The 57,671-nt window shown below is 61.2% G+C and carries 51 protein-coding genes (1 of these 51 cut by a window edge); 20 read left to right on the top strand and 31 right to left on the bottom strand.

Annotation, left to right across the window (positions count from 1 at the left end):
• Positions 1–378: 378 nt before the first annotated feature.
• Entirely contained in the window at positions 379–519 is a 141-nt protein-coding gene (locus ACSOSP_RS39735) for a hypothetical protein (protein WP_455314483.1), read from the bottom strand.
• 1,096 nt (positions 520–1,615) lie between these two features.
• Here ACSOSP_RS39735 and ACSOSP_RS39730 point away from each other — a divergent pair.
• Positions 1,616–2,992 carry an endo-1,3-alpha-glucanase family glycosylhydrolase gene (locus ACSOSP_RS39730; RefSeq protein ID WP_455314482.1) on the top strand — a complete coding sequence of 459 codons (1,377 nt, stop codon included), beginning with the start codon at positions 1,616–1,618 and terminating at the stop codon, positions 2,990–2,992.
• Positions 2,993–3,014: 22 nt separating this feature from the next.
• Here ACSOSP_RS39730 and ACSOSP_RS39725 read toward each other — a convergent pair whose 3' ends face one another.
• The gene (locus tag ACSOSP_RS39725; protein WP_455314481.1) at positions 3,015–3,410 is read right to left on the bottom strand and encodes a VOC family protein; all 396 of its coding nucleotides are present in this window, start codon (positions 3,408–3,410) and stop codon (positions 3,015–3,017) included.
• A gap of 41 nt (positions 3,411–3,451) precedes the next feature.
• Positions 3,452–3,967: an orotate phosphoribosyltransferase gene (gene pyrE / locus ACSOSP_RS39720; protein WP_455314480.1), complete on the bottom strand. Its 516-nt coding sequence runs from the start codon at positions 3,965–3,967 to the stop codon at positions 3,452–3,454.
• A 277-nt stretch (positions 3,968–4,244) separates the two neighbouring features.
• Between pyrE and ACSOSP_RS39715 the strand changes: the two genes are divergently transcribed.
• Entirely contained in the window at positions 4,245–4,769 is a 525-nt protein-coding gene (locus ACSOSP_RS39715; protein WP_455314479.1) for a hypothetical protein, read from the top strand.
• 127 nt (positions 4,770–4,896) lie between these two features.
• On the opposite strand, the gene ACSOSP_RS39710 is transcribed toward ACSOSP_RS39715, so the two are convergent.
• Entirely contained in the window at positions 4,897–6,528 is a 1,632-nt protein-coding gene (locus tag ACSOSP_RS39710; RefSeq protein ID WP_455314478.1) for an NAD-dependent malic enzyme, read from the bottom strand.
• 121 nt (positions 6,529–6,649) lie between these two features.
• Positions 6,650–7,816 carry a mandelate racemase/muconate lactonizing enzyme family protein gene (locus ACSOSP_RS39705; protein WP_455314477.1) on the bottom strand — a complete coding sequence of 389 codons (1,167 nt, stop codon included), beginning with the start codon at positions 7,814–7,816 and terminating at the stop codon, positions 6,650–6,652.
• A gap of 116 nt (positions 7,817–7,932) precedes the next feature.
• On the opposite strand from ACSOSP_RS39705, the gene ACSOSP_RS39700 reads away from it, so the two are divergent.
• From ACSOSP_RS39700 to ACSOSP_RS39690, 3 genes are all read left to right on the top strand, one after another.
• Positions 7,933–8,832: a LysR substrate-binding domain-containing protein gene (locus ACSOSP_RS39700; protein ID WP_455314476.1), complete on the top strand. Its 900-nt coding sequence runs from the start codon at positions 7,933–7,935 to the stop codon at positions 8,830–8,832.
• A 30-nt stretch (positions 8,833–8,862) separates the two neighbouring features.
• A complete protein-coding gene (locus ACSOSP_RS39695) occupies positions 8,863–9,651 on the top strand; it encodes a carbon-nitrogen hydrolase family protein (protein WP_455314475.1) in 789 nt (262 codons plus the stop codon).
• A 299-nt stretch (positions 9,652–9,950) separates the two neighbouring features.
• A complete protein-coding gene (locus ACSOSP_RS39690) occupies positions 9,951–10,274 on the top strand; it encodes a DUF4148 domain-containing protein (protein WP_455314473.1) in 324 nt (107 codons plus the stop codon).
• 154 nt (positions 10,275–10,428) lie between these two features.
• On the opposite strand, the gene ACSOSP_RS39685 is transcribed toward ACSOSP_RS39690, so the two are convergent.
• The 9 genes from ACSOSP_RS39685 to oxlT all read right to left on the bottom strand — a co-directional run bounded on the left by ACSOSP_RS39685 (position 10,429) and on the right by oxlT (position 20,542).
• Positions 10,429–11,676 carry a YbfB/YjiJ family MFS transporter gene (locus tag ACSOSP_RS39685; RefSeq protein WP_455314471.1) on the bottom strand — a complete coding sequence of 416 codons (1,248 nt, stop codon included), beginning with the start codon at positions 11,674–11,676 and terminating at the stop codon, positions 10,429–10,431.
• A gap of 212 nt (positions 11,677–11,888) precedes the next feature.
• On the bottom strand, positions 11,889–12,608 hold the full coding sequence (locus tag ACSOSP_RS39680; protein WP_455314470.1) for a hypothetical protein: 720 nt from the start codon (positions 12,606–12,608) through the stop codon (positions 11,889–11,891).
• Between the two features lie 13 nt (positions 12,609–12,621).
• Positions 12,622–13,398, bottom strand: a complete 777-nt coding sequence (locus ACSOSP_RS39675) for a fumarylacetoacetate hydrolase family protein (RefSeq protein ID WP_455314468.1) — start codon at positions 13,396–13,398, stop codon at positions 12,622–12,624.
• 101 nt (positions 13,399–13,499) lie between these two features.
• Positions 13,500–14,747 carry a formyl-CoA transferase gene (frc, locus tag ACSOSP_RS39670; RefSeq protein WP_455314467.1) on the bottom strand — a complete coding sequence of 416 codons (1,248 nt, stop codon included), beginning with the start codon at positions 14,745–14,747 and terminating at the stop codon, positions 13,500–13,502.
• Between the two features lie 1,223 nt (positions 14,748–15,970).
• On the bottom strand, positions 15,971–16,657 hold the full coding sequence (locus tag ACSOSP_RS39665) for a GntR family transcriptional regulator (protein ID WP_455315385.1): 687 nt from the start codon (positions 16,655–16,657) through the stop codon (positions 15,971–15,973).
• A gap of 58 nt (positions 16,658–16,715) precedes the next feature.
• A complete protein-coding gene (locus tag ACSOSP_RS39660; protein WP_455314466.1) occupies positions 16,716–16,937 on the bottom strand; it encodes a hypothetical protein in 222 nt (73 codons plus the stop codon).
• Positions 16,938–17,051: 114 nt separating this feature from the next.
• Positions 17,052–18,080, bottom strand: coding sequence for a 2-dehydropantoate 2-reductase (locus ACSOSP_RS39655; RefSeq protein WP_455314465.1), 1,029 nt, complete (start codon positions 18,078–18,080; stop codon positions 17,052–17,054).
• A gap of 135 nt (positions 18,081–18,215) precedes the next feature.
• Positions 18,216–19,193, bottom strand: coding sequence for a LysR family transcriptional regulator (locus ACSOSP_RS39650; RefSeq protein ID WP_455314464.1), 978 nt, complete (start codon positions 19,191–19,193; stop codon positions 18,216–18,218).
• On the bottom strand, positions 19,190–20,542 hold the full coding sequence (oxlT, locus tag ACSOSP_RS39645) for an oxalate/formate MFS antiporter (protein ID WP_455314463.1): 1,353 nt from the start codon (positions 20,540–20,542) through the stop codon (positions 19,190–19,192). Before oxlT ends, ACSOSP_RS39650 begins: the two co-directional genes overlap by 4 nt.
• Before the next feature lie 387 nt (positions 20,543–20,929).
• Here oxlT and ACSOSP_RS39640 point away from each other — a divergent pair, with 387 nt between their 5' ends.
• Complete coding sequence (locus tag ACSOSP_RS39640) at positions 20,930–21,850, top strand: LysR family transcriptional regulator (protein WP_455315384.1); 921 nt, start codon at positions 20,930–20,932, stop codon at positions 21,848–21,850.
• 132 nt (positions 21,851–21,982) lie between these two features.
• Positions 21,983–22,333, top strand: a complete 351-nt coding sequence (locus ACSOSP_RS39635) for a hypothetical protein (protein ID WP_455314462.1) — start codon at positions 21,983–21,985, stop codon at positions 22,331–22,333.
• Between the two features lie 102 nt (positions 22,334–22,435).
• On the opposite strand, the gene ACSOSP_RS39630 is transcribed toward ACSOSP_RS39635, so the two are convergent.
• The 10 genes from ACSOSP_RS39630 to ACSOSP_RS39585 form a co-directional block, all read right to left on the bottom strand.
• The gene (locus ACSOSP_RS39630) at positions 22,436–23,887 is read right to left on the bottom strand and encodes an aldehyde dehydrogenase family protein (protein WP_455314461.1); all 1,452 of its coding nucleotides are present in this window, start codon (positions 23,885–23,887) and stop codon (positions 22,436–22,438) included.
• A gap of 52 nt (positions 23,888–23,939) precedes the next feature.
• On the bottom strand, positions 23,940–24,383 hold the full coding sequence (locus ACSOSP_RS39625) for a PAS domain S-box protein (protein ID WP_455314460.1): 444 nt from the start codon (positions 24,381–24,383) through the stop codon (positions 23,940–23,942).
• A 100-nt stretch (positions 24,384–24,483) separates the two neighbouring features.
• Entirely contained in the window at positions 24,484–25,734 is a 1,251-nt protein-coding gene (frc, locus tag ACSOSP_RS39620) for a formyl-CoA transferase (RefSeq protein ID WP_455314459.1), read from the bottom strand.
• A gap of 111 nt (positions 25,735–25,845) precedes the next feature.
• Positions 25,846–27,600: an oxalyl-CoA decarboxylase gene (gene oxc, locus ACSOSP_RS39615; protein WP_455314458.1), complete on the bottom strand. Its 1,755-nt coding sequence runs from the start codon at positions 27,598–27,600 to the stop codon at positions 25,846–25,848.
• A gap of 553 nt (positions 27,601–28,153) precedes the next feature.
• Positions 28,154–28,774: a nucleoside/nucleotide kinase family protein gene (locus ACSOSP_RS39610; protein ID WP_455314457.1), complete on the bottom strand. Its 621-nt coding sequence runs from the start codon at positions 28,772–28,774 to the stop codon at positions 28,154–28,156.
• 150 nt (positions 28,775–28,924) lie between these two features.
• Positions 28,925–29,800 (bottom strand): sugar phosphate isomerase/epimerase family protein, encoded by an 876-nt coding sequence (locus ACSOSP_RS39605; protein WP_455314456.1) that lies wholly within the window; start codon positions 29,798–29,800, stop codon positions 28,925–28,927.
• Positions 29,797–30,828 carry an ABC transporter permease gene (locus ACSOSP_RS39600; protein WP_455314455.1) on the bottom strand — a complete coding sequence of 344 codons (1,032 nt, stop codon included), beginning with the start codon at positions 30,826–30,828 and terminating at the stop codon, positions 29,797–29,799. The genes ACSOSP_RS39605 and ACSOSP_RS39600 overlap by 4 nt, the downstream gene beginning before the upstream one ends.
• On the bottom strand, positions 30,825–31,838 hold the full coding sequence (locus ACSOSP_RS39595) for an ABC transporter permease (protein WP_455314453.1): 1,014 nt from the start codon (positions 31,836–31,838) through the stop codon (positions 30,825–30,827). Before ACSOSP_RS39595 ends, ACSOSP_RS39600 begins: the two co-directional genes overlap by 4 nt.
• Complete coding sequence (locus ACSOSP_RS39590; RefSeq protein WP_455315383.1) at positions 31,831–33,342, bottom strand: sugar ABC transporter ATP-binding protein; 1,512 nt, start codon at positions 33,340–33,342, stop codon at positions 31,831–31,833. The genes ACSOSP_RS39595 and ACSOSP_RS39590 overlap by 8 nt, the downstream gene beginning before the upstream one ends.
• 153 nt (positions 33,343–33,495) lie before the next feature.
• A complete protein-coding gene (locus ACSOSP_RS39585) occupies positions 33,496–34,488 on the bottom strand; it encodes a substrate-binding domain-containing protein (protein ID WP_455314452.1) in 993 nt (330 codons plus the stop codon).
• A gap of 241 nt (positions 34,489–34,729) precedes the next feature.
• On the opposite strand from ACSOSP_RS39585, the gene ACSOSP_RS39580 reads away from it, so the two are divergent.
• Positions 34,730–35,794 (top strand): LacI family DNA-binding transcriptional regulator, encoded by a 1,065-nt coding sequence (locus tag ACSOSP_RS39580; protein WP_455314451.1) that lies wholly within the window; start codon positions 34,730–34,732, stop codon positions 35,792–35,794.
• A 57-nt stretch (positions 35,795–35,851) separates the two neighbouring features.
• Here ACSOSP_RS39580 and ACSOSP_RS39575 read toward each other — a convergent pair whose 3' ends face one another.
• A complete protein-coding gene (locus ACSOSP_RS39575) occupies positions 35,852–36,760 on the bottom strand; it encodes a pyridoxal-phosphate dependent enzyme (RefSeq protein WP_455314450.1) in 909 nt (302 codons plus the stop codon).
• A 374-nt stretch (positions 36,761–37,134) separates the two neighbouring features.
• Here ACSOSP_RS39575 and ACSOSP_RS39570 point away from each other — a divergent pair, with 374 nt between their 5' ends.
• On the top strand, positions 37,135–37,881 hold the full coding sequence (locus ACSOSP_RS39570; RefSeq protein ID WP_455314449.1) for an alpha/beta fold hydrolase: 747 nt from the start codon (positions 37,135–37,137) through the stop codon (positions 37,879–37,881).
• Positions 37,882–37,976: 95 nt separating this feature from the next.
• Here ACSOSP_RS39570 and ACSOSP_RS39565 read toward each other — a convergent pair whose 3' ends face one another.
• The 3 genes from ACSOSP_RS39565 to ACSOSP_RS39555 all read right to left on the bottom strand — a co-directional run bounded on the left by ACSOSP_RS39565 (position 37,977) and on the right by ACSOSP_RS39555 (position 41,071).
• The gene (locus ACSOSP_RS39565) at positions 37,977–39,035 is read right to left on the bottom strand and encodes an AraC family transcriptional regulator (protein ID WP_455314448.1); all 1,059 of its coding nucleotides are present in this window, start codon (positions 39,033–39,035) and stop codon (positions 37,977–37,979) included.
• A gap of 7 nt (positions 39,036–39,042) precedes the next feature.
• A complete protein-coding gene (locus tag ACSOSP_RS39560; protein WP_455314447.1) occupies positions 39,043–39,927 on the bottom strand; it encodes an oxidoreductase in 885 nt (294 codons plus the stop codon).
• A gap of 133 nt (positions 39,928–40,060) precedes the next feature.
• Positions 40,061–41,071, bottom strand: a complete 1,011-nt coding sequence (locus ACSOSP_RS39555; RefSeq protein WP_455314445.1) for an aldo/keto reductase — start codon at positions 41,069–41,071, stop codon at positions 40,061–40,063.
• 116 nt (positions 41,072–41,187) lie between these two features.
• Here ACSOSP_RS39555 and ACSOSP_RS39550 point away from each other — a divergent pair, with 116 nt between their 5' ends.
• On the top strand, positions 41,188–42,078 hold the full coding sequence (locus tag ACSOSP_RS39550; RefSeq protein WP_455314444.1) for a LysR substrate-binding domain-containing protein: 891 nt from the start codon (positions 41,188–41,190) through the stop codon (positions 42,076–42,078).
• Positions 42,079–42,091: 13 nt separating this feature from the next.
• On the opposite strand, the gene ltaE is transcribed toward ACSOSP_RS39550, so the two are convergent.
• A complete protein-coding gene (gene ltaE, locus ACSOSP_RS39545; RefSeq protein ID WP_455314443.1) occupies positions 42,092–43,123 on the bottom strand; it encodes a low-specificity L-threonine aldolase in 1,032 nt (343 codons plus the stop codon).
• 589 nt (positions 43,124–43,712) lie between these two features.
• Here ltaE and ACSOSP_RS39540 point away from each other — a divergent pair.
• The 8 genes from ACSOSP_RS39540 to ACSOSP_RS39505 all read left to right on the top strand — a co-directional run bounded on the left by ACSOSP_RS39540 (position 43,713) and on the right by ACSOSP_RS39505 (position 53,668).
• Complete coding sequence (locus ACSOSP_RS39540; protein ID WP_455314442.1) at positions 43,713–44,924, top strand: AAA family ATPase; 1,212 nt, start codon at positions 43,713–43,715, stop codon at positions 44,922–44,924.
• Between the two features lie 109 nt (positions 44,925–45,033).
• Positions 45,034–46,749, top strand: coding sequence for a cobaltochelatase CobT-related protein (locus ACSOSP_RS39535; protein WP_455314441.1), 1,716 nt, complete (start codon positions 45,034–45,036; stop codon positions 46,747–46,749).
• A 100-nt stretch (positions 46,750–46,849) separates the two neighbouring features.
• Positions 46,850–47,368 (top strand): MarR family winged helix-turn-helix transcriptional regulator, encoded by a 519-nt coding sequence (locus ACSOSP_RS39530; RefSeq protein ID WP_455315382.1) that lies wholly within the window; start codon positions 46,850–46,852, stop codon positions 47,366–47,368.
• A 6-nt stretch (positions 47,369–47,374) separates the two neighbouring features.
• Complete coding sequence (locus tag ACSOSP_RS39525) at positions 47,375–49,522, top strand: FUSC family protein (RefSeq protein ID WP_455314440.1); 2,148 nt, start codon at positions 47,375–47,377, stop codon at positions 49,520–49,522.
• A gap of 27 nt (positions 49,523–49,549) precedes the next feature.
• Positions 49,550–49,759 (top strand): DUF1656 domain-containing protein, encoded by a 210-nt coding sequence (locus tag ACSOSP_RS39520; RefSeq protein WP_455314439.1) that lies wholly within the window; start codon positions 49,550–49,552, stop codon positions 49,757–49,759.
• Positions 49,760–49,766: 7 nt separating this feature from the next.
• On the top strand, positions 49,767–50,783 hold the full coding sequence (locus ACSOSP_RS39515; RefSeq protein WP_455314438.1) for an efflux RND transporter periplasmic adaptor subunit: 1,017 nt from the start codon (positions 49,767–49,769) through the stop codon (positions 50,781–50,783).
• On the top strand, positions 50,780–52,282 hold the full coding sequence (locus tag ACSOSP_RS39510) for an efflux transporter outer membrane subunit (protein WP_455314437.1): 1,503 nt from the start codon (positions 50,780–50,782) through the stop codon (positions 52,280–52,282). The genes ACSOSP_RS39515 and ACSOSP_RS39510 overlap by 4 nt, the downstream gene beginning before the upstream one ends.
• 267 nt (positions 52,283–52,549) lie before the next feature.
• A complete protein-coding gene (locus ACSOSP_RS39505) occupies positions 52,550–53,668 on the top strand; it encodes a zinc-binding metallopeptidase family protein (RefSeq protein ID WP_455314436.1) in 1,119 nt (372 codons plus the stop codon).
• Here the strand turns inward: ACSOSP_RS39505 and ACSOSP_RS39500 are convergent.
• Positions 53,665–55,035 (bottom strand): MFS transporter, encoded by a 1,371-nt coding sequence (locus ACSOSP_RS39500; protein WP_455314435.1) that lies wholly within the window; start codon positions 55,033–55,035, stop codon positions 53,665–53,667. The two genes, ACSOSP_RS39505 and ACSOSP_RS39500, sit on opposite strands and share 4 nt — an antisense overlap.
• A 399-nt stretch (positions 55,036–55,434) precedes the next feature.
• Between ACSOSP_RS39500 and ACSOSP_RS39495 the strand changes: the two genes are divergently transcribed.
• Both ACSOSP_RS39495 and ACSOSP_RS39490 read left to right on the top strand, forming a co-directional pair.
• Positions 55,435–56,400 (top strand): hydroxymethylglutaryl-CoA lyase, encoded by a 966-nt coding sequence (locus tag ACSOSP_RS39495; protein ID WP_455314434.1) that lies wholly within the window; start codon positions 55,435–55,437, stop codon positions 56,398–56,400.
• Positions 56,401–56,410: 10 nt separating this feature from the next.
• Entirely contained in the window at positions 56,411–56,794 is a 384-nt protein-coding gene (locus ACSOSP_RS39490) for a VOC family protein (RefSeq protein ID WP_455314433.1), read from the top strand.
• Positions 56,795–56,930: 136 nt separating this feature from the next.
• Here the strand turns inward: ACSOSP_RS39490 and ACSOSP_RS39485 are convergent, their stop codons facing one another.
• Positions 56,931–57,671 carry the 3' portion of an SDR family NAD(P)-dependent oxidoreductase gene (locus tag ACSOSP_RS39485; protein ID WP_455314432.1) on the bottom strand. The gene runs 33 nt beyond the window's last position, so only the last 741 of its 774 coding nucleotides appear in the window; its start codon lies off the right edge, out of view; its stop codon occupies positions 56,931–56,933.

Genomic DNA, 57,671 nt, shown 5'->3' with positions numbered 1-57,671 from the left:
GTCCCACCTTTCGATTTGCCTCATTATTCCCGGCCCTTCGTGGCGCATTCGCATTCATTCGCCGTGCAATTATTCTATGCGTTCCGGGGTTGCTCGCGACGATCTTTCTTCTGTTGTTTGTTCTCTCGTATGCCTTTGTCCGTCAAAGCAGTCACTGCAATACGACAGCATCGAGGTATTCGTCGCGATGTGAAACGCCGGATGCGAAAAAGCCGTTCCGGCGAAATGCAGAACGGCTTCTTCAAAAACTGCTTAATCGTGCTTAATCGTGCTTAGTCGTCATGCCGGAGAGCGTGAAGATCTCGCTGCCGATGTTGCGGGTTTAACTGGCTATCGATGCCGTGCCGGCACATCGATCAACCGGAAAGCTTCCCGTAATCAATGGCAGCGATTTTCCCAATGGTGATGCACCTTCACTTTGTGGCACTCGCGATGATGGTGATATTCCTCGGCGGAGGCCGAACCGACTACGCAGAATGATGCGGCTGCGAGAGCGAGGGCAATAGCGATTTTCTTCATGGTGTTTTCCATAAGTGTGAGGCTGGTAAAAAGTGAAGTGGCTTCACAAAGCGGGTTATTCAAGCACAGGTGATACAGACGCCGACATCGGCGGACGAACTCACAACACGCATCAACCCGCACTGAAACTGATGATGTCGAGAAGCACGCGTCCCTGGAGGTTCCCGCCGGTCGATGGTTGTCCACCTATTCCCCTTGTTAACGGCGCAAAAGCGAAATGGATAACAACTTTTCGACATTTTTTGCGCTAAAAGGCGTTGGGGTTAACGTTAATCAAGCGTGAATCAAGCGTGAATCAGGAAGCGGATCGAAGCATGGATCAAGCCTGGCCAATACTTCAGTCGATTACTATTTAATGTCGGCATTTTGTAATCCATTCGAACGCTGCACGCCGCTCATCGACTCGGCTACTTGGCTTCGACATGCAGTTCATCCATGCGCACGCAAGGCGTGTTCCTCCCATTTTTCAACGACCGCTTGTCATGCCGTGTAACGCATGTAAGCAGTCTTGCAACGCACGAGAGGCAAGCACGACATACACTGAATACGCGTCTTCTCCCAAGACGCGGTTGTGAGTGATGCAAGTGACTGCAGCTTGGCCCGCCCTCTTGGGTGGGCCGTTTTTTTATTTACAAATAAACGAGTCACTAATGAACCGTATGCTGTTCACACCGGCCGTCGCGTGCCTCCTCCTCGTTTCTTCAATTTCCTCAACTTACGCGCAGTCGAGCCCGGACGTCGCAAACTCGGCAATTGCACAGAATTTCCAGTACATCAATCATCCGCCTGCGCCTCCGGTTCAAGCCAGCGCTCCCGCCGCAACCGGAAGGGGTCGGGGGCACCGGCACCAGCAAAGCTCAACTGACGCCGATCAGGCTCAATAGCAACCAGGCATGCGGTTGTACGGATAACAGCACAACGTTTAACGATCCCCTGGATTGCAAACGCCGACGCATCGGGGTGAACCGGGATTCCGTGCGCTCGCATTCATAGTCGCGCGGTTGGTTTCGGTCACGTTGTCCGCGTGCATAACTTCCCCATGCAGTCCTCACGATCCGGCTAGTATCGGAGCAGACACTCTTCGAGCCTGCCCTCCATGCCATCACGTCCCATCCCGGGCCGCCGTCGCTTCATGCTTGCCTGCTTGTCGCTGCCCTGCACTGTCCCTCTCGGCACTCATGCCGCCGTACCACCACCCGCAGCGCAGAGTCTTCGCAAACGTGTCTTCGCTCACTACATGGTCGCGTGGCCGCGTGGCGGCCCGGCTGCAACCGTTGCTTCTTATGAGTCGGAATGCCGCGACGCACACGCGCGTGGCATCGACGGCTTCGCGCTCAATTGCGGCGGATGGGATCTCAGCGAGCCGCACTATAAACAACGCGTGCTGCGCCTGTACGATGCAGCCGCGCGTCTGAACTTCGACTTCAAACTGTTCGTCTCCGCCGACGGCCGGGCGCAGGACGAAATCGAGGACATAGTGGCCACTACGCGCGGTCTCAAAGCGCAATTGTTCGTTAACAACAAACCTGTGCTCTCTGCCTATGCCGCGGGTGGCAAGGACTTCACTAATGGCGCCGCGCTCATGCGCGAAGCCCGCCGGCTGGGCGCGTTCTTCGTGCCGCACTTTTTCCCGTCGTCGGGCGAGCGGCAGATATCCGCGCGTGAAGCCTCCGAAGTGGCAGAACACCTTGGTACTGCTGATGGATATTTCTACTTCGGCGCAGCGGGTTCGCCAAACCTGATCGCGAAGTCCACTGAAGCACTGAGTGTGGAACTCAGGAGCCGGGGCAAGGTTTTCATGGCGCCGGTCACGCCGTATTATCGCGGGCTGCGTGCGGGCACCAACTATCGCGCGTTTGAAACCAGCGGGTTCTCCGGCATGGCGACCGAATGGGAGGCGGCGATCGCGTCCGGCGCGACGTGGGTGCAGATCGTGACCTGGAATGACTGGGCCGAATCGACGTATGTGGCGCCCATCGGCGGCACGGGCCGCGCTCATGTCTACGACGATCGCTTCGGCGATCTGCTGTCGCATACCGGTTATCTCGATGCGAGCCGGTACTACATCGAATGGTTCAAGTCAGGGAGCAAGCCTGCCATCACGCAGGATGGGCTGTTCTATTTTTATCGGCTGAATCCGCTTGGTCAGGATCATCAGTATTCGCCGGACGCACACGATGCCAGCACTCCACCGCGCAGCCGCGAACCGCTGTCGTCGGGGATTCACGTGTCAGTGTTCCTGACGGCGCCGGCCGTGCTTGTGGTGTCGCTGGCGTCGGTGGAGGACTCTGCCACGCGCTTCGATGTGCCCGCGGGCGTCACGCATGCGAGCGTGGAGGCCCACGCCGGTATGCCTCGTTTCGTACTGCAGCGAGAAGGCAAAACCCTCATCGACAAGACCGGCGAACAAGCCATTACCGCCGATGACTTCTCCGGCGTCTACAACTATTTTTCGGGTAGCGCGGATGCTTAGCGAAGCGCGGGCAAACGAGGCCTCAGGCGACGAGATGGCACACCGCTTCAACACGATTGCCCGCCGGATCATGGAGGAAGGCAGCGTAATAACCTGGATGATAGTCCGAGCGTAACCCTGGAGGGCCGTCCGAGCGGCCGCCGGCCTCGAGGCCGGCCGCGTGGAACGCGTCGACCTGCGCACGGGACGCGGCCTTGAAACACCAGTGCCGCTTGTTTTCGCCTATCGCGCCCTGATCCAGGTACACCGCCAGATAGGTCGACGCAGCGTCCTGCGGGGTGCATCGATCGCCGTATCCCAGCGCGTCGGGACGGTCGTATACCTTCGCTGCGCCGAGCGTGCTCATGATCGCATCGTAGAAACGCCGGGCGATGTCGAGATCGGGAACACCGATGGAAACATGATCGAGAAGCTGCATGCTCGGCCGCTCAGGAATGGAGGCTTTGGTTGAAATTTGGCTTACTGCGCCGCTTCTATCTGCGAGAAGGTATAGAGAGCTTTCAATTCGATCCCGATTCCTGCGAGCATTTCCTTTCCCCCGCTTTCACGGTCGATCACGCACAGCGTCAGCGAGACCGGCACGCCGTCGGCGCGCAGTTTGGCCACCGCGTCGGAGATCGCACCGCCGCTCGACACAATGTCCTCGACCAGCACGAGTTTGCGCCCGGCCAGCTCGGCGCCTTCCGCATACTTGCAGGTGCCGTACTCTTTCGCTTCCTTGCGGATATACGCGGCCGGCAAGCCGGTCACCTGGCTGAGCATGGTCACGATAGGTATGCCGCCCATCTCGAGACCGCCCAATACTTCGGTGCCTGGGGGGATCAGGGGCACCATCGCTTGCGCTATCGCTTTCAGCAATACGGGATCGGACTCGAAGCGATATTTGTCGAAGTAGGTGTTGCTGCGCTTGCCTGAACGCAGCAGGAAATCGCCGCTCAACTTTGACACTTCGCGGATTCGCCGGGCAATGGTCATGAATGGTTTCCTCTTACTTTTACCGGGTAACAATTGTTTCGCGGTCGCAAATCTACGCGAAAACTGGCGTTCGAGGAAGCAATTATCCCAAGCCTGTTGATCCGATATGACCCAATCACCCGCTCCCGGCGGGAATTATTCGGCGGGAAAGTCCCTCAATACAGCCCCGCAAGCATGCCCGCCAAGGGCGAAGGGATACCGCCCCGCAGCCGCTGTGCAGCGATAGACTTGGGCCCGCACGCATCCCCGCCCTGTCAGCATAGTCACTGAACCGCCCATGATCACCCTGCAAAAATCCATCGAAACCTATATTCGGGCCAAGGACGGCAATCGCCCATTTTTGATCGCGGACGCATTGACCGCCGATGCCGAACTCACGATGCAAGTGAACACCTCGGAAATCTCGTTCCCGGCTACGGTCAAAGGCGCGGCAGCTATTGCGAGCGTTCTGGTGAGCGAGTTTGCGCTGCGCTATGAGAACGTCTACACCTTCTGCATCGGCGAGCCGCCCACCGCAGGACCGGCGTTCAGTTGCGACTGGCTTGTGTGTATGTCGGAGAAAAGCACCGGGCTGGCACGCGCCGGTTTCGGCCGATACGAGTGGCTCGCGGCGGAGAATTCCGGACAGGTCCGGCAACTCCGGATCACGATAGAAGAGATGACGACGCTACCGCAGGACACGGTCGAACCGATCCTACGATGGGCCGAGGCGCTGCCGTACCCGTGGTGCCCTCGTGAACGGCTTGGCAACAGAGCACCGGAGATCACAGCGATCGACCGGATCCGGGCCGCGCTCGCTTAGCGCCGCTGTGCAATGAAAGCCGCGTGAAACCAATCGGGCCGGGACCTCCGCGCGAGAGGCTCCGGCCCGATCCAGGCGAAAGCGTTCTACAAGTTCCGGCTTGCGGACAATCAAACGCCCGCCCGGCTTAAAGTGGGGCGTAAGCCGGCTTGTAAGCGCAGTCGCGGATCAGCGCGGTGATGTCGTCCGGTCTTGGCACGCGCGCGAGTTGGTTATCGAAAATACACTCGGCCACGCGCACGGCCACATGGAGCGAGGCCTCGAAAATCTTGCTCTGCGGCGGATAGATCAAGCCGGTGGCAAGACTGGCTTCGGAGACCTGCTCGGCCACGGCCTTGGCAGCGACGATGAACATTTCGTCCGTGACCCGGGTCGCCTGCGTGGCAAACACGGCCATGCCCAACGCGGGGAAAATATAGACGTTATTGCCTTGCCCGGGCACAAACGTGCGCCCTTCAATTTCCACTGGCGGGAACGGACTGCCGCTCGCGAAAATGGCGCGCCCCGAGGACCACCGGTACGCTTCCTCGGCCGTGCACTCGGAGCGTGAGGTCGGATTGGAATACGGGAAGATGATCGGACGCTCGTTGATCTCCGCCATGGCCTCGATCACCTGCCGGTTGAACAGCTTCGGCACTGTACTGACACCAATGATGCCCGTCGGTTTCAGCGCCTTCACCGCGTCGGCGAATGTATTCACGGGTGCATGGTCCAGCGCGAAAGGCTTCTGGAAATCGGCCAGGTCCTGGCGCGTTTTCACCATTAGTCCGTTCACGTCGAACAGCGCGTTGCGCGAGCGTGCTTCGTCGATACTCAAGCCTTCCAGCACCATCGCCTGGCTGATCAGCTCGGCAATGCCGGTCCCCGCCGAGCCGCCGCCCAGGAACAGGAAGCGCTGGTCGACGAGCTTTTGCTTCGAGATGTGGAGCGCGGCGAAAATCCCCGCCAGCGCGACGGCGGCGGTGCCCTGGATGTCGTCGTTATAGGTGCAGATCTTGTCCTTGTATCGCGCGAGCAGCGGCACGGCATTGAAGTTGGCGAAGTCTTCCCACTGGATGCAGCATTTCGGATGCAGTTCCAGCGCTGCTTCGACGAACTCGTTCACGAACGCATGGTATTCGTCACCCCGTACACGTTCCTGCCGCAGGCCCAGATACAAGGGATCGTCGAGCAGGTCGCGGTTATTAGTGCCCACGTCCAGCGTCACCGGCAAGCAATGCTGAGGCGGCACACCTGCGCATGCCGTATAGAGCGAGAGCTTGCCGATAGGAATGCCCATCCCGCCGACACCCAGGTCGCCCAGTCCGAGAATGCGTTCGCCGTCCGTCACCACGATGAAGCGAACATCCTCTTCCGGCCAGTTTTGCAGCAGCTCTTTCACCCTTCCCCGTGCCGAGATGGGCAGATACATGCCCCGCGTCGCGCGGAAGATATGGTTGAATTTCTGGCAGGCCTCGCCGACTGTCGGCGTGTACACGACCGGCATGAACGTCGCCGGATCGGACATGATGGTGGCGTAGAACAAGGTCTCGTTGCGGGCCTGGAGATCGGACAGCAGGAGATATTTTTGCAGGTCGTTGTCGAGCGCGGCCAGCTCCGTATGGGTGCGCGCGACCTGCAATTCCAGTGAACTGCTTCCCGGCGGCAGCAGCCCTTCGAGATGGTATTGGCGGCGTTCGGCTTCAGTGAAAGCGGAGCCTTTGTTAAGACGGGGATCGCGAAGGAGATCGCGGCCGGTAAGCTCGCAAGGTTTTTGCATTGCAACACTCCAGTCAGCCGGCGCGCGGGGACTGCGCCGAATAGCGGATGAACACGTCGGGCGCCGCCATAGCAACCGTTAGAAAATGGCTAAGCCACGCGACGACGAAGAGAAGAAAGCCTTACGACGACAAAGCCTGCATGTGGACATACAAATCGCTCTTGCCTTCAAAGCCGATGCCCGGAAGATCCGGCAATCTCACGTAGCCGTTTTGCACTTTCACGCCGTCCGGAAAGCCGCCGAACGGCTGGAACAGATCCGGATACGATTCGTTGCCGCCGAGACCAAGACCCGCCGCAATGTTCAATGACATCTGGTGGCCGCCGTGCGGAATGCAGCGTGAACGTGACCAGCCGTGCTGATGCAGCATGTCCAGCGTACGCAAATATTCGACCAGTCCATAGCTCAGCGCGCAATCGAATTGCAAATAATCGCGGTCGGCGCGCATGCCGCCATAGCGGATCAGGTTACGCGCATCCTGCATGGAGAACAAATTCTCGCCGGTTGCCATGGGCTTGTCGTAGTAATTTCTCAGCGTGGCCTGCAGCTCGAAATCGAGTGGATCGCCCGCCTCTTCGTACCAGAACAAGTCGTATTGCGAGAGAGCTTTCGCGTATTGGATGGCCGTGTCCAGGTCGAAGCGGCCGTTTGCATCGACGGCAAGCTTTTGACCGTCCTGCAGCACGGACAGCACCGCGTCGATCCGGCGCAGGTCGTCGTCGAGTGAACCGCCGCCTATTTTCTTCTTGACCACCGTATAACCGCGGTCAATGTAGCTGCGCATCTCGTCCTTGAGCTTGCCGAAGTCCTGCCCGGGGTAGTAATAACCGCCGGCGGCATAGACAAAGATATCGCGGTTTGGCGTGCCGTTGCCATAGCGGTCCGCCAGCAGCTGGAACAGCGGCTTGCCTTCGATCTTCGCAACCGCGTCCCATACCGCCATGTCGATGGTGCCGATCGCCACCGAGCGCTCGCCATGACCGCCGGGCTTTTCATTCGTGAACATCGCGGCCCAGATCTTGTGCGGATTGAGGTTGTTACCGGATGCGTCCAGTAGTGAATCCGGCTCGGCTTCCAGCACGCGCGGAATAAAACGTTCGCGCATCAGCTTGCCCTGGCCGTATCGTCCGTTCGAATTGAAGCCGTAGCCTACGACTGGCTTGCCGTCACGGATCACGTCGGTGATGACCGCTACGAGACTGAGCGTCATCTTGCTGAAATCGATATACGCATTCCGAATGGATGAACTGATCGGAATGGTTAGTTCGCGGATTTCCACGATTTTCATGTGACTGTCTCCTGAGTGCCGCGCAACGCGTTTAGGAACGCTTAAGCGGATAACGAAGCTTACGCGCGTGCAGCCGCGTTACACTTCACCAGTACACACATGATTATTCAGTTTAAGTGAAGAACGACGTCACCTCCGATCTCGAGTTTTTTGTCCAGCTTGCGCGCCTCGGCAGCTTGTCGGCGGCCGCCCGTGCGCTCGATCTGACGCCGCCTGCCGCCACCCGGCGCCTTGCGCTGATGGAGCAGCGGCTGGGTGTAAGGCTCGTCAACCGCACTACGCGCAGCGCGAGCCTCACTGACGAAGGCGATACGTACCTGCGGCACGCTACCCGTATTCTTGCCGCCGTGAGCGAGATGGAGGACGCCGTATCGCGCAGCCGCGAAGCGCCCCGCGGCATCTTGCGCGTGAATGCCTCGCTCGGCTTCGGCCGCACGACCATCGCGCCGCTTGTCTCAGCTTTCGTGCAGCGTTATCCGCAAGTCGAGGTTCAACTGGATGTCACGGACCGCCCGGTGGATATTGTCGAGCAGGGTTTCGATCTCGCCATCCGCTTCGGCGCATTACCCGATACGCGGCTCAACGCGCGGCGCATCATGTCGAACCGGCGCTTCCTGTGCGCATCGCCGGCGTATTTGCAGCGCCATGGCAATCCCACCGCGCTTGGCGAACTAGCGCGCCACCGGACCATCCTTCACCGGCAGAACGACGACGCCTACGGCGTCTGGCGTTTCACGCGCGAGGGCGAGACGGTGTCGGTCAAGGTGAACGGCGGCCTATCGAGCAATGACGGCGACATCGTGCTCGGATGGGCGCTCGATGGACACGGCATCTCGATCCGCTCAGAATGGGACCTCGCGAAATACCTGGAAAGCGGCCGGCTGAAAGTCGTGCTGCCGGACTTCCTGTTGCCGCCGGCGGACTTGTTTGTCTACTATCCAAGCCGCCGCAATCAACCCGCGCGCATTCGTGCGTTCATCGACTTCCTGGTCGAGCACTTTCGCGCGTCCCAGTAACCCCGCTTGCGTGATATCGACCGCTTCGTCATGACAACTGCCCGCATTGCGTATGTACAGTGGCCCGAAGGATTGCAACCGGTGGGACCGGCATGGGATGGCATTCGCCGCTCCGTCGACACTGCCCGCCCCGACATTCTCGTCACTAACGAAATGCCGTTCGGGCCGTGGCTCGCGGAGCATGCAAGCTTCGATCCGCAAGCCGCGCAACGCAGCATCGCGCTGCATGAGGATGCCCTCGATGCGTTGCGCAGCCTTGACGCGGCGGCGGTGATTTCGTCGCGTCCGGTTGCCGTCGACGGCCGTCTCGCCAATGAAGCGTTCGTGCTGGAATCGAATGCGTATCGGATGATCCATCACAAGAAGTACTTTCCGCAGGAGCCGGGTTTCTTCGAGGAAGCGTGGTACGTGCGTGGCGCGGGCGGATTCGACTGCGTGCAAGTCGGACAGGTGAAGGTGGGCGTGTTGCTCTGCACGGAGTTGTTCTTCAACGACCGCGCACGAGCGTATGGTCGCGACGGCGCCGACCTCATCGTGACGCCGCGCGCGTCGGGAACTTCGTTGTCGCGATGGAAAACGGCGGGCACGATGGCGGCCATCGTGTCGGGTGCGTGGTTCGTCAGCTCGAACCGGCATGGTCCCGGCGCGCTCGGTCAACAGTTTGGAGGCGCTGGATTTGTCGTGTCGCCTCAGGGTGTCCTGCTTGAGGAAACAAGTGAAGCAGCGCCGCTTGGCGTTGTCACAATTGACCTCGATGCAGCCCGCGCGCAGAAGGCGCAATACCCGTGTTATGTGAAAGAGATGCCTTCACCGGATTGAGTAGTCCGCAACAAACGCATGCCTGCTGGCATTTATTGCTGATTCCCTAAGCAACCATCTAAACCGACGGTTTATTACCGAAATGGGGTCAACGTCCCTGCACCAGCCTAGGGAAACAAGCCTATTGTTGCCGAAATGGCAAATATTTTTCGACGGAACTATCGTTTAAAACCGACATAGGCGACCTAGACTTGTTTTCATCAGAAGCGAACACAGACACCGGCACTCAGTCTCGACGTCTTCCGAAATCGAAAACAAACTCTGGAGATTCCATCATAACCAATTCAACGAAGTCGCGTTTGTCACTGTTCCCGGCATTGCTTGTTGCTGCTGCGCTCGCCGCTCCTTCATTGGCGTTTGCTCAGGATAACAACGGACCCGTGACGCGTGCGGAAGTCCGCGCCCAGTTGGTCCAGTTGGAAAACGCCGGCTATAACCCGGCGACTAATGACAACACGTATCCCCAGGCACTGCAGGAGGCTCAGCAACGCGTTGATGCATCGAACGGGGTAGCGGCAGAAGGGTATGGCCCGTCGACCAGCGGTACATCGGCGTCAGGTTTGCACGTGGCGGTCGCGCCCGCCTCCGGCGACGCTCAGCATTCGATCTACTTTGGTCACTAAGATTTGAAGGGGTTTGATCGACTAGACGATGGATTGATCGTTAGGCGCTTGAAATCAAAAATCGCTCATTGCTTAAAGGCTCTGAGCGATTTTTCATGCCTGGTAGACAACTAAGGTTTGCTTAGTATTCTTGGCGCTAGCAGAGAGCCTTTCCTCAAAGCCGCAATGGCTTCTGGAACATCGCGAGAACGGCGCCTGCGGCAAGCAGGATCGATGAATACACGAGCCCGCGAGCCAAGCCCGCACCATCCGAGATCCAGCCAATGACTATTGGCCCGACAATCTGCCCCACAGCGAACACGATGGTAAATGCGCCAATCCCGCGGGTCCATTGCGTGGCCGGAAGATTGTGCCGGACAAACGCCGTGGTTGATGCCACCGCCGATAAAAACGTTGCGCCAAATAGTGCGCCCGATACGAATGCCACCGCCGGTTGCGTGAACACCGCGGGCATCAGGGTTGCAAACGCGAGGACCGAATTGAACGCCGCCAGCGCCTGTCCGCCGCTCATGCGGTTGAGCAGTCCCGACCAGAGCCGGGCCGAGACAATGGTTGCGAGACCAAGCAGCACATAGAACGCGGTCACTACCGCCGCGCTCATGCCGGCGGCCCGAAGCAGCGCGATAAGAAAGGTCATGTAGCCTATATAACCCACGCCGAACAGCGCGTAACCGGCCAGCATGAAAACAATACGTCGCCAGGGCAACGGGCTTGGATGCAATGGCGAAGCAGTATCCAGTGCAGTTGGACCCGCCGGCGCGGCTTCGCTGCGCTCAATGCGGCGAGCGGCGGCAATCGCGGCGATGGACGCCAACGCGCAAGCCGCGGCCAAGGCGAACCAGGCCCACTGCCAGCCATGCGGAGCGTTGAATGTGGTCATGGGCACCAGCAGCGCCGCGATGACTATCCCGCTGCCTGCACCGCCGTAATAGAGCCCGAGCACCAGGCCTGCATCGCGGGGATGGGCCGATGCAAGACGCGCGGCCAACACTCCGCCGCCGACGAAGATCAACGCACTACTCATACCGGTGACAACCCGTTGAGCGAGCAACGCGTGGGTATCGGAAACCAGGCCGCCGATGGTCATCAACGCCGCCGTCAAGACGCATCCGACGATGAAACAGAGACCCACGGGCCATCGACGCGATACAAGCGGAAATGCGAGCGCGCCGAGCAGATAACCCAGCGCGTTGGCGGTGTTCATCGCGCCGGCTTGCGCGAAGCTCCAGCCGAGATCGGCCTTCATTGCGGGCAACAGGAGCGCGTAAGAGAAACGCGTGAGGCCAAGCGCGATCGCCGTGCCGAATGACAAACCTGCGGCCAGAACGAGCGTGTGCTGGCGAGAGCGTGATGCATGAACAGGTGCTACCGGTGCCGCGGTGCTGCTTGTGTCGTCGATCATCGGCTAAGGCGGCTTGTGGGCTGTGACGGGCTAGAGAGACTCGTGGCACTAACGTTACCGCGATGTGGCCACGGTAACTGGCAACGTGCCGCTATGGTAACGCGGCTTGGCCCTGCTCGCCCCTGCACTCTCCGCTCGAATCAATCGGCTAAAAAACGCAGATAGCGTGCGAAGCACGCTATCCAGCCATCTCGTGCCACAGACCCACAGCCCTACTTCTCGCTGCGCGCACCCGATGGCATGACGCTCGTACACGTCGCCACGCATCCGAGCACGAGCGCCACCCCGGTCACCACCAGCGCACCGTTTGCCAGTCCGACGCCTGCCGCAACGACCGAACACGCCGCATACCCATTCAACGCCGCGATAAAAACCGGGTACGCGCGATCGGCCATCGCCATGGCAAGGTAAGCGCCGATCAACGCAACCATTGCACCGATGATCACCACCGCCACCGCTCCGCCTTCGAACCCGGCCGTGTACGCAATCACCGAGCACAACGCGGCGCAGGCGAAGTGCATCGTGCTCACCAGTTTTGCATTCGATACCCCGAAGCGCACGCGGCTCAGTACGAACGCCAACGCAATCGCCGCGATGCCGCCGAGCGCCGTCATTTCGAGCGATGCGCCCGGGTCAAAGCCGAGCGCGCGATCTGCCGATGCCGACGCAAGCGCGGCCAACGCCAGCGCACTTTGCAGCGACGCGGGCGTGGTCCTGCCTAACCGTGGCGTCAGCATCGCGAACGCCGCAATGGCCAGAGCCACGAGCGTCGAGTCGAAGCCCGTCGCCATGCCGTAAGCCACGATCACCGCCGCCCCTACGCCGGCTGCATCGCGCAATGCCTGCCGACGCGTGGGCGAGACGGCGCCGGGGGCCTTCAGGCTCTGCATCGACGCCATCACTGCGAACGCACACAACGCACCGTCAAGCATTGATGTCTCCGCATCAGAGCAAGCGATTGACCAGGGTCCCGATACCCTCGATCGAGACGCACACCTCGGCGCCGTCCTTGATCGAGCCGATACCGAGCGACGTCCCGCAGGCGATGACATCGCCGGGTTCGAGCGTCATGTCATGCGAGATCAGGCTGACCTGTTCAGCCGGCGTGAAGATCATGTCGTCGATCGGATAGTTTTGCCGTTCGACGCCGTCGAGCGTGGTAATCACGCGCGCCGCACGCCAGTCGAAACCGGTTGCGATCGTGGGTCCGAGGCAGCCGAATGTATCGAATCCCTTCGCGCGGCACCATTGCGGAAAGTTCGGATCTTCCTGCAGGAGTTCACCGGCCGTGACGTCGTTGACGCACGTGTAGCCGAAGATCGCGGCCTCGGCTTCTTCCACCGATACCGACGAGCAGCGCCGGCCGATCACGATGCCCAGCTCGCCTTCGTAAGCGATCTTGCCGTCGTAGCTGACGGGCCGGCGTATCGGCTCATGCGTGCCGATCACGGACCGTGCGGGCTTGATCAGGAACAGGGGATGTTTGGGCGGCGCCTTGTCGAGTTTCTTCGATAGCGCATAGAAATTGTTCCAGAGCGCGACGATCTTGCCTGGTTGGCAAGGCGCCAGCAGCTTTATTTCCTCGATGCCCAGTTCCTTGCCCGTTGGCACTGTGTGATCAAAGAGAGAACCTTCGTACTGCATCACACGCTTGCCATCTTCTGACAGCGTGCCGAAGCCCACCACGCCATCGGCGCGGGAAAAGCGAATCCAGTTAGCCACGTTGAAAGCCCTGAAGAAGTGGTGCTGCGGTCTTTGAAGAACGGCAGCCGGAACCAGCAGCGATGCGCTCCTGCATGCAGGAGCACAAGCGCGACACGGACCTAGATCGCCCCGAGGCTTCGCAGCGTCGCGACCTGGTCCGGCGAATACCCGAGTTCCGCCATCACTTCATCGGTATGTTCGCCCAGGAGGGGTGAGCGCACGACGTCGGTGGGGCTATCGGAGAGCTTGATCGGGTTGCCTACGGTCAGGTATTTGCCGCGCACCGGATGGTCCACTTCGACGATCGTGCCGGTCTTGCGCAGCGATGGGTCCTCGGCAATTTCCTTCATCGAGAGGATCGGGCCGCACGGAATATCGTGCTGGTTCAGGATCTCCATGGCTTCGAACTTGGTCTTGGTCATGGTCCACTGTTCGATCTCGGCGAAGATGCCCTTGAGGTGCGGAAGCCGTGCGGCCGGCGTGCGGAAGTCGGGATGATCGATCCATTCTTCCTTGCCGATCACCTTGCAGATCTCGCCCCAGACCGGCGCTTGCGTGATGAAGTAGATGTACGCGTTCGGATCGGTTTCCCAGCCCTTGCACTTCAAGATCCAGCCCGGCTGCCCGCCGCCCGATGCGTTGCCGGCACGTGGCACAGCCTCGCCGAACGTGCCGTTCGGGTACTGCGGGTATTCCTTCATCGTGCCGGTGCGTTCGAGCCGTTGCTGGTCGCGCAGCTTCACGCGGCAGAGGTTGAGCACGCCGTCCTGCATGGCAGCGAGCACCTTCTGGCCGCGGCCGGTGGCGTTGCGTTGATAGAGCGCGGTGACAATGCCGAGCGCGAGATGCAGGCCCGTGCCTGAGTCGCCGATTTGCGCGCCACTGACGACCGGCGGGCCGTCATCGAAACCTGTGGTCGATGCCGCGCCGCCTGCGCACTGGGCGACGTTCTCGTAGACCTTGCAGTCCTCGTAGGGGCCGGGGCCGAAGCCTTTCACCGATGCCACGATCATCCTCGGATTCAGTTCCTGGATGCGTTCCCACGTGAAGCCCATGCGGTCGAGTGCGCCGGGGGCGAAGTTCTCGACGAGCACGTCGCATTTTTTAACCAGCGACTCGAGGACCTTTTTGCCGTCCGGGTTTTTCGTATCGATGGTGATCGAACGTTTGTTGTGGTTGAGCATGGTGAAGTAGAGACTGTCGGCGTCGGGGATATCGCGCAGCTGTTCGCGCGTGATGTCGCCGGCGCCTGCGCGCTCGACCTTGATGACATCGGCGCCGAACCATGCAAGCAATTGCGTGCAGGTCGGGCCTGATTGAACGTGCGTGAAATCGAGGATACGCACCCCGTCGAGGGCTTTGCTCATGCCTGTCTCCTAACCTTTAGCAGGTTTTATATCGTGGTACTTGTGATGCGCTTCGGTATTGCCCTTCGGGCTGTGCCGGGTTTTGGTAACGCTCTGGACATGATGGGCTGTTTTTCTCCGCTTCTGTAGATGGGGAGGGCCCTCATGGCGCCGGGATAAAGCGCTGTCACTGTGATATACAATATTCCATACACAGTATTAGTCAAGAGATTTTGCGTAGGACGCGGTGGGTTGTGCGGTGCGATGAACCGGAGATGCTGACTGGATGGCGAGTGCTGGAAGATTTTTGCTGCAGTGCAGGGTGGGATGCTGGCGCTATCTGTCGGAGATGCCGGGTTGCCAGGTTCCTGCGTTAGCGGTCGGAGTCAATGCCGGGTTGCTGCTTCCAAGGTTAGTGGTCTGCTTAGGTTGCCTAATTTCTTTATCACTATTAGCCACTGCGCGTGGCGGCGCGTCATTTCTTTGTCCAAAGCGACAAAGAAACGAAGCAAAGAAAGCGCTTTCAAAACGCGGGCTCATAAGTTGACCTAGCGTGCACTTTGTGCGTTTTTGGCACCCCAAAAGCACGGTGCTCGCCAGAACCACCGATGTGTGAAACCCTCCTTCTCGCGAATTCTTACACGCACACGCTTCGCCCCGTACGCTCTCGGGCAAGCACGCTTGCCAAGAAACCCGCACGGCATCACGCGTATTTGGCGCTACGACTCTTCATGGGTTAGCTGCTTGGTTGGCATGATCGGCCCGGTTATTTTTTGACGTTAGGGCCTCATCTATCCGAGCACCTTGTTTCGAGGCGGGTTGGCGACGTGGTTCGGCGTGCGTACAAATTCGGTGGATGGTTTTTCGCGGATAGCGCGGGGTGCCCCTTGGGCAGGTTCAGTCACTGGTGGCGAAGCGTGTGGGTATCGGTGTTCGGAGAAGGAGGGGTTCACACATCCGTCGCTCTGGCGAGCACCGTGCTTTTGGGGTGCCAAAAACATCGAAGCTGCACGCTAGGTCAACTTACGAGCCCTCGTTTTGAAAGCGCTTTCTTTGCTTCGTTTCTTTGTCGCTTTGGACAAAGAAATGACGCGCCGCCACGCGCAGTGGCTAATAGTGATAAAGAAATTAGGCAACCTAAGCAGACCACTAAGCAAAGCAGCAGCAACCCGGCATCGACTCCGACCGCTAACGCCGAAACGACCATCCCGGCACCGACCCACCCCCCAGCGCCAGCGCCCCTCTCAATCCAGAAAATCGCAATTCGCCTCGACAAACGCCGCCAGATCCAGCGAATGCTGCCGCACGAGCCTCTCGACCAACTCAGTATCACGCGCTTCAAGCGCCTCAATAATCCGCATATGGTCTTCAATCGAGCGCGCCGCCCGGTCGCTTTGCGAAATCGTCATCTTCCGGATCGCGCGCACGTGCACGAAGATATTCTTGATCGTATCGAAGATGATCTGCGACTTGCTCAGCTGCACAATCGCCTGATGGAAGGCAATATTCGCTTCCGAATACTCTTCGATATGCTCCGCCGGCGCCTGATTCTGAAAATGGTCGAACATATGCCGTAACGAAGCAATTTCCGCATCCGTCGCACGCTGCGTCGCGAGCCTCGCCGCCATACTTTCCAGCGCGGCCCACATATTGATCATCTCGACAATCTCGTGCTTCGTCTTGCGCACGATATAAATCCCACGACGCGGCACCGTCCGCAGAAACCCTTCCTGCTCGAGCAACGTCATGGCTTCGCGAATCGGTGTGCGACTCACGCCCAGCGCCTCAGTCAAATCCTTCTCGTCCAGCCGGATCTCTTCACGCGACCGATAAATATCCGCCTCGGAAATGGCCTGGCGCAGCCGTGCATACGCCTGGTCCCGCAACGAAACCGTCGCGTTGATCGGCGCCAGCGAAAGCGTCACGCCCATAGGCTTGCTTTCAGTACGCGGCTCAAGAAGACTAGCCGAGGTTGCAGCAACTTCAGTATCAGATGGCATTGATGGTTTGATGTCCCAGGTTCCGCGCGCCCGTCGTCGCCCGTGTACCCGTGCCGCCGCCCTGGTCATCCGCCGTCAATCCGGCGTACCGACCATTGTCCTGCGCGCGCTGCAGCACGTCTTGCGGCAGCGCCGATGCCAGTGCAAACGTCACACCCACACCACCCGCTACCAAGGCAATCCCGATCACGACTAATAAAGCGATGCTCATTTCCGGCTCCTAGTGGTTTACTCCAAGAGCCTTCAGTATATGTTGCGTCGCAATGCGACGCAACATATTTCGTATTTGATATATCAGAAACAACAGCCCTTCCGTGTTCGCAGTTTAAGCGGCTTTTTGCGAACCTGTGAAAGATTCAATCGTTTTGATACCGGGCTTGGCCGTTCCCTGGTTGACGCCGTCACGCAACTTGATCAGTGCGAGGACGGCATCGATCATCGGCGTCTGGACGCCCAGTTTCCGGCCGATTTCCTGCACGACGGTCACGATCGGATCGATCTCCATGGGGCGGCGCGCTTCGCAATCCATCAGCATCGACGTCTTGTGAGCGCCGACCGCGGCCGCGCCGTTGATGCGCTTTTCCACATCGACACGGAAATGAACGCCCAGTTGCTCGGCGATGCCCTGCGCCTCCTCCATCATCCGGCGTGACAGCGCGCGCACGGCAGGGTCGGCGGTCAGGACATCGAGCGTGGCGCCCGTCAGCGCGCTGATGGGGTTGAAACAGAGGTTGCCCCACAGCTTCAGCCAGATCTCGTCGCGGATGTTGTCGCGCATCGGCGCTTCCATGTCGGCGGCGCCCATGATGTCGTGGAACGCCTGCAGCCGCGGCGTCACCAGCCCGCTCGGCTCGCCGATGGGAAATTTCTTGCCATACACATGATGGATCACGCCGGGTTCCGCAATTTCAGCGGCGGGAATCAGAACGCAGCCTATCGCCCGCTCCGGCCCAAGCACCTGCCATTGGCGGCCGCCCGGATCGACGCTTTCCAGCGTGGTGCCGGCCAGCGCGCCGCCGTGCTCATGGAAATACCAGTACGGCAGGCCGTTCACCGCCGTGACCACGGCGGTATCCGGTCCCAGCAGCGGTTGCATCAAGTCCACCACGCCGGGCACCGAATGCGCCTTGAGCGCAATCACCACGTAATCCTGCGGCCCGAGTTCCGCGGGATTGTTCGTGCATCGGACCTTGACGGTGTGCTCCTCACCATCGATCCGCAAACGCACGCCGTTCGCCTGCATGGCAGCCAGATGCGGCCCCCGTGCGACGAAACTGACATCCGCTCCAGCCCGGGCCAGTTGCGCACCCATGTAACCGCCGATCGCGCCGGCACCGTAAATGCAAATTTTCATTGTCGTCTCCTGGACTATTCTCTCTTCTGATATACAACATATTAGATTCAGTATTGGATAACAACGAAGAAAGCGCAAGAAAAAAGCGCGACTCTTTTTTAGGGAGCCGCGCTTCGAATATTCAGTGGATTGGGGTCAGGCGTCAGCGGTTTGCAACGGCTTATGTTCCTCATCATAGGACGAAATGACGTGCGTCCAAATGCGCGCTGCCAGCACCGGCAACGTACGGTTCTTCCGCTTCACGAGCGCGACGGTGCGCATCGCGGGTGGCCATAGCGGCACCGCTTGCACCAGCGTTTGGGCCGAGGCCGCGCCTGCGTGCATCGGTTGGATGCCAAAGCCCAGTCCCGCCGCGACCATGTGCTCGACGCTCGCAGCCTGGGTCAGGCGCTGGAGCCTGACGTTCGACGCACCGTGTTCATCGAGCGCACGTGCGATGACATCGAAACTGCCGGCGCCGTCGTCGAGCAGGAACAGGCTCGCGCCGCTCAGGTCGCGCCATCGCACCGTCGCGTGCGATGCGAGCGCATGCCGCGCGGGAACGATCGCGCAGACATGATCGGAGAACAGCGTTTTCGTCGATAGATCGCTGAGATCGTCAGGATCACTAATATCCAGTGGACCGGTCAGCACGCCCATGTCGGCATCGCCGGCGCGCACGAGTTCGAGCACCCTGCCCTGCGGCGCATCATGCAACGTCAGCGCGATATTGGGGTAGCTCGCCCGGCACGATGAGAGCAGTGCCGGGAGCACTGACGCGACGAGGCTGGAACTGCTGGCTATCGACACCGCGCCGCTTTCGATCGTAGAAACCTGCTGCCCGAAACGCAGCGCTGCTTCGAGTTCGTCGACGAGTAACGCAATGCGCGGAAGCAGCGCACGGCCGGTATCGGTGAGCGCAACCTGGCGCGTCGTGCGATCGAACAACCTCAGTTCAAGCAGGTCTTCGAGCTCCCTGATGCTGCGGCTCGCCGCCGACTGCGTGACGCCGAGCGCATTGCCCGCCTGCGTGAAACTCCGGTGCTGCGCCACGATCACGAACAGGCGCAACTGCTGCAGCGACACGCCAGACGACTTCAATCCCTGAACCGCCTCCGTCTGGCTACGGGTCATTGCGCCGACGGGTTGCGCGGAGCTTCTGTCCAGGCGGTCTGAAACATGGCGGCGTCGAGCCGCCTCGACTCGGCGACCGTGTTATCGATCCAGCGCTTTCTCATCGGCGCGAGCACGAACTTGGCGCACAAGCCGGCGGCGATCGAGACGGTAGCTGTTGCGATAAACACCGCGTCCCATGAGCCGATGGCCGACAGCACCGAGGCGAGCGGTACCAGCATCGACGCGGTGCCCTTCGCCGTGTACAACGTACCCGCGTTGGCGGCGGCGTATTTGCTGCCGAAGGTATCGGCGCAGGTGGCCGGGAATATCGAGAAGATTTCGCCCCAGCACAGGAACGTGATGGCCGCGAAGAACATGAACAGATACGGGTTGTGGCCGAACTCCATGAGGCCGAGCAACGCCAGGCCCTCGCCGATGAAGATAAAGAACATGGTGTTCTCGCGGCCGATCTTGTCGGAAATCCAGCCGCATAGCGGACGCGTGAAACCGTTGCACAGGTTGTCGATCGACAGCGCCATGGTCAGGAGCGGCAAGGTTACGCCGAGCAGGTTGACCGGTATCTTGGCAAAGCCGTATTCCTTCGCGATAGGACCAAGTTGCGCGGTCGCGATCACGCCGCCCGCCGCGACGAACACGAACATCATGTACAGCACCCAGAAGAGTGGCGAGCGCACCATCTGGCCCGTCGTGTAGTCGATCTTCGATGCCACGACTCGCTTGGCAGGGACTGCATGGGCCGGCGGCCTCGGACGGACCAGCAGCATGCCGAGCAACAGGATACAGACGCCCTGGAAGATACCGAAGAACACGAAGGTATGTTCGTACCCTGAGCGCTGGATCATGTTGGAGATGGGGATGACCGTGACCGCAGCACCGGCGCCGAAACCTGCCGCCGTCAAACCGGCAGCCAGGCCGCGCTTGTCCGGGAACCACTTGAGCGCCGTGCCCACGCAGGTGCCGTACACGCAACCCGCGCCCACGCCGGCAATCACCGCCGCAATGTAGAGATGGATCAGGCTGGTCGCGTTTGCGTCGATGATCCAGCCCAGCGCCGCGCAGATCGAGCCGCCGATCACGACTGGCCGCGGACCGAATTTATCGACGAGCCAGCCTTCCAGCGGCACCAGCCAGGTTTCCGTGACGATGAAAATGGTGAACGCGGTTTGAATCGCCGCCTGGCCCCAGTGATGTTTTGCATCCATCGGGACAACGAATAAAGTCCAGGCGTACTGCAGGTTGGCGACCAGCCCCATGCAGATGATGCCGATGGCGAGCTGAGCCCATCGATTATTGTGCCACCCCATTTTGGGCTGACCAGCGGCCGGTGCCGTCGCTGCGTTTGCCATGTCTGTCTCCGTTATTTACAGCGCTCGTACGGCGCGTATTCGAGTACGTAATCGACTGCGGCACACCGTGTGTTGCTAGCGGTGTGAGAGGGGTCTTGGTCGGTCAGGAAACGTGTTCATGGGTGTTCGTGGCGTTGCGGCGCCGGGTACGGCCATGCCCTTCCAGCGGGCCGTAAAAATCAAGAGCGGTGAAAAGAAGAATCATTTTCAAGCGATTCCCAGTGTTCCGATGTTTATTAGGGATGACCCTGCTTCTGCCCTTTCCCCGCGTGCACCTTACGAAACTACCGCACGTTGAAAGCATCCTGCGACAGAAAAACGATTAGGGAAAGTTAGAAAAATTTATTGTATAAATTCAGGATCGTTTATAGGTGGAGGTCCGTTATGATGCGAAATGCGACGCTGAGGCAGCTGAAAATCTTCGAAACCGTCGCACGGCGGCTCAGCTTTTCGCGCGCCGCCGAAGAGCTCTACCTCACCCAGCCGGCCGTTTCCACGCAGGTCAAGCAGTTGGAGGAGCACGCGGGACTGCCGCTTTTCGAGCAGCTCGGCAAGAAGATCTACCTGACATCTGCCGGTCAGGAAATGCTCCACCACAGCCGCGCGATCCTCGAACAGTTCCGCGAAGCCGACGACGCCATGGCCCGGCTCAAGGGTATTTCCGGAGGCACGCTGAACGTGGCCGTGATCAGCGCCGGGGACTATTTCTTTCCGCGCCTGCTCGCCGAATTCACCAAACGCAATCCCGACGTCAAGCTGAGGCTGGCGGTCCACAATCGCGAAGAACTGCTGCACCAGCTCACCGACAACCTCACCGACCTCGCGATCATGGTTCGCCCGCCGAAGGACATGGACACCGAGAACGTGTCGTTTGCCCCGCACCCTTACGTGATCGTGGCGCCCCCGGATCATCCGCTGGTGGGCAAGAAGAACATTGCGCTGGAGTCGCTTGTGGACGAGCCGTTCATCGTCAGGGAGCGCGGTTCCGACACCTGGAATTCGATGGAAGAGGGTTTCGCGGGACGGCTCAAGCCGCTGAACATCGCCATGGAAATCACCAGCACGGAAACCATCAAGCAGGCGGTCATCGCGGGCATGGGGATCAGTTTTCTGTCGGCGCACACGGTCAGCATGGAGTTGCAGATCGGACGGCTGGCCGTGCTCGACATAGCGGGTTTTCCCGTGATGCTCAACTGGTACCTCGTGCATCGTCATAACAAACGGCTTCCTGCAGTGGCGATGGCGTTCAAGCAATTCCTCATCGATGAAGGGGCGGCGCAAATCTCGGCGATCACGCATATCGGGTAAACCATCTATTAGGTATCTTTAATAGTTAGGCAAAAAACAAGTGACTATCGTATATGGATGGTTCTTTCTATCCTGCAGTTAAGCCACGCAGCGACATCTCGCTGTCCTTCATGGCTATTTAAGGAGACGACCATGAACCGTTCACAAGCCACGATCGCCGATGCGCGCGAACTCCAGTCGCAGCTTTGCGCCTACAACAGCGCCTTCGAAGAACTTGACCTGATGTTCCGCTGGGACGTTGAAACACTTCAATCGCTGGCGCACGCACCCAGCGATCAGGCGCGCATTGCGCAGTACATCGAATCGCATTGCCCCCATTTGCTCAAGGCGTACAGCGCGGAGTTCCTGTGCCAGGCCATCGTGGACAGGAAAAACGCGTATTACGAGGCGTGCCGCGCCACGACCATCGCGCGGGCCGACGACACGCGCGGCGCCCGGATGTGGCGTCCGGAATGCGACACTCCGCATGCTCAAGCAGCTTGATGCTTCATTAGCTGAGTTATTCGCGCCTGAAGTCCTGCCTCAGGCACTCAACTTTCAAAGAAGGGCGGGTTGATCAACCCGCCCTTCTTCATTGCACCCGCCTCATTGCGTCAGCGACACCCACACGCTCTTCGGCTCCGTGAAGTTGTCGATAGCCACATCCCCATGCTCGCGGCCAAAGCCCGAATCGCCTGAGCCTCCCCACGGCAGCCGCACGTCGGTATATCCGTATGTATTCACCCAGACCGTGCCCGCCCTGAGCGCTGATGCCATCCTGTGCACCCGGCCAATGTCTGCACTCCACACGCCCGCCGCGAGGCTGTACAGCGTCCCGTTGGCAATGCGCACGGCGTCGGCTTCATCGTCGAAAGGAATCACGCTGACCACCGGGCCGAAGATCTCTTCTTGCGAAATGCGCATCTCGTGCTCGACATTGGCAAACACCGTGGGCTCGACAAAATAGCCGCGCTCGCCCCATCGCCTGCCACCCGATACAACCGACGCCCCTTCCTTCTTCCCTATGTCCACGTAATCGAGCACGGTCTGCATCTGCTTCGCGGAAATGAGCGGTCCCATGGACGTCTCTTTCTGCGAGGGATCCCCCAGCATGATCGACTTCGCACGCTGCGCAAGACGTTCGACGACCTCGTCGTACACCGCTCGCTGGACCAGCACCCGCGAGCCCGCCGAACACACCTGCCCCGCGTTGAAAAAGATCCCCGATGCAGCTGCGCGTGCAGCCTGATCGAGATTGGCATCGGCGAAAATGACGTTGGCGGACTTGCCGCCCAGCTCAAGTGTCACGCGCTTGAAGTTGACCGCCGCGCCCTGCAGGATGCCCCGGCCGACCGATGGCGAGCCGGTGAACGTCACCTTGTCCACGCCCGGGTGCGCGACCAGCGCGTCGCCGACCACCGAGCCCTTGCCGGTCACAATATTCAGTACGCCCGGTGGTACTCCGGCTTCCAGCGCGAGACGGCCGAGCATCAACGCCGACAGCGGCGTCAGTTCCGCGGGCTTGACGACGAGCGTGCAGCCGCAAGCAAGCGCGGGCGCGATCTTCCACATGCCGATCATCAACGGGAAATTCCACGGCACGATAGCCGCGACCACGCCGACGGGTTCGCGCACAGTGTAGGTCAGCGCGTCGGGGCGCGTGGGCACCACTTGTCCATTGATCTTGTCGCACCAGCCCGCGTAATACGCGAGGGTGTCGATGGCAGCCGGTACATCCTGTCGCCGCACGCCGGAGATCGGCTTGCCGGCGTCGAGACTTTCCACCGCGGCAATTTCATCCTGATGCGTGCGCATCAATTCTGCAAAGCGCATCAGGATCCTGCCGCGCTCGGACGCCCTGATCGCGTTCCACGGTTTCAACGCGGCGCGCGCTGCTTGTACGGCACGGTCGACATCGGCCGCGGTTCCCTGGGCAACGCTCGCTATCGGCGTCTCGGTCGATGGATCGATGATGCTGGAATACGCGCCGCCACTCGGCGCCACTGCTTCGCCACCAATCAGCAGCTCGTAACGTTTCACGTCCGCTTGGGCGGTCATTGTTGTCTCCTTTTGCTGTAGTGCAGTCCCGCGCGCCGTCCTTGTGCCTGGATCACGCGCCGGATTTTGCTTCGAGTTCAGCCAGGCGCTTGCGCAGGTTTCGCTCTTCCGTGAAGCGGCTGGTTTCATCGCGTATGACGGCCACGATGCCGGTCACTTTCTTGTCGGACCCCGCTGAATGCAGCAGCGCGACCGTGAATGCGATCGATAAAGACCGGCCGTCCTTGTGCACGGCCGGCACGCGCAGCACATCGTGTCCGTAACGGGTCTCACCGGTCGCCATGGTTTTTTCATAGCCGCTCCAGTGACGCCCTCGCAAGCGCTCGGGAATGATGAGGTCCAGCGAATTGCCCAGCGCTTCTTCAGGCGTGAACCCGAACATGCGCTCGGCAGCAGGGTTCCATAACGTGATCGCGCCACTGGCGTCGGAGATGACAACCGCGTCGCCGATCACGTCGACCAGTTGCTCGAAATCGATAGGGGATTGTGTATGCATGGCGCTATTCATGATTGAAATGGCCTTGGTCTTTTCAGGTAGCGATTCTCGCCACGCCGTGGGTCCGTCAAGGCTATCCACGGCGCTGCGCTTCTTGCGTTTAAACGGCTTGTTGCTGATGTAGGTTGGCAATTTCCGCGCTGCTGTAACCGAGGCTTTCCAGCACTTCGTCCGTATGCTCGCCCAGCAACGGCGACGCCGTAATCTCCGGCTTCATGTCCGAGAACTTGATCGGGCTGCCGACCGTCAGATACGTACCGCGCTCCTTGTGCGGGACTTCGGCAATCGTGCCGCTTTCACGCAACGAAGGATCGTTGGCCAGTTCTTTCATGGTCAACACGGGCGCGCAGGGAATATCGAACTTGCGCAGGATATCCACCGCCTCGAACTTGGTTTTATCGGCGAGCCATTCTTCGATCGTCTTGAAGATGTCGAAGATATGCGGCTGGCGCGCGCTCGCCGTGTTGTAGTTCGCATCGTCGATCCATTCCGGCTTGCCGATCGCGCGGCAAATCGGCGCCCACGCGTGGCCCTGGATCGTGAAGTAGATGTACGAGTTCGGATCGGTTTCCCAGCCCTTGCATTTCAGCACCCAGCCCGGTTGACCGCCGCCGCCGGCATTGCCGCCACGCGGAACGACATCGCTGAATTCGCCATGCGGGTATTGCGGATACTCTTCCAGGTAACCGAGCCGGTCCAGGCGTTGCTGATCGCGCAGCTTCACGCGGCAGAGGTTGAGCACGCTGTCCTGCATGGATACAGCGACCTTCTGTCCCTTGCCCGTCTTGTCGCGTCCGATCAGCGCCGTCAGGATGCCGATAGCGAGGTGCATGCCGGTGTTGCTGTCGCCGAGCGCCGCTGCGCTGATGGTCGGCGGGCCGTCCCAGAAGCCGGTGGTCGATGCCGCCCCACCCGCGCATTGCGCCACGTTTTCGTAGACCTTCAGGTCGTCGTAGTGGTGGCCGTCGCTGAAGCCTTTCACCGACGCCAGGATCATCTTCGGATTCAGTTCCTTGATGGTATGCCACGGAAAACCCATGCGGTCGAGCGCGCCCGGCCCGAAGTTCTCCACCATCACATCGGATTCCTTAATAAGCTTTTCCAGGACCGCCTTGCCTTCCGGCTTCTTGGTGTCGAGCGTGAGGGACTTCTTGTTGCTGTTGAGCATCGTGAAATACAGCGCATCGACGTCCGGGATATCGCGCAACTGCGTGCGGGTGACATCGCCCGAACCCGGGCGCTCAACCTTGATCACATCGGCGCCGAACCACGCGAGCAACTGCGTGCAGGCGGGGCCTGCCTGCACGTGCGTGAAGTCGATAATCTTGATTCCCTCAAGTGGCTTGCTCATGGTTCCTGTCTCCTGACTCACTGGCTAAAGGTGGGTGACTCATGTTCTGGCGAGAGCATCGGCGGTGCGTGTTCGAAGCACCGCCAATGCCCGCGGTAACGTCCAAGCGGATTACTTTTTCATCGCCGTGCTTTGCGGATTCAGATTCGTCAGGCGGCCGCTCTCGGTGCCGGCGGCTTCATCGATCACCGCATTGATGAGCGTCGGCTTGCCGGACGCAATGGCTTCCTGCAGCGCCTCGGTCAGCTCTTCGGGCGTCGTCGCGTGGCGGCCAATGCCACCGAAAGCTTCAATCATCTTGTCGTAACGCGCGTTCTTGACGAACACGGTCGGGGCAACGTCCTTGCCGCCGGTCGGGTTCACATCCGTGCCGCGATACACGCCGTTGTTGTTGAAAACGATGGTGCAAACCGGCAGGTCGTAACGGCAGATGGTTTCCAGTTCCATGCCGCTGAAACCGAACGCGCTGTCGCCTTCAATGGCGACCACCGGCTTGCCGCTCGTCACCGCCGCGCCAATCGCGAAGCCCATGCCGATGCCCATGATTCCCCACGTACCCGAGTCGAAACGCTTACGCGGCTCGTACATGTCGATGATGCTGCGGGCGTAGTCGAGAGTGTTCGCCCCTTCGTTGACCACGTTGATGTCCGGGCGCGTCTTCAACACGTCACGGATCGCGCGCAGCGCGCTGTGGAAATTCATCGGCGACGGATTCTTGGCCAGCGTCGCGGCCATCTTTTCCAGGTTCTTGTTCTTGCGCTCGGAGATTGCACCCGTCCATTCGTTGCTCGGCTTAGGGAAGCCTGCATCGATGCCATCGAGCAACGCCGACACGCACGAGCCGATATCGCCGATCACCGGCGCGGCGATCGCCACGTTGCTGTCGATTTCCGTCGGCGAGATGTCGACCTGGATGAATTGCTTCGGCGCCGCGCCCCACGTCTTGCCCTTGCCATGCGACAACAGCCAGTTCAGGCGCGCGCCGATCAGCAGCACGACGTCGGCTTCCTGCAGCACGAACGAACGCGCGGCGGATGCCGATTGCTCGTGCGTATCGGGCAGCAGGCCCTTGGCCATCGACATCGGCAAATACGGAATGCCGCTCTTTTCCACGAGTTCGCGAATCTGCGCGTCGGCCTGGGCGTAAGCCGCGCCCTTGCCGAGCAGGATCAGCGGACGCTTCGCGCCCTTCAGCACATCGAGCGCGCGCTTGACTGAGTCAGGCGCTGGAAGCTGGCGCGGCGCTGCATCGATCACGCGTACAAGGGATTGCTTGCCCTTCACGGCGTCGATGGTCTGGGACAGCAGTTTCGCCGGCAAGTCCAGGTAGACGCCGCCGGGACGGCCCGACACCGCCGCACGAATCGCGCGCGCAATGCCGATGCCGATGTCTTCCGCGTGCAGCACGCGGTACGCGGCCTTCGCGTACGGCTTGGCGGCGTTGAGCTGATCCATTTCCTCGTAGTCGCCTTGCTGCAGGTCGACGATCTCACGCTCGCTGGATCCGCTGATCAGGATCATGGGAAAGCAGTTGGTCGTCGCGTTGGCGAGCGCCGTCAGGCCGTTCAGGAAGCCCGGCGCCGAAACGGTCATGCAGATGCCCGGCTTTTGCGTCATGTAGCCGGCGATCGCCGCCGCATTGCCCGCGTGCTGTTCATGACGGAAGCCAATGAACCGCATCCCTTCGGCTTGCGCGAGGCGTGCCAAGTCCGTGATCGGAATGCCGACCAACCCGAAGATCGTGTTCAGGTCGTTCAGTTTCAGGGCGTCGATGACCAGATGGAAACCGTCGGTGGTCGCCGGTGTTTCCTGCTTTGCTGTCTCGGCTGCAGTGGCGGTCTGCGGGTGACTCAGTACTTCTGCCATAACGTCTCTCCTCCTTGGCTGGCGTTGTTTGGTTTGTGATATACAATATTCCACACACAGTATTAGTCAAGTGGATTTGTTTGACGACGCGGGAGTGGTGCGGTGCGATTGGGTTGAAAATGCTAGCGCTACGGCAGGTTTGCCGTTTTTTTTGCTGCGATGCGATGAGGGACGTTTAAGCGGCGTCGGGCTTTTTGCGGCCGAAAATCGAGGAGACCGAACTTGCGTTGGGAAGATGCCGCGCAGTGGTTTGCTGGTTGCGCGAGGCCGGGTTTACCAGCACTTAAAGACGAGCAACCGCCGTTGACCGCAGGTCAATTCGGGTCGAGGCGGCGTCGTGGTTTCATTTGAACCGCGCGGCGAGGCGCGACGGTCCATCGGAGAAGTGGCTGAGGGAATGCTGCGGGCTGATTGCGGTGCATGCGAAATCTACCGCGCGGCGGTAGTTCGCTTTCTGCAAGTCGCCGTACGGATCGGCGTCGGAGCACGGTTTGCCGTGTCCCGTCTCCGTCCTGGTGCTATGAAATGCAGGTTTTCTGCGCCGTCACATGTTCTACGACGACCATTGGTAGACGAGATCGGCGCGCCCGCGCGTCGTATCAACGAGCGCCGCGTTCACTTCGTCGCTGCGCAGAACCCACTCGCGGGCGGCGTTTTCATCGCGGCCAAACTTCACGTGGCGCGCAATGAGCCGCTTCAGGCGCAACTCTGGATCGACATCGACATACCAGGCTTCGTCGAGCAGCGGGCGAACGCCGCTCCATTGACCCTGCTGCAGCAGCAGATAGTTGCCTTCGGTAATCACTAGCGGCACGTCCGGCATCACCGGGATGGCTCCCGCAATGGGCTCCTCAATTTCCCGGCGGAACGTGGGCGCATAGATCATCTCGTCGTGACGCTGCGCGCGCAGGCGTGCAAGCAAGGCGACGTAACCGGCGCTGTCGAATGTATCCTCGGCCCCCTTGCGCGACGCGCGGCCAAGGCGTTCGAGTTCGACGTTCGCCAAGTGAAACCCGTCCATGGGAACGATGACCGCGCGGCCCGGCAGTGCCTCGAGAATGGCCTCTGCCAACGTTGACTTGCCTGCGCCCGGCGCACCCACCAGCCCAAGAATGCGCCGCCGGCCATCCGCTACAAGCTGCTCCAGTCGCACAAGAAAACGGTCTTCGATCATAGGCACAATCCTGTGTGATTTTATAAATAGGGCGGCGAGCGTCGCCGTTCTTCAAGTGGCTGGGGACGTCAACCACGAAAACGAAGCAGGAACGCAGCGTGAGCGCACTCGTTATCTGCGCTGCGCTGAATCGCCCGGAGAAACCTTCCGCTAATGATGCGCCTTTGCTTTGGCCGCAGCGTTGATGCCGCCAGCCATGAACGCCCGCGCATGCGTGGCCAGGTCCATGCTGTCGTCCCACAGGTTCCGCCAGATCGCCAATGCGTTCGACAACTGCTCGTTCACCACAGTCGACGAGAAGCTTTCGAACGTGACCACGCCCTCATAGCCAATCATGGATAGTGCATGAAAGAACTGTGCAAAATCAATAGTCCCCGATCCCAGGTAGCCCCGATTACTTTCGCCGATGTGGACATAGCCTAAGCGCTTCCCGCATGCCAGCACCGGCTGCATAAAGTCGGATTCCTCGATATTCATGTGATAGGTATCGAGGTGCACCACGACATTGGGGGCATCGACTTCATCCAGCATGGCGAGTGCTTGTGACGCCGTGTTGAGCAAATTGCTTTCGTAGCGGTTCACGACCTCGAGGCCCAGCGTGACATCCTTCTTCAACGCGAAATCGGCAATCCGCTTGAGCGAGTCGACCGCGTTGCGCCTTCCCTGAGCGGTCACCGGCGCGTGATATTTGGCCATTGCACCATACAGGATGCCGCCGAAATATTTGCCGCCGAGTTCCGCGGTAATGCTGACACCCTCTTCCAGCAATGCCAGGCCGCGTGCAACGGACTCCGGGTTATCGCTGGAAACGTCGGCATCAAATGTAAGGCCACGCGAACACCCGATCTCCAGGCCGTGCTCCTGCAGCAGGTCGCGCGTGAGCGCCAGATCCATGACCTTGGGTCCGTGAAGCGACAGCTCGACCAGATCAAACCCCGCTGCCTTGGTCTGGCTGATGACCTTGCGGGTCGACTCCGGCGTCAGGTCGCCGGCCCATACCAATGCATGAACACCGAGCTTATTCATTGAGTCACTCCTCCGGTAACGGTCGCGCGTCTGCGGACCAAAGACTGAAAATAACCGCGTGCCCACGCCCAACGCAGGAACATCACGGCAAGTAAAAACACGCCCCATAAAGCGGTGGCAAGATGCTGGTTGGCGCCGAGCAAGTTCAGGCCGGAGGCTATGACCTGCAGGATGACCAGCGCGATGACAACTGGCACGACGCGCCCAAAACCCCCAAACGGATCCACGCGTCCGAGGAAACAGGCCAGCACGGCGATCAGCAGGAACGCCTCCCCGTGCCCGACGCGCACCGAATTGAAACTGGCCAGCATCACCACGCCGGCAACGCCGCACATCAGGCCGGAGAGCATGTAGATCCGCGTCACTGCGCGCCGGGTGTCGATACCCGAATAACGGGTTGCCTCTATATTCGAGCCAATCATTCGTGTGGCGAAACCGAGTCGCGAGCGGGTCATGACGACATGCCAGAGCGCGGCACACCCGGCGAAGATCCAGAGCGGGACGGGAACGCCGAGCATGAGGCCGTTGCCCAGTTTCAATACGAACGGAGGAAAGCCGGAAATGTCTTCGCCGTGGGTCAGGAATTCTCCGAGGCCGCGTAGAAAGATCATCATTGAAAGGGACACCAGGATCGGGCTCGCGCCGGTGCGCGCAATGATTGCCCCCATGATCCAGCCAGCCGCCGCGCCCGTAGCAAGCGCAGCGCAAATCCCAAGCACGATGGCGCCGGCGCCTGCATCCGCGCCGCCCTGGGCATGCAGCACCCACGCCATTGCGAGCCCGGCTATGTTCGCGGTGAACGTGACGGCCAGGTTGAAGCCGCCGGAGATCAACGGCATCAGCATGGCCAGCGTGAAGAGCCCGAGTTCGGGCAGCTGGAACGCCACCGAAACAAAGGTGCCGGTGGTAAGGAAGCGATCCGAGGCGAAGCTCATGGCCACGATCACAATTCCGAGGAATCCTAACAGGCTGACAACATCGGCTTGCACGAGCGGTACAGCGGAGCGATGCGGTGAGGAGGTATTCATGACGAGACCTTTGCGCGCGGCAGCGTAAATCGCGATCCGAACAGCTTGGCCAGGCCGTCGCTCGATAAGGTGATGGCGATCAGAATGATCGCGCCGATGATCATCTTGAACGCATACGGTGAAATTCCAAGCAGATTCAACCCGTTCGCGGTGATGGCCGTCAGCAGGACGCCAAGGATGGCGCCGAGAATCGTGCCGCGGCCACCGCCAAGGCGCGCGCCGCCAAGCACCACGGCCGCAAGTACATCGAGTTCGCGGCCATACAGCGCGTTGGGCACGACCTCTTGCACATAGTGCGCCTGCATCAGTCCTGCAATACCGGCCATCATCCCGAGCCATCCGAAAGCCACGTAATGCATCGCACCCATGTTGATGCCCACGCGCCGCGCCGCCTCGGGGTTGTCGCCCATGGCGTAGAGTTGCCGGCCGATAGTCGTACGCCGGAGCAGGAACCAGGTGGCCACCACCATGACTGCCATCACCGCGACGGGCAACGCGAGCTCCGCTACGCCGCTCGACGTCCTGAACGAGAGCAGCGAAACACGGTTCATCCACCAGTCCGGCAGGTCGTAGATGGAGACGCCTCCCGTCAGGAACATCAAGCCACCGAAGAATACGTTGAAGGTCGCGATGGTCACGACGATCGATACGATCCGAAAGTGATAAATGATGGTGGCATTGATGGCTCCAAGCAGACAGCCAAACCCGGCGGCCACCAGGAAGCCCAGCGCCCAGTCGCCGCCGCCCAGCCGCATGACGGTGAGCGCGCTCAGGTACTGGACCACGGAGGCGCCCACGGCGAACGAGATGTCGATCCCGCCGGCAATCAGCACGACCAGCAGCCCGGCTGCAAAAATGATGTTGACCGCGCTTTGGTTGAGCAGGTCGAACAGGTTGGGCAGGGTGAGGAACGTTGAAGTCGTGGCGCCGAGCCCGACCACCATGGCGGCGATCACGAGAATCAGCAGGGCCTCGATCGAACCAATCCCCCATTTGCGAAGATCAGGCATGGACGTCTCGCTCGATTTGGTCGATGGTCGTGGCTCCCGGCACGTACTCCGCGACCATGCGCCCATTGCGCATATGCAGAATACGGTCGGCGTTGAAATAGACTTCAGGGATTTCGTCGGAGATCAGCAAGATGGCCATGCCCTGCTCGGCGAGCTTGTGGATGATGGCAAAGATGCCGGCTCGCGCACCCACGTCGACCCCTACCGTCGGCGAATCCAGGATCAGCAGTTTCGGGTTCGTCGCCAGCCATTTGGCAAGCACGATGCGCTGCTGATTGCCCCCGGACAGCGTTGAGACGGCATCGTCCGGCTTGCCGATCTTGACCGCCAGTTGCTGGATCCAGTCGTGAATCAGGGCATTGCGTTTGCGAGGAGCGATCAGATGCGCGGCGTCGAGCAGATCGTCCAGCACGGCGGCAACGGTGTTGTCGCCAATAGACTGCTGCTGTACCAAACCTAACTGAAGCCGATCTTCGGAAACGTAAGCGATGCCTGCCCGGATCGCGTCGCGATTCGAACCCAGCGATAGCTTTTTTCCATCGAGGCTGACCGTCCCGGCAGCCGCGCGCGTCATGCCGAACAACGACAGCGCCAGTTCTGTTCGACCTGCGCCAAGGCGGCCGGTGAGGCCAAGAATCTCGCCCTTCTTCACGCAGAAGGAGACGGCATCGTATTCATTGCGCCGTGACAGGCCCTCGACGTTTAGCACGATGGGCACAGCGGATAAGTCCGTGGTCCGCACCGCATAATCGAATGTGCGGCCGGTCATGAGTTCCGTGAGACGAGTTTGCGTCATGCCCGCGGTCGGGAACGTGCCGACATATTGCCCATCACGCAGCACAGTCACGCGCGTACATACGTCGAGCACTTCGGCAAGCCGGTGACTGACGAACACGACTGCGATCCCGTCAGCCGAGAGGCGGCGCACAATCGTCAGCAGTGCTTTGGTTTCGGCGTGACTGAGCGATGCAGTCGGTTCATCCATGAACACAAGCCGGGCATCGGCGACGAGCGCGCGGGCGATCGCCACGATCTGCCGCTGGGCGATCGAGAGCGAGCGCACGGAGCGGCCGAGGTCAATCGCAACGCCCAAACGCTCAAGGATGCGGCGAGCCGCGATTTTCATCTGGCCGTAGTTCACCAGGCGCGGACGCGGACCGAGGTTGCGTTCGAAGGCAATGTTCTCGGCCACGGTCATCTCGGGAAACAGCGCGAGGTCCTGCCAGATCACTTGAATTCCGAGGTCCCGGGCCTTCGACGGCTCCAGGCCAGCGATCGATTGCCCGTCCATCAACATGACGGCGTCGGCTTCGGGCTGATAGACGCCGCTGATCACCTTGATCAGCGTGCTCTTGCCGCAGCCGTTTTCTCCGGCCAGGCACACGACCTCGCCTGGCATGACGTCGAACTTCACCGCCTGCAGCGCCTTTACGCCACCGAATACCTTGGTGATATTTTCAAGCTTGAGCAGGGGCGTGTCGCCAATGTCGACAGCCGCCGGCATCTCGCTCGTGTCGCCTCGCGGGGGCGCGAGGCGGTCCTTCGAAGCCGCTGGAACCATGAAAACACTCCGATGCCACCAATACCCGGCCTGTCCGCTCAAGCGAGGGAAAGCCTCAGCCGCCCCTCACCCTTCCTGGGAAACTGACGATCGCGTTCAGAGCCCCATCTTCGCGAGGTCGTCGACGGTTTTCGCGTTGAGATCCACGAGTTGATCGACGATCAGGTTATGGCCGTCGGGATGGACGACCCCCAGGCCTTCGATCTTCGTACCGTCCTTGATCGGCTCACCCTTGGCGACCATCACACCCAGGGTCACGAACACTTCGCCGGCAATCTCGGGATTCCACATATAGCCGCCGGTCAGCACGCCATCGTGCACGAGGCGCTTGCCCTGTCCCGGCGAGAACGGGCCGAGCACGAGGATATTTCCTTGTTCATGCTTCTCGGCAACCGCACGGGCCGCGCCGATCGGGCCCTGGCTCCCAAAGGCGAGGATGCCCTTGAGATTGGGATGCGCACGCATCAGGTCGAGCGCGGTCTTGCGCGACGCGTCGACATCTTCGGCAACACCGTAGCGGTCGCCGACCAGTGTCATGCCGGGATCGTTCGCCTTGAGATAAGCGATTGCCGCATCGGCCCACGCGTTATGCAAAGGCACGGTCAGCGATCCGACAAAGACAGCGTATTCGCCCTTGCCGCCCAACGCGGTCGCCATGCGCTTTGCGTACGCTTCGCCGAAGCCTTTGACCGACGCCAGTTCGAAGTCCCAATCGGTATTCTTCTGCTTCGGCGACTCGTGCGTGATGACCTTGATGCCCGCGGCGCGTGCCCGTGCCAGGACCGGCTCCAATACCTCGGCGTCATTCGGCACAACGCCGATCACATCCACGTGCTGCGCGATCAAATCCTCGATCGCCCGCACCTGCAGCGCAGGATCCGCGCTCGTCGGGCCGACCATGAATGCCTTGACGCCGAGTTGCTCCGCTCGCTTCTTGATGCCGGCGTCCATGGCGTTGAACCACGGAATTCCGCCGATTTTTACGACTACTCCAATGACTGGCTTGTCAGGCGATGCCATAGCCAGGCCTGTTGCCAACGCGAATGCAGCGACGCCTACGCACAGAGCGCGTACCAAGTACCTTGACATGTCTCCTCCGCCTGGACTTGCGTGAGCTCTCGCTCGGGCGAAGTCCGTTGGTTTGATTGTGGACAATTTGCCGGGTCACCGAATTTTTTAGCATTTTGCTAAATCCATTCAGCTAATGACGGGACCGATGCTGAATCCATTTAGCTTGATGGTCAACTCTCGAATACCCTAGTATGGTTTCCGGTCGAAGCAGGTCAGCCTCCTGGTGACGATGCAACGCAAAACGCAAGGGGAAATTCAGATGGTCCGCAGTAGCAAGGGACGTAAGTCCACGATCTACGATATTTCCGAGGCGACCGGCACGTCGGTCACGGCGGTGAGCATGGTGCTGAACGGCAGTTGGATGCGATATCGCATCAAGGAGGAAACCGCCAACCGCATTCTGGAGAGCGCGCAGCAGCTCGGGTACAACGTCAACATGCGGGCCAGAGGGTTGCGGCTCTCGCGTTCCGGGCTCGCCGGGATGATCCTTCCGCACTATCGCAATCGTTTTTTTGCAGGGCTTGCGGAGACCTTCGAGGAACAGGCGAGAAGCCGGGGTCTGTGCCCTATCGTCGTCAGTACGCAGCGGAATCCGGCGGTCGAGACAAGCGTCACTCAGACGCTGCTGTCGCAACGAGTCGAAGTGCTCTTCATTGCCGGTGTGCGCAACCCTACGCCTCTCAATTCATTGTGTGCGGCGGCAGGCGTGACGTGCATCAATGTCGACTTGCCCGGCTCGGGTGCACCATCGGTCGTCTCGGACAACCGCGGCGGCGCTCGAGCGCTGACTGAAGTGTTGATCGATAAGATGAGGGCGCAAGGTGGTGTTCCCGAAGAACTGGCCTTTCTCGGCGGCGTGGCCGGCGAGTACGCCACGCAAGAGCGCATTCTTGGATTCCGTGACGCGTTCGAAGCCAGCGGCATGAGCCCGGCGGCCGATGCGGTGGATTGCTGCGGATACAACGCCTCCGCTGCGCGACAAGCGCTTGCTCATGGCTACGAGAGCCTTGGCAGGCTGCCGGCTGGTTTGTTCATCAATTCGATTACCGCATTCGAAGGGCTGGTGCAGTTCACGTCGCAACTGTCCCGGGATGCGTTGCAATCGACGGTTGTCGGGTGCTTCGACTGGGACCCGTTCGCTGCGCATCTGCCGTTTGAGGTGACGATGATGCGGCAGGACGTGGATAAAATTATTTCGGAGGCCTTTGCACTTGCCGATAACCATGACGCGGCGGGTAGCTTCCCTCTGGTCGTCGTGCCGACCGGCTTTGGAGACGCGATGGACGAGGACGATCTGGCGAGCAGGCACAAATACGATCGGTGAGCGTTGCGTTGGCGTGTTTGTTTTTTCACAGCACGACGCGTCCCCGGGATGAACGAATCAGCTCGCCCAGTCCGCCACCATCCGCGCATCGACACTGACTCCGCCGCACACCACGATCACCACATCGTGCGCTCCGGCAATCGCCGGGTGATCGAGGTACCCGACAGCAAGCGATACGCCGCAAGCCGGTTCCACCAGCTGCCGATGGTCATCGGCGAAACGCGTCACGCCCATGATTGCATCGGCATCGGACAACACCACCGACTCGTGCGGAAACTGCTTGATGGCGTCGACTGGCCAGCTTGCCACCTGAAGCGCGGCAAGCGACTTGGCGATGCTGTCGATGCGATCCAGTTTGACCGGATGCCCGGCATCGAGCGCCGCGCGAAATGACGCCGCGCCTGTCGTCTCGCACGCGATCACACGGCAATCCGTGCGGCCGTGGCGCATCAAACCCGTCAGGATACCGGCGAGCAGACCGCCCCCGCCCACGCTGGCCACAACCGCATCCACTTGCGGCAGGACAGTGACAATCTCGTCGATCATCGTGCTATGGCCTTCCCACAAGACTGGATGATCGAACGCCGGCACGTACTCGACTTCATCGGACGCCGATAGCGCCAGCGCATGCTCGTTCGCTTCGTCCCAGACATCGCCGTGCACGATCACGGTCGCACCGAGCGCGGCGATGCGCTTGCGGGTGCTTTCAGGCGTTGTGGAAGGGACCACGATCTCAGCCTGCATGCCCAGCAAGCGCGCTACAAATGCAGTCGCAAAACCGGCGTTGCCGCCCGACGGGCAAACCACGCGGCGCTTGCCGGCCCCTTTCGCGCGCGAGCACAGCAAGCCCATCCCCCGCATTTTGAATGAGCCGCTGGGCTGGAGGTTTTCGAGCTTGAGCCAGATACGGCGCGTGGACGTTGACAGGCCGGGATGCAGGATCAACGGGGTTTCGATGTGAAGCAAGATCGGTCCTTTTCAAACGGGAATGGCGGAACCAAGCGGTGGCCATGAGGCGCGCGGCTGGCTTTAAGTGTCATAGTTTATTGCAGGCTGGGGATTTTATCGTTGTGCGTCGTGGGGCCTGGTGAAATTAGCTCTTTGGATAGGCCCGCACAAGCGCGTGAATTCGCGCGCCGCCCGCGACGTACGGCCAGGTTTTGTGAGAGTTTCGCCTGATTTTTCGTGCTCCGCTAAATGGCTGATTGCGTACCGGCCGGCTGCGAGTCGCGCTAGTATTCGTCCAGCCAGATGCCTGCATCAACGGACAAATCTGACTCGTATTTGATATGCCTGCCGCTCAATTCGTATCACTAGAAATACCTGAGGAACCGAAGAAGATGGACAAAGCAACACCGCTCGTCATGATTCACGGCTTGATGGGATCTATCGCGTATTTTTCACCCGATGCACGGATGCGTGGAACAGGCGTTCATACGCCCGATCTGATCGGATACGGCTCACATGCAAACGCCGATGCTAACTCGATTACGCTCGACAATCAGGCAGCATCGGTTATCCGATATATGGAAGAGCAAGTCGGAGAACCAAGCTGGTTGCTGGGCCACAGTGTCGGCGGAGCCGTTGCAATGCTGGTCGCAGCAAAAGCACCGACGCTGGTGCGTGGACTCATCAGCGTCGAAGGCAACTTCACGCTTGAAGACGCCTTCTGGTGCCGGAAAATCGCCACGCTCAGTGATGAAGCGTGGAGCGCCGAACATCGACGCATGCTCGCCGATCCCGCCGCGTGGCTTCAAAACAGCGGCGTAACACTCAGCCCGCAGCGGATTGCCTGGGCCAACGATATCCTTCGCAACCAGCCTCGTTCAACCATCGCGGCGATGGCTCGTGCAGTGGTGAAAGAAACGGGCTCGCCGGAGTTCCTTGAGCACGCTCGCGCGGCAGTCGCCATGGGGACGCCGATCCACTTGCTGGCAGGAGAGCGTTCGGCACCGGGGTGGGATGTACCGGACTGGGTCAGGAGCGCGTCGCTAAGCTACTTCGTCCAGCCCGACACTGGCCACATGATGATGCTCGAGCAACCAGAGGCATTCTGCGACATTGTTTGCGCCATGATCGAGCGCTGACGTAACCGCGCACCGGGATGAAGCTTCGTCCCGTGGCGAATTTAATATTAGCGGCGGCTCACGGAACACCACCATCATCTGATCAGCATTCCGAATCAAACAACGGGTTCTGTGAACGACCTGTCGCGACTAACCCCCTCGTTTCCCCTCCATCGCTGAGGCGTCATCCCTTCCCACTGGTTGAACGCCCGGGAAAACGAGTTGACCTCTTCAAAGCCCAAAAACCACGCAATCTCGCCAGCCGCGAGATCGGTGCTACCCAGCAAGCGGCGCGCTATCCGGTTGCGCACGCGGTCGAGCTGCTGCTGATAACTTGTTCCATCGAGTGCAAGCTTGCGTTGCAGCGTGCGTGTGCTGATCCCCAGCTCACGCGCCAGCGCTTCAATGCTAGGACGCTGGCCACGCATGCTCCGTGCGAGAACGGCATCGACGTGATCGGTGAAGGTTTGCTCGCGGGCAAGCGCGGCCAGTCCGGCATCGAGTTGCGGCAGCACAGCGGCGAGCAAATCGACGTTATGCGTCACGAAGGGTAGCGCGAGCGTTGCCGCATCGAATACGAGCACATCGTTCGGGGCATCGAACACGATCTCGCAGCCATAGTGGCGCGCGAACATCGCCCGGTTGGCCGGCCGACGCGTCAGCTCCACGCGACGCGGTTTGACCGCGATACCCGATCCGCGCCGCGCCAAGGCGAGCGCTGACGCGAACATCGCGTCAGCCAGCAGGTCGGGGACGAAGCCATCGGCAAGTAACCAGCGAAACGTCACGGCCGCCTCGTCACGCTGCACGGTGACCACCACCTCCTCCGGACAACTCAGCCGCTTGTAACGGCCGAGCTTCGCCAGCGCCTCGCCGAAATTGGCGGAATGCAGCGCCGCAAGCGACATGGCGTCGAGCTGCCCGTGCGAGGTTTCAGCGCCAATACGCAAGCCGATGGCCGGGTCCCCGCTCACCTGCGCGATAGCCTCCCACAGCGCGAAGTATTTCTGCGTCGTCAGGCGCATCCGGCCCCGCTGGGTATTCGACATCGCCGTCGCCGTCGCCGGCAAGGGCAGAGGCAAGCCGGCCGCCCGGAATGTGCGCGACACATCGACACCCAGCGTCTCGAGCCGTGCGAACAATGCGGGACTGACCGGAACGCCATCGGTTTTCATACGCTTTTCATTCCCTGACCGGCTGCTTCACGATCTCGAGTTTATCGACCAGCCCGCGCCATTCGGCGGCATCGCCGGCATCGGTCGAGAGGCTCACGTGACGCCATTTGGCATCCATCGCACCGCGCGCTTCATGCACTTGTCCCGCAATATGCACCGCGTCGCTGCCGAGCAGCAATCGCAGCGGCGCTTCGTCCAGTCCAGCTATGCCGAAGATCGCTTGCGCTGCTTTCGCCGGATCGCCCACTGGACGGTGCGACGCGCGGTATTCGAGCAAGGGCGAAATGCTTGCGGCGTAGTCCGGGCCCGGCGTATGGATGGTCATCGACGAACCGGCCCAATCCGTGCGAAAGCCGCCCGGCTCGACGATCGTCACCTTGACCCCGAACGGCGCGACTTCCTTCGACAACACCTCGGAAAACCCCTCCACGGCCCATTTCGCCGATTGATACGCGGCGAGGCCGGGCGAACCGACGCGTCCGCCTATCGATGAAATCTGGATGATATGGCCGCTGCGCTGCGTGCGCAGGACCGGCAAAGCGGCGCGCGTCACGTTGACGACGCCGTAGAAATTGGTTTCCATCTGCGCGCGGAAATCGGCGTCATCGCCTTCCTCAATCGACGCGATGTTGCCGTAACCCGCATTGTTGACAACGACATCCAGGCGGCCGAACGCCTCCACGGCCTGCTGCACAGCGGCCCGCGCTGAAGCCGGATCGGTCACGTCGAGCGCGACAGCGCGCACGCGCTCGCCGTACTGCGCGACGAGCGCGGCCAGATCCTCGGGACGGCGCGCAGTCGCCACCAGGCGATGACCGGCGGCCAGGACGGCCTTCGCCAATTCGTGACCAATACCGCGGGAACTGCCCGTAATAAACCAGACTGAAGACATGAGTGCTTCCTTTAACGGTGAACGAAAAGTGCTGCGTTCACCGGATTCTAGAAGCACGCTCCCCGTGGTACTAATCCGATCGCGCCAACTTGCAATCGGATCGCGCCAACGCTTTGGATCCTGACTGGAGCCATCAGCCGTGGCGTGTCTCGCTGTCAAGGTGGGCCATTTGCGCGGCGGCGTACCGGTCCCCGGCTGCGGCACCCTTCGGCACGGCATGTTCGATTGCGCTGAGATCATCCGGCGTCAGCACGACGTCCAGTGCCCCCAACGCTTCCGTCAACCGGTCTCGCCGGCGTGCGCCAACCAGTGGCACGATATCGTCGCCTTGCGCCGCGACCCATGCAATCGCGATCTGCGCGACCGACACGCCTTTCGCTTCCGCAATTCGCCGCAGCGCTTCGACCAACTGCAGGTTCCGCTCGGCGTTCTCGCCCTGAAAACGTGGGCTGTGGGCACGAAAATCGTTGGCAGCCAGATTTTGCGCCGCCTGCCAATGACCGCTGATCAGCCCGCGCGATAACACGCCATAAGCCGTCACGCCGATACCGAGTTCGCGGCAAGTCGAAAGAATATCGCCTTCGATGCCCCGTGAAATCAGCGAGTACTCGATCTGCAGATCGGTGATGGGATGTACCGCAGCCGCGCGCCGGATAGTCTCTGCGCCGACCTCGGACAGCCCGATGTGCCGCACATAACCGGCTTTCACCATGTCCGCTATCGCGCCCACGGTCTCTTCGATCGGCACATTCGGGTCGAGCCGCGCCGGGCGATAGATATCGATGTAATCCACCCCGAGGCGCTGCATCGAATACGTCAGGAAGTTCTTCACGGCCGCCGGCCGCGCGTCATAACCGACCCAGCCGCCGGCCGGATCGCGCAATGCACCGAATTTCACGCTGATGACGGCGGCGTCGCGTCTGGTTTTCGCACCCTTCAGCGCTTCGCCGATCAACGCTTCGTTGTGGCCGCTGCCGTAGAAGTCGCCGGTGTCGAGCAGGTTTATGCCGGCTTCGAGCGCGGCGTGAATCGTGGCAATGCTTTCTGCGCGGTCGGCCGGTCCGTACATGCCGGACATGCCCATGCAGCCGAGTCCAAGCGCCGATACGCGCGGTCCGTTCGCGCCGAGTTGCCTATCGTTCATGTCAAATCCCCCAGGGTCTGGCATCGCGTGATTGCGAGCGTTGGGGAGAGTATGCGAGGCGTTTTGTCGTGCGACAATCCGGCCTTCACAGCACGGGCTGTACGAAAAAACGCACAATGAACGATCCCGATCTCTCCGATCTAAGCGCCTTCGTCGCAATCACTAAGGTGCGCAGTTTCAGGGCCGCGGCGCGTTTGCGCGGGGTCTCAGCCTCCGCCTTGAGCGAGGCGATCCGCCGGCTTGAAGCGCGGCTCGGCGTGCGTCTGCTCAACCGCACCACCCGCAGCGTCACGGTCACGGAGGCCGGCCAGCGCCTGCTGGAACGGCTCGCGCCGGCGCTCGGCGAGATTGCCGGCGCGCTCGACGCCATCAACAGTTTCCGCGACAGCCCGACCGGCACCTTGCGCCTGAACGTGCCGACTATCGTGGCCATGCACGTGCTGCCGCCGATCGTCGCGCGTTTTCTCGCGGCGCATCCAGGGATCACGCTGGAAGTGGTGTCGAACGATACGTTTATCGACGTGCTGGCAGAAGGTTTCGATGCCGGCATCCGCTACGACGAACGGCTGGAGCGCGACATGATCGCCGTGCCGATCGGCCCGCGCACGCAGCATTTCGTAGCGGCGGCCGCGCCGGCTTATTTTGCTGCGCACGGCTGGCCTGAGCATCCGCGCGATTTGCTGGAGCACGCGTGCATTGGGCATCGGTTCGCAAGCGGCGTGCTGGCGGCTTGGCGCTTCGAGCGCGGCGGCGAACAAGTGCGATTTACGCCGAACGGGCCGCTGGTGGCGTCGGTGATCGAGCTTGAAGTCGGCGCCGCGACAGCGGGCCTGGGGATGATCTATACGTTCGAGGAATTCTTGCGGCCGGCCATACAAAGCGGAGCACTCGTGCCCGTGCTGCACGAGTGGTGGGAGCATTTCTCAGGACCGTTCCTTTACTACCAGAGCCGTACACACATGCCCGCACCGCTGCGCGCATTCATCGATTTCATCAAGGAAGAATGAACGCGCGCGGCAATTACCGTTCGGAGAAAAACGCCCGAACCGCCGCCAGCGCGTGTTCCACCGCCGCACTGTCCACATCCAGATGCGTGACCCAGCGCTGTTTCGTCGCGCTATACGCCGATGTAATCCCGATCCCGCGCGCCGCCAGGTGCGTCTTGAAGTCAGCAGCAATCGCGCTGTCCACTTCCACGAACACGATGTTCGTGTCCGGCGTCGTGACCTTCAATTTTTCGTAGGCTGCCAGGCCTTTGGCGAGCGTCGCGGCGTTGGCATGGTCATCGGCGAGCCGCGCCACGTTGTGCTCCAGTGCGTAAAGTCCCGCCGCGGCGAGAATGCCGACCTGCCGCAAACCGCCGCCGACCATCTTGCGCGTGCGCCGCGCCTTCGCGATCAATGGCGCGCTGCCGACCAGCACCGACCCCACCGGCGCACCCAATCCCTTCGATAAACACACGGACACCGTATCGAAAGAGCGCGTCAGCGTGGCGACGGGGGTATTGAGCGCCGTCGCGGCGTTGAAAATACGCGCCCCGTCCAGATGCGTCGCGAGGCCGTGCCGACGGGCCAGCGCTGTCGCCGCTTCCATGTACTCCTGCGACAAAACCTTCCCGCCGATCGTGTTCTCCAGCGCCAGCAGGCGGGTGCGCGCGTAATGCGAATCGTCGGGCTTGATCGAGTCCTCGATCTCCGCGAGCAGTAGTGAACCATCCGGCTGGTTGTTCAGTGGCTGCGGCTGGATGCTCCCCAAAACGGCCGCGCCGCCCGCTTCCCAACGATAGGCATGCGCCTGCTGCCCGACGATGTACTCATCACCGCGTTCGCAATGCGCCATCAGAGCGACGAGATTCGACTGCGTACCCGAGGTCAGGAAAACCGCCGCTTCCTTGCCAAAGCGCTCGGCCATCACGGCTTCCAGCTGCGTGACGGTGGGATCGTCGCGGAAAACATCGTCACCGACTTCCGCCGATGCCATCGCGGCACGCATGGCCGGGCTGGGTCGCGTGACGGTATCGGAACGGAAATCGTGCTGGATCGGGGTGCTCATTGCGGCTCCTGGTGGGTGGAGCGGGTATTTTGCCATCGTGAGGAGCAAGGCGTGGTTGCGGGCGGCGGAAGATCAAGGTCGCGCGGGCGGAGGTTCATCGGGTTTCAAGATCTTGAACGAGAAATTGCATCTGCATTTTCGACTTAGTTGTTTTAAATCATATAGATATCGCGAATATCTCATCTATTTTGTACAAATAGTTAATTTTCACATAAAAATCAGATGCTTAAGATACATTTTTGCAGTTAAACAAGAGGGTGAGAAAATTCTAAGGAAACACCTTAAGAGTCGGCGCTCCATTGGTATATTTTTATTCTTTAAAAACATCAACTTAAAAACTTATTGTCACTGTGTTTCTAGTTTACGATAAATTTCCTGTAAATCTGTTAATTATCAGTATCTTAAGAACTAATTCTCAGGTAATTTATAAGTTAAAATCGGTGCTGAAATTGCCCGCTGTTCCCACCCTAAAAAATTCCTTCGCTGCGAACCGCGAAACCGCTCCACCACGCCGAGTCCACCCCTCGACCGTGTAAAGTTTCGAACATTCAGCCTTACCCATTCACCCCGCCAATGCCCTGCCAAGCCAATGAACGCGCCCGAACCGACGTTGCAAGATGAACCTCACATTGGCCGCTACGAGCGCTCGACGGGACAGGCCACCGAGTGGTGGCGGGTGACGCTCTCCGATCGCTCGCAGATGTATCGGATCGAACATGGAGTCGGCGACGGGCCGGCCAATATCGATACCGTCGTCGACCTTGAAAACCTCAAGTCGAAGTTGCAAAAGTGGCATCGGGAGGGGTTTTTTCGGCCCAACGATCCCGCGCTCGCACCGCTGCCCGCGCAAGGACGAAGCGGCTTCCTGAAGGAACTTCGGCACGCCTCGCGGCAAGCACTTCAAGACGCGAATGCGGATTCAAACGAAGCAATTCTGACGATCGGCGCGGTGGTCATGCCGCTTGGCCAGCCGGGTCCGCTCGTGCCGCGCCTGAACCCGGCCTATCTCTTCCCCGAACGTTTCAGCGACATCCTCCAGGACATCGTGGAGAACCGGCGCGTGCTGCTGATCGGCCACACCGGCGCGGGCAAGACGAGCCTGATCGAGCAGGTCGCCGCCCGTACGCAACACGGCGTGCTGCGGGCGAACATGAACGGCCAGACGACCATCGGCGATTTCGTGGGTTTCTGGACCGTGAAAGGCGGCGAAACGCTTTGGGTGGACGGTGTGTTGCCGACAGCCTTGCGCGAAGGCCTGTGGCTAGTTGTCGATGAAATCGACTTCGCCGAGCCCTCGATACTCGCCGTTCTCACCGCCGTGCTGGAACCCAACGGCCGTTTGCTGCTGAAGGAAAAAGGCAACGAACTGGTGGCGCCGCATCCGTCCTTCCGCCTGTTCGCAACCGCGAACGCGGTCGGCGCGATGAGCGTGTATCGGCACCTGTATCAGGGCGCCAACCTGATGAACGAGGCGTTTCTCGATCGCTGGCGCGTGTATCTGATGAACTACCTGTCGCCCGAGGAAGAGGCTGAAGTGCTGATGCGCACGCTGGGGAGCCGCTTCACGCGGCCGATGGCGCAAACGCTCGCCGCCATTGCCGCCGATTGCCGCGCGGCGTTCGCCCGCGAAGATCTGGCGAGCGCGTTTTCGACCCGGCGCCTGCTCGACTGGGCCGACCTGATGCTGCGCTCCGGCGATCCGGAGCGCGCCGCCGGCCCGGCGATCTACGCGAAAGTGAGCGTCGAGGACGCCGCGCTGATCCGCAGCATCATCCGGCATCACATTGCTTTCGACGAATGAACGCCGTACTTATCAGGCGAGATTCACGGAGCGCTGGCGCTACGCTCTCGCCGGCCCACATGGAAGATAGCGCGAAGCGCCGCGCCCTTGCGTCTAACCGGTAACCGACGTGTCCGCCTCCGACCTGACCCATTCAGACTCGATGCTCGGCAAGATAGCCCGTGTACTGACGGGCCGATACGGCGTGACGGTATCGTTCGACACAAGCGGGCCGCGGGTGGAACGGGACCGCATCGTGTTGCCGGAAATCGTCGCGGACGCTGCCGGCGCGATTGATCTGGACGCACTCACCGGCCAGCTCGACTTGCTGGTGGCGCGCTCGAAGTACTCCACCAACAGCGAAATCAGCGCGCTCAATTCCGGAGCGATTCGGCAGATTGCGCAAGCGATCGAAGACCGGCGCGTCTGTGAGCGGCTGTTCGACGACTATCCGGGGGCGCGCAAGTTTGTCGCGAAGCTGCGCGAACAAACGGCGCGTGATACTCACGCGCACTGGCCAACCCTGGCCTGGCGCGACAGGCTGATCTGGTTTATCGAACGCGCGCTTTGGGACGAAGCGCCCGACGTGACCGAGCGGACTCCGGCCCTCATCGCCACGCTCGGCGCCGTGAGCGAACTGCTGCAGACCACGCGCGCCAGCCGATCGACTACCGAAAGCGTGGCGGGCGCGCGAGCGCTCGTGGCACGGATCAGGTCGCTCGCAGCCGGCGACGTGAACACCATGATGTTTTCCGCCGACGCCGATGAAGCGCTCGACGCCGAGCAGGTATCGGGCGATCCGGATTCTGCAACGCAGGAAACGTCCGACGCAGCGTCCTCGGATGCCACCAGCATGGCCCAGGCGCCGTCGGACGCTAGCGCGCAGGCGTCGGAAGCAAGCTCGCCGGCGCCGCCGATGACCTTCGATATCGACATGATCGATGGCCGCCCTCGCCTGTCCATTGCGCTCACGACCGAATTCGACCTCATCACCGATCTCACCGGCCTGGGCGACGCCGCCGAATGGCGTAACCTGCGCGCGCTCGCACGCGCGGAAACCGCGCCGCTGACCGCGCGCCTTGAACGCGCGCTGAAAGCCGATGAACAGACGCACTGGAAACGCGAGCAGGAACGCGGAGAAATCGACCGGCCGGCGCTGGCGAAGCTGGTGGTGTCGCCTGGATATCGGACGCCGTTTCGCGTCAAGCGCACAACCGAAGGACGAGATGCCGCCGTCACGCTGCTGATCGATCGCAGTGGCTCCATGGCCGGCGCAAAAATCGCCCTCGCCCGGCTCTGCGCCGCCGCGCTCTGCGACGCGTTGATGCAGCTATCGTTCAAGTGCGAAGTACTCGGCTACAGCTCGGTCGAATCTCCGGAAATGCGCGCACTTTATGAGCAGAAGCTAGCCGAAGGCGTGGACTTGAACCGTTTCAACCGGCGCGTCGAACGGCTCGATCTGCAGATCTACAAACGCTTCGGCTCGAACAATCCGGCGGGACTGAGCGCGATTGATTGCGGTCATGAGAATCCGGATGGAGAAGCGCTGACGTGGGCCGCCGGACGTTTGGCGGCGCTTCGCGCCGGCCGTCGCATCCTGATGGTCTTGTCCGACGGCTACCCCGCCACAGGCGATGGCCATCCGGTGATCTTGCGGACCGACCTGCGGGCTCGCATCGACGAAATCGAGAGTTCGGGCATAGAACTGATCGGTATCGGACTTCTCGACGACGCCGTAGAAAAGTTTTATGCGCATAACATCGTTGTGCGCAAACTTGATGAACTTCCCACGATGGCGTTCACGGTACTTAGCCAACTTCTGCTCAGGCGCGGCTACAGGCGCTAAACCGCGCTTTTGTCTACCGTCATCGCGCTTCACCCACATCCCTTCTCAAAATCAATTCAATAGCTTGCTAACGAATTGTCATCGAAATACAATGCGCGCCATGCCAAGCATCGATGTCCTTCGTCAGTCCGTCAGCAGCGCGCTCGTGATTGCGGCGCGCCAGTGGCGACGCACGAGCCACGATGTAATCGCAGCGTATAACGTCTCCGAAGCGTGCGCGACGCCGTTGCTGATCGCAGCGCGCCTTGACGCGCCTGTCCGGCAGGTGGCGCTGGCCGAGTTGACCGGAATCGAAGGACCGTCTTTGGTGCGTCTGCTCGATCAGTTATGCGCGGCCAACCTCGTGCGCCGCGACGAAGATCCCGACGACCGCCGCGCGAAGATCATCTCGCTCACCGATGAAGGCCGCTCGGTGACCGCCAAGATCGAGAAGGAACTGATCGGACTGCGCGCCGGCGTTCTGAACGATGTGAGCCGAGAAGACCTGGAAGCGACCCTGCGGGTATTCGCTGCGTTTAAACTTGGCGCGTCCAGTCAAACGCAACAAGCTTCAACACCTGCGTCACACCGAGGCCCTAGCATCGGCCCGACCGAAACCGATACAGAAGAAGGCGTCTAGCGCACCATGACGTACCCCACTTCGCGCGAATGGATATTTTCGGTCAAGACCTTCGCGGCTTCCATGCTGGCGCTGTATATCGGCCTCAGGCTGGAGCTGCCGCGTCCTTACTGGGCGATGGCGACGGTCTACATCGTGTCGAATCCGTTCGTCGGGGCGACGCGTTCCAAGGCGCTGTACCGCGCGCTTGGCACCATGATCGGCGCATCGGCCGCCGTGCTGCTCGTACCGCCGTTCGTTGAATCGCCCTACTGGTTCAGCGCCGTGGTCGCGTTATGGACGGGCACGCTGCTGCTTCTCGCCATCTCCGACCGCACCGCGCGCAGCTATGTGTTCATGCTGGCCGCCTACACGATGCCGCTGATCGCACTGCCCTCCGTGATGAACCCGGCGGGCGTCTTCGATCTTGCCGTCTCGCGGACCGAAGAGATCGTGCTTGGCATCGTGTGCGCCAGCGTGGTGGGCGGCACCATCTTGCCGAGCCGTCTCGCGCCAACGCTCATCGAACGGACCAATGCGTGGTTCCGCGACGCCGCTTTCTACGCAAAAGAAACGCTCTCGGGACGCACGGGCGGCAAGGGCATCTCGGGGTGCCGGCAGCGCCTCGCGGTCACCGTCAACGCGCTCGAGTTCCTGCTGAGCCAGCTTGCCTACGACCACACCCGGCCCGACGTGCTCGCACGGACGCAGGCGTTGCGTGGCCGGATGCAGTTGCTGATGCCGATCATGTCGGCGATCAGCGACCCGCTGGCCGCCTTGCTCAACGGCCGGAAACCTCCGCCGCCGGGCCTCGAACCGCTACTCGCCGATATCGTCACCTGGTTCGACGAACCACTGTCCACAGGCGCTGACGCAGCCTCAGCCACGCAGGCCAATAACGACCCGAAGGCCGACGCCCTGCGCGGCCGGATCGCGAGCCTGCAACCCGACGCGGACACGCTGCGGACCTGGGATGGCGCGCTGCTGTCGAACACGCTGTGGCGCCTGAAACAACTCGTCGATGTCTGGCAGGACTGCCGCACGCTGCGCGTGATCATCACGAACGAGGAAGGCAGCTGGCGGCCCCGTTACCGGCACTGGCGGCTGGGCGGCACGCAGCAGTACTTCGATCGCGGCATGCTGCTGTTTTCGGCAGGGTCCGCTGTGCTGGCCATTTTCATTTCGTCGAGCCTCTGGATTGCGTCCGGCTGGAACGACGGCGCGGGCGCGGTCACGCTGGCCGCGATTGCGTGCTGCTTCTTCGCCGCCCTCGATGAACCCGCGCCCCAGGTGTTTGCGTTCTTCACCTACACCTGTCTTGCCGTGGTGCTGGCCGGCCTGTATCTGTTCGTCATCCTGCCGACGGTGCACGACTTCGCCATGCTCGTGATCATGTTCGCGACTCCCTTCATCCTGATCGGCACGCTGATCCCGCGCCCGCAATACAACCTCGCGACCATGCTGACCGCCGTGAATACAGCCACGTTCATCAGCATCCAGGGAACCTACGACGCGAACTTCCTGACCTTCATGAACAGCAACCTGGCGGGACCGGCGGGTTTGTTATTCGCGTTCGTCTGGACCCGCGTGACGCGGCCGTTCGGCGCGGAACTAGCGGCAGCGCGGCTGATCCGCTCGGGCTGGCGCGACGTGGCGCTGAGCGCATCGACCCGGCCTGTCGATGACCAGAAAAATCTCACCGCGCGCATGATCGACCGTCTCATGCAGGTCATCCCGCGCCTCGCCGCGAGCGACGAGCAGCGTCATCCGTCCATCGAAAGTTTTCGCGATCTGCGGATTGCGTTCAATTCGCTCGATCTGCGGCGCCTGCGCCAACGCCTGCACGACGCCGATCTCGACTCGGTCGATCGCGTGCTGGAAGGTGTGCGCGCGTATTTCCAGCAGTGCGTGGAGCGCGGCGCGCGTTTGCCGGTGCCGGTGAGCCTGGAAGCGGATATCGATATGGCGCTGGATCGCATCACAAGGCGCGGCGGCGCGGTGCAGGCGGAAGCGGCGGCGGAAGCAGCCGCCGAGGCAGCGCAGCCGGAGCGGGCGCCCGCTTTTGCCGGCCGCCAGATCCGCGATGCGCTGCATGCGCTGGTGGGCATGCGTTTGTCGTTGTTTCCGGAGACGCTCGCGTCCGCACCGCCGCCGCAACCGGAGGCCGCCGCATGACACATTCCTTTTTGCAAGGCACCCGCGATGATCGGTGAAGTCGATATCTACGGTGTGTATCTGCCCGCCGCGCTCGTACTGATGCTGGTCGCGTACCTGTTCTGCCTGGTCGTCACGCGAGTCTTCGCACGCGTCGGCCTGTACCGTTTCGTCTGGCATCGCTCCATTTTCGACCTCGCGATCTACGTGATCGTGCTCGGCGTCGTGGTCATCGTTTCGCATCGGCTAATACCTTGAAAACATCGTGAAAAAAGCCTGGTTCTCCGTTGGACAGATCCTCTTTACGCTTGTGGTCGTGGCGATCGCGGCGTTCGTGTTGTGGCGCCTGGTCGACTACTACATGTTCGCGCCCTGGACCCGCGACGGCCATGTACGCGCCGACGTCGTGCAGGTGGCGCCGGACGTGGGCGGCCTGATCGTGAGCGTGAACGTGGTCGACAGCCAGCCGGTGAGCGCCGGGCAGGTGCTGTTTGTCATCGATCAGGCGCGCTACGAACTCGCGCTGCGTCAGGCGCAGGCAACGGCCCTGCAACGGCGCGCAACGCTCGATCAGGCCCGCCGCGAGGACGCCCGCAACCGCACGCTCGGCGACCTCGTCGCGCGGGAAGTGACCGAGGAAAGTCAATCGCGCGTGCAGACGGCGGAAGCGGCGCTGGCTGATGCGAATGTCGCTATCGATACTGCCAAGCTCAACCTGCAGCGCACGACGGTGGTGAGTCCCGTCGACGGTTATCTCAACGATCGCGCGCCGCGTACGGGCGAATATGTGAGCTCGGGACGCTCGGTGCTGTCGGTGGTGGACCTGCACTCGTTTCGCGTCGATGGCTATTTCGAAGAGACCAAGCTGCACGGGATCGATATCGGGCAACAGGTCGACATCAAGATCATGGGCGAGGCGAAGATGCTGCACGGGCACGTGCAGAGCATCGTGGCGGGGATCGAGGATCGTGACCGCGTGCTGGGATCGAATCTCTTGCCGAACGTGAATCCGGCGTTTAGCTGGGTGCGGCTCGCGCAGCGGATTCCGGTGCGCATCGCGCTCGATGAGGTGCCGGCGGACTTTCGCATGATCGCGGGGCGTACGGCGACCGTGTCCGTGAGGGATATTGCGCCGCTCGGAAAAACGAACACATCGGCGGGGGCAGGCGTCGCTGGGTCGGGTGCTTCCGCGGTAGCGCCAGCAAGCGCTGTGAGCGTCTCGCCGGTGAGCGGCGCGGGCAGCGGCACTGCGAGCGCCTCCTCGCCTGGTGCAAGTCAATGAAGAAGTCAGTGAAGATGCCGCGCGCTCTCGCCCTGACGCCGTTCGTGCTCACGCTTGCCGCGTGCATTACGGTGGGCCCCGACTACTCGGTACCGAAAGACGCCATCGTCAATGCACCGTTCACCAACGCCCCGCTCGATGGCGCGTCGGGTCAGTCGACCATATCGGCCGGCCCGGTGCCCATGCACTGGTGGCGTCTGTACGACGACCCCGTCCTCGACGACCTGGTCCAGCAAGCCATGGCGTCGAACACGGACCTGCGCGTGGCCGCAGCCAATCTCGGACGCTCGCGCGCCGCTCTCAGCGTGGCGCAGGCGCAAGGCGGTTTTTCGGGCGGTACATCGGCTGCGTTCAAGCGCGCGCAGGAATCGGCGGAGCAATACCTGCTGACGGAAAAGATCCCCGTCGCCAATGAAGGCGATATCGGCATCAACATTTCGTACGAAATCGATCTGTTCGGCACGCTACGCCGTGGCGTGGAAGCCGCACGCGCCGATAGCGACGCAACCCAGGCGGCAGCCGATCTCGCGCGCATCACAGTAGTCGCGGATGTGGTGCGTGCCTACGTGCAGAATTGCTCGGCTGCGGAAGAGCTCGGCATTGCGCAGCGCTCCCTCGAATTGCAGCGCGAGCGGGTATCCGTATCGCGGCGCTTGCAGCAGGCGGGTCGAGGCAATGTGCCCGATGTCACCAGCGGCCAGACGCAAGTGGAAACGCTCTCGGCGACTATTCCGGCCTTCACCGCACGCCGTCGGATCGCGCAATACCAGCTCGCCACGCTCCTGGCGCGTGCGCCCGCCGACCTGCCCAAGGGCGTGTTCGCCTGCCACAAGACGCCGGTGATCGCGCAGCCGCTGCCCGTCGGCGATGGCGCCGCACTGCTGCGCCGGCGCCCCGACGTACGCGAGGCGGAACGCAAGCTCGCCGGGTCGACCGCGAGGATCGGCGTGGCCACGGGTGCGTTGTATCCGACGGTAACCCTCGGGGCATCGGCGGGATTGACGGGGATTCTCGAGGATCTCGGCACGCAACCGACCGCGCGATGGGGCTTCGGTCCGCTGATCAGCTGGAGCTTCCCGGTGAACGGTCAGCGCGGACGGATCCAGGAAGCGCAATACGGCGCCGATGCCGCGCTGGCCCAGTTCGACGGGGTGGTTCTGAAGGCGCTGCGGGAAACGCAGTCCAGCCTCGCCACGTACGCCGCCGACTACACTCGCGCGGATGCCTTGACGGCCGCGCAGAAATCAGCGGCCCAATCCGCCGATCAGACCCATCGTCTCTATATCGCCGGACGCGAGTCGTTTATCGCCGATCTGGATGCAACGCGGACGTTGACATCGACGAATGGGCAGCTGGCTGCGGCGAGAAGCCAGGTCGCGCTCGATCAGGTCAACTTGTTCCTCGCGCTGGGCGGCGGATGGGAAATGGACCCGAACGAGGCAGCGGCCAAGGCAGCCGCCGCGCCGGTGGGAGCAAGTGCCGGCGCGCCGAGTCAGTAAACCGGATGGACGGGTTGATTGCTTCGGTGAGTGGATGATTATGTCGTCATCCTATCTATTGGACCACGCGAGGCGTGTCCGGGTCGACGCACGCATCACGCTTTTGTAATCCAGGCGTCCCGTCACATTCCGCTAGGACGCGTAAGCTAGGCCCAAGCCGGTCCCGGAGCCACTTCCCCTGGCGCACTACAGGTTGTTTCGAAGAACTTCCAGCGCGCATGCCCATACTGGGGGAACATGCACCATGTGCTTCGATACCCCCGGCCTATGAAAACGTTCCATTGCAATCATTGCAATCAGCTGGTGTTCTTCGAGAATTTTCGCTGCGAGCGCTGCGAATCGCTGCTTGGTTTTATCCCGGAGATCGCTGAAATCAGCGCTTTCGAAGACGCCGGCGACGGTCTCTGGCGCAGCCGGCACCCTGAGCACCGGGACACGCTGTACAAACGCTGTCACAACTACGAAGTCGAAAAAGTCTGCAACTGGATGGTGCCGGCCGATTCCACCGACCCGCTATGTCACGCCTGCCGCCTGACGCACACCATTCCCAACCTGGGCGTGGCGAATCGCCGGTACTACTGGTTCAGGCTGGAAGCGGCCAAACGCCGCCTGCTCTACACGCTGGGCGCCCTGGGACTGCGCGTGGAATCGCGCCAGGACAACCCAAAAACGGGGCTGCAGTTCAAATTCCTGGAAGATAAACGCGGCAAGCGAGTGCTGACCGGGCACGACAGAGGCCTGATCACCATGAACATCGCGGAAGCCGATGACGCGCAGCGCGAACGCGTCCGGCTTGCAATGGGCGAGCCCTACCGGACTTTGCTGGGCCATTTCCGGCACGAGATTGGTCACTACTATTTCGATCGACTCGTTGCGAATACGCCGTGGATCACGGGTTTTCGCAAGCTATTCGGCGACGAGCGGGCGAGTTACCGCGAAGCGCTGGCGAAGCATTACAAGGTGGGTGCGCCGCCGGAGTGGGGCAAATCGTTTGTCAGCGCCTACGCGACCATGCACCCGTGGGAAGACTGGGCGGAAACCTGGGCGCACTACCTGCACATCGTGGATACCGTCGATACCGCCATGGCCTGCGGCGTCGCGCTAATGCCGGGGAACTCGCTCGATCCTACGCTTTCGGTCGAGGTGCCACCCGGTGAAGCCACCTTCAACCATCTGATGAAACAGTGGTTTCCGCTCACCTACGCATTAAACAGCCTGAATCGCAGTCTCGGCATGCCGGACGCCTACCCGTTCGCGCTTGCGCCGCCCGTCGTCGAAAAACTGCGCTTCGTGGATCGGGTCATCGCAGCGTCGGGGCAGGCCCGGCAATCGCCAGACGTAGCCATTGCGACGGTTGTCAAACCGTCAGCGCCCCCCGGCGTTTAAGCCGCCGAGCCCGGTGCGCTTTTCAATGCGGCGGCGGTGGCCGCATCGGGATGAGTTGCCCCCGCGCCGTGCAGCGAGACCTTCGACGTCTCCGGCAACATCAAGCCACCGATCAATCCCATCACCGCGATCACGACCAGATACAACGCAGGCGACATGTTGTTGCCTGTCGTCGTGATCAGCCACGTGGCGACAAGCGGCGCCGTGCCGCCAAACACCGTATAGGCCAGGTTGTAAGTGATGGCGGAAGCCGTATAGCGCGTGCGCGTCGGAAACACCTCGGATAACAGCGGGGCGGTGACCACGTTCGCCAATACCGCGCCAATCGCCAGCATGCCCACGCCGATGACCGACGGCAGGAAGTGCCCCGACCCCGCCAGCGAGAACGATGGATAGACCATGGCGATAAGAATGACGCACGCCGTCAACACGGTCTTCCGGCGGCCCGCCCAGTCTGAATAAAGACCCGCCAACGGACACAGCGCGGCAGCGAAAAACAATGCAATCACCGTGATCAGCAGCGACGTCGCGCGATTCAACCCGCCCGCCACTTGCAGGTAAGTCGCGAAATAGGTGGTGAACATGTAGAACGACAACGCCGTCACCGAGATGAACGCCCCCAGTTTCAGAATGCCCGCTGCCTGCGTGCGCAGCGTGTCGCGCAGCGGTGCATGCGCCACGTTGTGCTCGCCCTCGAGCGCGCGAAAAGCCGGGGTTTCGCTGAGATTCATCCGCAGGTAAAGACCGATCAGGCCGATGGGCGCAGCAGCCAGGAACGGTACGCGCCAGCCCCAGGTGCTCATGGCATCGGCGGAAAGCGAAGCGTCGAGCGCGTAGGCAACGATGGCCGCCACCGCGAAGGACGAGAACGTCGATACCGGCACGAAGCTGCCGTAACGCGCCCGCTTTTCCTGCGGCGCATGCTCCATCACGTAGGCGCACGCGCCGGCATATTCGCCGCCCGCGGAGAACCCCTGCACGCAGCGAATGACCGTCAGCAGGAACGGCGCGACTGCGCCGATCGCAGCGTACGTCGGCAATAAACCGATCAAGGTGGTCGCCCCGGCCATCATCAGGATCGTCAATGCGAGCGTGCGCTTGCGGCCGATGCGGTCACCAATCACGCCGAACACAATGCCGCCGAGCGGCCGGAATGCAAACGCCACGGCAAAGACGGCAAAGGTCTTGAGCAGCCCGACTGCCGGATCGCCGCTTGGGAAAAACTCCCGCGTGAGGATGGTCGCAAGAAAACCATACGCGGCAAAGTCGAACCATTCGACGAAATTACCGATCGATGCAGCGAAGATCACCTTACGCAGCGTTTTCAGATCGACTTCAGGGGGCGATGCTTCCAACGTTCTCGACATTCGATGACTCCCGGGAAAGGAACGGTGATGCAGGATGGTTTTTTTTAGCGAGCCGGCATACCGGAAACGCGCTGGATGGGTCCCTTCGAGTAGATGCGACCATAAACCCCGCTCCTAGAACGATCGCGTCATGGTGATAGGACTGAAGCGACATGGGCGCAGTCGGCCATGGCCAACTGCGTGTGCCGCTCACGCCAGCACAGCGGTCCTGACGAACGGGAACACTGCCCGCCATTTGCAAAATCGGCTGGCCGGTGGCGAAGGCGCGAATCGATCGAAACCATCGGTGAGCGTTTCGCTTGAAAGCCTTTCCAATTTGGAAACGGTCGTGGAAAATCCACCAATTTTCAAGGCCCCGACGCGGGTCCATCATGTCTGAATAACGCGCCATCATCCGACATGAGGAGCCCCATGAAACGCCTGTATATCCAGGAAGTCGCGACCCGCGACGGCTTTCAGAACGAAAAGCAATTCGTCGATACCGACGCGAAGATCGCCTTGGTCAACGCCCTGAGCGCCTGCGGATTCGCAAAGATCGAAGTGACGTCGTTCACATCGCCGAAAGCCATTCCCGCGCTGCGCGACGCTGAAGCCGTAATGCATGGCATCGCGCGGCGCGAAGGCGTGGTCTACACGGTGCTCGTGCCGAACGTGCGTGGGGCGGAACGCGCGTTATCGTGCGGTGTCGATGAAGTCAACCTCGTGATGTCGGTGAGCGAGACCCACAACCGCGCGAACCTGCGCATGAGCCGCGAGCAGTCATTCGCGCAGTTGCGTGAGGTGATCGGCGTGGTGAAGGCAACGCCGGTAGCGATCAACGTGTCGCTGTCCACATCGATGGGTTGCCCCATGGAGGGCGACGTCGCGGTGGCGGAAGTGCTGCGCTGGACCGAGCGATTCGCCGGACTCGGCGTGCACGGCGTGACCCTCTGCGACACCACCGGCATGGCGTTCCCCTCACAGGTGAAAGCACTTTGCGAACGCGTGCGTGAGGCATTCCCCGCGCTCGAACTCACGCTGCACTTTCACAACACGCGCGGTATGGCGCTCGCCAACACGCTGGCAGCGCTGGACGCAGGCATCGATCGTTTCGATGCATCGCTTGGCGGCATTGGCGGGTGTCCCTACGCGCCCGGCGCAAGCGGAAACGTATGTACGGAGGAACTGGTGCATATGCTGCAACTGGACGGCTACGACACCGGCGTCGATCTCACCTCGGTACTCAATGCAGCAGCGTTGTTGCCGGGCCTCATAGGTCACGACGTACCCAGCCAGATCCTCAAGGCCGGCCGCCGGCTCGACCTGCACGACGCCCCGCCGATGGCCGCAGGCGGCGCCCCCGCACAACAGGCGTTTGCCAGCTAAGGAGCCTCACATGGCCATCATCGATCACCTGGATCACCTTGTCCTGACTTGCGTCGATGAAGCCGCGACGCGCCATTTCTACACCGAAGTCCTGCAGATGAAGCTTGAAACCTTCGGTGCGGGACGGACTGCGTTCAAGTTCGGCAACCAGAAAATCAACCTGCATGTGCGCGGCAAGGAGTTCGAGCCGAAGGCGCATGTGCCGGTGCCTGGCGCGCTGGACCTGTGCTTCATCGCGGCCGTGCCGCTGGACGATGTGATCGCGCGCCTCGAGAAATTCGAGTGGCCGATTATTGAAGGGCCGGTCGAGCGTACCGGCGCCACGCAGAAGATTCGATCAGTTTATGTCCGTGATCCCGACCTGAACCTGATCGAGATTTCCGAGTTGATTTAAGGGCTGGGCAGGGCTCGTCGCGGTCGCTTTCTTTGCGTCCGAACCGGCCCAGTTAGCGACAACGGGTAGCGACAACGAATCGCGCCCGACGCATTCACGCGTTCGCGGCCAACTCCGCACCACCCGCCCCTGCCTCTCACTCAGGCAAGCGTATCCCCGACAAACGTTCACACGCCTCGATCAGCCGATCCTGCAAATCCGCATTGCGGGCGGCCGCGCTCGGTTGCCGCCGTTTCATATGGAAGAAATATTCGCCCGTCACTCTTGCGGCAGGGTCATCGCTGACGGCGAGCCAGGCCTGTGTCTGCGGCGCGGCCTTCAGGTCATCGGGTGCGCCCGAGCCGCCCATCCTGGTCGGCACCCAACCGGGATGCACGGCATTGGATAACACGTCAGGCCAACGGCGCGCCACGCCGAACGCGAGCAGGACGTCGTGCAATTTTGAATCGGAGTAGGCGCTCGATCCCTGCCAGGATCGCTGTTGCCAGAGAAGATCGTCGAGGCGGGTATCGCCGCTTTCATGCATGCCCGAACTGAGATAGACCAGGCGTTCGGGCCTGTCGATCAATGCGGTCAGGATGTAGGGCGCAAGCGTGTTGATGGCGAAGACGTGCGGCAAGCCATCAACCGTCTCGATGCGCCGCGGCTCCCGATACCCCACGGCGGCGTTATGGATCACGGCATCGAAGTGTCCTAGCCGGTTCACCTGAAGCGCCACGCGGGTAGTCTCTTCGATACTCGACAAATCGCCGGACACGGCGGCCTCTGCGCCCGGTACGGCTCGCAAGGCCTGATGCGCACGCTCGTCATGCCGGGCATGCAGCACCACTTGATGCCCTTGCGAAACCAGCAGACGGGCGGCCATCTGACCGAGCCC

The organism is Caballeronia sp. KNU42, from assembly GCF_053760385.1.
This window is presented reverse-complemented; position numbering and strand designations above follow the sequence as displayed.

Bases quoted from the DNA above. Each gene is read 5' to 3' on its own strand.
- ACSOSP_RS39540 (WP_455314442.1), top strand. From the start codon at position 43,713: ATGAACGCGCCCGAACCGACGTTGCAAGATGAACCTCACATTGGCCGC.
- ACSOSP_RS39555 (WP_455314445.1), bottom strand. From the start codon at position 41,071: ATGAACGATAGGCAACTCGGCGCGAACGGACCGCGCGTATCGGCGCTT.
- ACSOSP_RS39710 (WP_455314478.1), bottom strand. From the start codon at position 6,528: ATGCAAAAACCTTGCGAGCTTACCGGCCGCGATCTCCTTCGCGATCCC.
- ACSOSP_RS39695 (WP_455314475.1), top strand. From the start codon at position 8,863: ATGACAACTGCCCGCATTGCGTATGTACAGTGGCCCGAAGGATTGCAA.
- pyrE (WP_455314480.1), bottom strand. From the start codon at position 3,967: ATGACCATTGCCCGGCGAATCCGCGAAGTGTCAAAGTTGAGCGGCGAT.
- ACSOSP_RS39610 (WP_455314457.1), bottom strand. From the start codon at position 28,774: ATGATCGAAGACCGTTTTCTTGTGCGACTGGAGCAGCTTGTAGCGGAT.
- frc (WP_455314467.1), bottom strand. From the start codon at position 14,747: ATGAGCAAAGCCCTCGACGGGGTGCGTATCCTCGATTTCACGCACGTT.
- oxc (WP_455314458.1), bottom strand. From the start codon at position 27,600: ATGGCAGAAGTACTGAGTCACCCGCAGACCGCCACTGCAGCCGAGACA.
- ACSOSP_RS39665 (WP_455315385.1), bottom strand. From the start codon at position 16,657: ATGGGCGTGACGCTTTCGCTGGCGCCGATCAACGCGACGGTTTCGTTG.
- ACSOSP_RS39660 (WP_455314466.1), bottom strand. From the start codon at position 16,937: ATGAGCATCGCTTTATTAGTCGTGATCGGGATTGCCTTGGTAGCGGGT.
- ACSOSP_RS39520 (WP_455314439.1), top strand. From the start codon at position 49,550: ATGATCGGTGAAGTCGATATCTACGGTGTGTATCTGCCCGCCGCGCTC.
- ACSOSP_RS39595 (WP_455314453.1), bottom strand. From the start codon at position 31,838: ATGCCTGATCTTCGCAAATGGGGGATTGGTTCGATCGAGGCCCTGCTG.
- ACSOSP_RS39625 (WP_455314460.1), bottom strand. From the start codon at position 24,383: ATGCATACACAATCCCCTATCGATTTCGAGCAACTGGTCGACGTGATC.
- frc (WP_455314459.1), bottom strand. From the start codon at position 25,734: ATGAGCAAGCCACTTGAGGGAATCAAGATTATCGACTTCACGCACGTG.
- ACSOSP_RS39505 (WP_455314436.1), top strand. From the start codon at position 52,550: ATGAAAACGTTCCATTGCAATCATTGCAATCAGCTGGTGTTCTTCGAG.
- ACSOSP_RS39685 (WP_455314471.1), bottom strand. From the start codon at position 11,676: ATGATCGACGACACAAGCAGCACCGCGGCACCGGTAGCACCTGTTCAT.
- ACSOSP_RS39490 (WP_455314433.1), top strand. From the start codon at position 56,411: ATGGCCATCATCGATCACCTGGATCACCTTGTCCTGACTTGCGTCGAT.
- ACSOSP_RS39705 (WP_455314477.1), bottom strand. From the start codon at position 7,816: ATGAAAATCGTGGAAATCCGCGAACTAACCATTCCGATCAGTTCATCC.
- ACSOSP_RS39530 (WP_455315382.1), top strand. From the start codon at position 46,850: ATGCCAAGCATCGATGTCCTTCGTCAGTCCGTCAGCAGCGCGCTCGTG.
- ACSOSP_RS39570 (WP_455314449.1), top strand. From the start codon at position 37,135: ATGGACAAAGCAACACCGCTCGTCATGATTCACGGCTTGATGGGATCT.
- ACSOSP_RS39590 (WP_455315383.1), bottom strand. From the start codon at position 33,342: ATGCCGGCGGCTGTCGACATTGGCGACACGCCCCTGCTCAAGCTTGAA.
- ACSOSP_RS39565 (WP_455314448.1), bottom strand. From the start codon at position 39,035: ATGAAAACCGATGGCGTTCCGGTCAGTCCCGCATTGTTCGCACGGCTC.
- ACSOSP_RS39605 (WP_455314456.1), bottom strand. From the start codon at position 29,800: ATGAATAAGCTCGGTGTTCATGCATTGGTATGGGCCGGCGACCTGACG.
- ACSOSP_RS39680 (WP_455314470.1), bottom strand. From the start codon at position 12,608: ATGCTTGACGGTGCGTTGTGTGCGTTCGCAGTGATGGCGTCGATGCAG.
- ACSOSP_RS39715 (WP_455314479.1), top strand. From the start codon at position 4,245: ATGATCACCCTGCAAAAATCCATCGAAACCTATATTCGGGCCAAGGAC.
- ACSOSP_RS39640 (WP_455315384.1), top strand. From the start codon at position 20,930: ATGCGAAATGCGACGCTGAGGCAGCTGAAAATCTTCGAAACCGTCGCA.
- ACSOSP_RS39730 (WP_455314482.1), top strand. From the start codon at position 1,616: ATGCCATCACGTCCCATCCCGGGCCGCCGTCGCTTCATGCTTGCCTGC.
- ACSOSP_RS39735 (WP_455314483.1), bottom strand. From the start codon at position 519: ATGAAGAAAATCGCTATTGCCCTCGCTCTCGCAGCCGCATCATTCTGC.
- ACSOSP_RS39550 (WP_455314444.1), top strand. From the start codon at position 41,188: ATGAACGATCCCGATCTCTCCGATCTAAGCGCCTTCGTCGCAATCACT.
- ACSOSP_RS39510 (WP_455314437.1), top strand. From the start codon at position 50,780: ATGAAGAAGTCAGTGAAGATGCCGCGCGCTCTCGCCCTGACGCCGTTC.
- ACSOSP_RS39630 (WP_455314461.1), bottom strand. From the start codon at position 23,887: ATGACCGCCCAAGCGGACGTGAAACGTTACGAGCTGCTGATTGGTGGC.
- ACSOSP_RS39560 (WP_455314447.1), bottom strand. From the start codon at position 39,927: ATGTCTTCAGTCTGGTTTATTACGGGCAGTTCCCGCGGTATTGGTCAC.
- oxlT (WP_455314463.1), bottom strand. From the start codon at position 20,542: ATGGCAAACGCAGCGACGGCACCGGCCGCTGGTCAGCCCAAAATGGGG.
- ACSOSP_RS39600 (WP_455314455.1), bottom strand. From the start codon at position 30,828: ATGAATACCTCCTCACCGCATCGCTCCGCTGTACCGCTCGTGCAAGCC.
- ACSOSP_RS39650 (WP_455314464.1), bottom strand. From the start codon at position 19,193: ATGACCCGTAGCCAGACGGAGGCGGTTCAGGGATTGAAGTCGTCTGGC.
- ACSOSP_RS39585 (WP_455314452.1), bottom strand. From the start codon at position 34,488: ATGTCAAGGTACTTGGTACGCGCTCTGTGCGTAGGCGTCGCTGCATTC.
- ACSOSP_RS39525 (WP_455314440.1), top strand. From the start codon at position 47,375: ATGACGTACCCCACTTCGCGCGAATGGATATTTTCGGTCAAGACCTTC.
- ACSOSP_RS39725 (WP_455314481.1), bottom strand. From the start codon at position 3,410: ATGCAGCTTCTCGATCATGTTTCCATCGGTGTTCCCGATCTCGACATC.
- ACSOSP_RS39495 (WP_455314434.1), top strand. From the start codon at position 55,435: ATGAGGAGCCCCATGAAACGCCTGTATATCCAGGAAGTCGCGACCCGC.
- ACSOSP_RS39500 (WP_455314435.1), bottom strand. From the start codon at position 55,035: ATGTCGAGAACGTTGGAAGCATCGCCCCCTGAAGTCGATCTGAAAACG.
- ACSOSP_RS39655 (WP_455314465.1), bottom strand. From the start codon at position 18,080: ATGAAAATTTGCATTTACGGTGCCGGCGCGATCGGCGGTTACATGGGT.
- ACSOSP_RS39635 (WP_455314462.1), top strand. From the start codon at position 21,983: ATGAACCGTTCACAAGCCACGATCGCCGATGCGCGCGAACTCCAGTCG.
- ACSOSP_RS39580 (WP_455314451.1), top strand. From the start codon at position 34,730: ATGGTCCGCAGTAGCAAGGGACGTAAGTCCACGATCTACGATATTTCC.
- ltaE (WP_455314443.1), bottom strand. From the start codon at position 43,123: ATGAGCACCCCGATCCAGCACGATTTCCGTTCCGATACCGTCACGCGA.